Below are 56,261 nucleotides of genomic sequence, written 5' to 3'. Positions count from 1 at the left end.
TACAACTGAAAAACCATTAGCCTCTACATGTTTTTGTATATTATGAGAAATATCAGATAGCCTATTTCCAATTACAGCAGCTTCAACTCCTTTGAAGAAAGATTCTTCAGTTACAGTTATAAGCCTTCTTGCTTCTTCGGAAATTTCACCAACAGCAAATGTTCTTGCTGCATCACCATGAAATCCATTTATTTCAGCTCCACAGTCAACGCTGATAATATCTCCATCTTTTAATACATAACCTCCTGGTATTCCATGAACTACTTGCTCATTAACCGATATACATAGTGAAGCAGGAAATCCATAGAGCCCTTTAAATGAAGGTTTTGCCCCATGCTTAGTTATAAATTCTTCTGCTATTCTATCCAGTTCAGCAGTAGTTACTCCTGGTTTAACCTTTTTTTCAACAAGTAATAAAGTTTCAGCAACGATTTTTCCTGCCTGTCTCATTAGGTCAATTTCTTTTTCAGTCTTAATAATTATCATTATTTAACACTTCCTAATATACTACAGATACTCTCAAAAACTTCGTTTATAGCTTTAGTTCCATCTACTGTTGATAATAAGTTTTTATTATTATAAAAATCAATCAGTGGTTGTGTTTGTCTTTCGTAGACCTCTAGTCTTTCACTAACTGTCTCTTCAGTATCATCTTTTCTTTGTACTATATCACTTCCGCAAACATCGCACACACCAGCTTTAGTTGGTGGATTGAACTTTACATGATAGCTAGCTCCACAAGATGGACATACCCTTCTTCCTGTCATTCTTTCAAGAATAAAACTGCTAGGTACTTCTATTGAAAGAGCAGTATCTAACTTTTCATTTCTATCTGCTAAAAACCCTTCAAGAGCTTCTGCTTGAGCAACAGTTCTTGGAAAACCATCTAATAGATATCCATTTTTACAGTCTTCCCAAGTAAGTCTATCCTTAACCATATTAATAGTTACTTCATCTGGAACTAATTGTCCTTTATCAATGTAACCTTTTGCTTCTATCCCTAATGGGGTTCCTTCAGAAATGTTCTTTCTAAAGATATCCCCAGTAGAAATATGTGGTATAGAATATCTATTACTAATTGATTTTGCCTGTGTTCCTTTTCCAGCCCCAGGAGGACCTAATAATACTATCTTCACGGGCATCATCTCCATTATTAATCTATTTTAAGAATCCTTGATAGTGTCTCATTACTAATTGTGAATCAAGTTGTCTAGAGAAATCTAATCCAACTCCGATTAAAATTAATACAGATGTTCCACCAAATTGAATTCCTTTGAATGCTGTATAGTTATTAACTAACGTTGGTAATACTGCTAAAATCGCTGCAAATATTCCTCCGATTAAAGATACTTTAGTAAGTAACTTTTCAAAATACTTCTCTGTTGGAGCTCCCGGTCTAACACCTGGAACAAATCCAGCAGATTTATGAAGATTTTCAGCCATTTCATCTGGTTTAAAAGTGATTTGAGTATAGAACCAAGTAAAGAATATAGTGAACGCAGCATAGAATACTGGATACATCCATGTTTCTTTATTGAATATACTATATGGACTATGTAAAATCCATGTTGACCAACTCTTACCAGGGAAGAAATTAGCTATTGTCTCAGGGAACATCATTACTGACATTGCAAAGATTATAGCAATAACTGCTGATCCTATAATGCTTAGTGGAATATGTGTAGATTGCCCTTTCATAACTTTGCTTCCAACAGCTTTACCAGCATATTGTACAGGCACTCTTCTCTCTGCTAATGAGAAGAAAATAGTTATTGTTAGTAGTGCAATTGCAGCTACTAGGAATAAGGTAATTTCAACTATTCCTACTTGACCAGCTTCCTTTAATGTAAATAATGACATTAAAGTCATTGGTAATTGAGATACGATATTGACAAATATTAATATTGATACCCCGTTACCGAATCCTCTTTGAGTTATTTGATCTCCAAGCCACATACAGAATGTAGATCCAACTACTAAGGAAATTAATACTACTGCTTTTTCAGCAGTGTTTAATCCAGTAGCAGCACCTTGAGAAGATATCATAGTGAATATTCCCATTGCTAAAACGAATCCTATTCCTATTGATAAATATCTAGTGATACTTTGTATCTTCTTTCTACCATCCTCACCTTCTTTAGAAAGTTGTTCTAATGAAGGAATTGCAATTGTTAATAATTGCACTATGATTGAAGCATTAATATATGGAGAAACTGCTAAAGCAAATATGCTAAAGTTTTTTAAAGCTCCTCCTGATATCAAGTTATAAAAACTTAATAATCCTCCAGATTCAGTTACTTGTGTCAAATATGATGTGTCAATCCCAGGAACAGGAATATGTATCCCTATCCTGAAAATTGCTACTAAAAATATCGTCCATAAAAATTTCTTTCTTAATTCGGGAACCTTCCAGGCATTACGTAGGGTTGATAGCATATTAAATCACCTCAACTTTTCCTCCGGCTGCTTCGATTTTCTCTGCCGCTTGTTTAGAGAATTTACATCCCTTAACAGTTAGGCTCTTTTCTATAGTTCCGTTACCTAATATCTTAACTCCGTCTAGAACCTTAGATACTACTCTAGTTTCTAATAATAATTCAGGAGTTACTTCTGTACCATTTTCAAATATGTTTAATCTATCAACGTTGATAGAAACGTACTTTTTAGCGAAGATATTTGTGAATCCTCTCTTAGGAAGTCTTCTGTATAAAGGCATTTGACCACCTTCAAAACCAGGTCTTACTCCACCACCTGATCTAGCGTTTTGTCCTTTTTCACCTTTACCAGCGTTTCTTCCTAAACCTGAACCAGTACCTCTACCAACTCTTTTAGGAGCTTTTTTGCTTCCAGCTGCTGGTTTTAATTCATGAAGTTTCATATCTTAGTGCACCTCCTCGTTCTTATACTTCTTCTACTTTTAATAAGTAGTCAACTTTGTTGATCATACCTCTGATTTGAGGAGTATCCTCATGCTCTACAGTCTTGTTGATTTTTCTTAGACCAAGGGCATTTGCAGTAGCGATATGGTCTTTCTTTCTTCCGATTAAGCTCTTAACTAAAGTAACCTTTATCTTTGCCATTGCTTATACCTCCTAACCTAAAATTTCCTCAACAGTTTTGCCTCTTAACTTAGCTATATCTTCAGCTGTTCTTAAGCTTGCTAAACCATTGATTGTAGCATTTACCATGTTTCTTGGATTGTTTGAACCTAAAGACTTAGCTCTAACATCCTTTAATCCTGCTAATTCAAGGACAGCTCTTGCTGGACCTCCAGCGATAACTCCTGTACCTTCTTTAGCTGGCATTATTAGAACTTTACCAGTTCCAAATTTTCCATATATTTCGTGAGGAACTGTTGTTCCAACTATAGCAACGCTAACCATGTTTTTCTTAGCGTCTTCGATACCTTTTTTAATTGCTTCTGGGATTTCGATTGACTTACCCATTCCTACGCCTACGTGTCCGTTTTCGTCACCGACAACAACTAAAGCGCTGAATCTGAAGTTTCTACCACCCTTAACAACCTTAGTAACTCTGTTTATAAAAACAACCTTTTCCTTAAGGTCTAGTGTGCTAGGATCGATTCTCATTGATTTCCCTCCTTGTTTTATTAGAATTTTAAGCCTGCTTCTCTAGCGCTATCAGCTAATACTTGAACTCTTCCGTGATATACGTATCCACCTCTGTCAAATACAACTTCAGTTATACCCTTATCTACAGCTCTCTTAGCGATTAATTCACCAACAAGCTTTGCAGCTTCTTTATTTCCACCAACTTTTAAGTTTAAATCCTTATCTAAAGTTGAAGCAGATACTAAAGTAACAGCATTTACATCATCTATAATTTGAGCGTATATATTCTTTTCACTTCTATATACTGAAAGTCTTGGTCTTTCAGGAGTACCAGAAACTTTCTTACGTACTCTAAGGTGACGCTTTACTCTATTTGAATTTTTGTCTACCTTTTTAAACATACGGTTCACTCCTTTCTATTATTTCTTACCAGTCTTACCTTCTTTACGTCTGATAACTTCGCCTTCAAACTTAATACCTTTACCCTTATATGGTTCTGGCTTTCTCCATTTTCTTATATCAGCTGCAACAGCTCCAACTACTTGTTTATCTATACCAGATATAACTACTTTAGTAGCTGCTGGAGTTTCGAAAGTTATCCCTTCAACTGCCTTTATTTCAACTGGATGTGAGAATCCTAAGTTCATTACTAAGTTTTTACCTTGTAATTGAGCTCTGTAACCAACACCAACTAATTCTAGAGTCTTTTGGAATCCTTTTTCAACTCCTATAATCATGTTGTTGATTAAAGCTCTAGTTAATCCATGAAGAGCTCTATGCTCTTTTACATCGCTAGGTCTAGTTACAACAACTTGGTTGTCTTCAACTGCAATATTAATGTCTTTAGCCATAGTTTTAACTAATTCACCTTTTGGTCCTTTAACAGTTACTACGTTACCTTCAGCAACAGTTACAGTTACACCAGCAGGGATAGCTATTGGTAATCTACCTACTCTTGACATAATCGCACCTCCTATTTTACTTGTTAGATATATATGTTAATCTAGTTAATTTCTCTTTTTGTTTTAGAAACTACCAAACGTAGCAAAGAACTTCTCCGCCTAATCCCATTTTTCTAGCTTCTCTATCAACTACTATTCCTTTAGAAGTTGATATAACAGCAACTCCTAGTCCGTTAAGAACTCTTGGAACTTCGTCTTTCTTACAGTAAACTCTTAAACCTGGTTTAGATATTCTCTTTATACCAGTTATAACTCTCTCTTTGTTTGAGCCATATTTAAGAGCTATTCTCATCATTGGAACTACACCGTCATTATATTCTTCAATATTTTTGATGTATCCCTCTTGTAATAATATATTTGCAACAGCCTTCTTTACGTTTGAAGAAGGTACTTCTACAACTTCGTGTTTCACAGAGTTTGCATTTCTAATACGAGTTAGTAAATCTGCGATAGGATCTGTCATAACCATTTAATTTGCCTCCTTTCACTGGTTCAAGTCTACCAACTTGCTTTTCTACATCCTGGGATTTCACCCTTGTAAGCAAGTTCTCTAAAGCATATACGACAAATACCAAATTTTCTTAGTACTGCATGTGGTCTTCCACATATTCTGCATCTTGTATAAGCTCTTGTTGTGTATTTAGGTGTTTTGCTCCACTTTTCAATAATAGCTTTACGTGCCACAGTTTTCCCTCCTTATTTTTGAGCGAATGGCATTCCAAGGAATCTTAATAATTCTCTTGCTTCTTCGTCAGTGTTTGCACTAGTAACGAAGATTATATCCATTCCTCTAACTTTATCGATTTTATCGTACTCTATTTCTGGGAATATTAATTGCTCTTTAATTCCTAATGAATAGTTTCCTCTACCATCGAAAGCCTTATCTGAAACTCCTCTGAAGTCTCTAACTCTTGGAAGAGCTATTGACACTAATTTGTCAGCAAATTCAAACATTTTAGTTCCTCTTAATGTTACTTTGCATCCTAATGCCATGTTTTCTCTTATCTTAAAGTTTGCAACTGATTTCTTCGCTCTAGTTAAGATTGGCTTTTGACCAGTGATTAAAGTTAAATCTGCAACAGCTGATTCTAAAACCTTTTGGTTATCTTTAGCCTCTCCAACTCCCATGTTTATAACTATTTTTTCAAGCTTTGGAACTTCCATAATATTTTTATATCCGAACTTTTCAATCATCGCTTGAACTACTTCATTTTTGTACTTTTCTTGAAGTCTTGGTGTCATTATAAGTACCTCCTTTCAAATTCTAGAATGTTTCTCCGCACTTCTTACAAACTCTAACCTTAGTACCATCTTCTAAGATTTTGTTGCTAATTCTTGTAGCATTTTTGCATTTTGTGCAGTATAACATAACTTTTGAGCTGAATATAGCTCCCTCTTTTTCAATTATACCACCTTGAGCATTTGCTCTTGTTGGCTTTTGGTGTTTCTTTACTATGTTAACTCCTTGAACAAGAACCTTTCCTGTCTTTGGATATACCTTTAAAACTTCACCAGTCTTTCCAGCATCTTTACCAGAAATAACTACTACTGTGTCGTTCTTTCTAACGTGTAACTTCAAATTAGCCACCTCCTTATTATAGAACTTCTGGTGCTAATGATAATATTTTATTGAATTCTTTATCTCTTAGCTCCCTAGCAACAGGCCCGAAGATACGAGTTCCTCTTGGTTGCTTATCGTCTTTTATTATAACTGCTGCGTTTTCATCAAATTTGATGTATGAACCGTCAGCTCTTCTTAATCCTCTTACTGATCTAACTATAACAGCCTTTACAACGTCACCTTTTTTAACAACTCCGCCTGGTGTTGCACTTTTAACGCTAGCAACTATTATATCTCCAATGTTACCGAACTTTCTTTTTGATCCGCCTAGAACTCTGATACACATAATTTCTTTTGCACCTGAGTTATCTGCTACCTTTAGTAAGGTTTGTTGTTGTATCATTGAATTTTACCCTCCTTTCAGTCTTTAAAGCCTATTTAGCCTTTTCAACTATTTCAACAAGTCTCCATCTCTTATCTTTAGATAATGGTCTAGTTTCCATTATTAATACTCTATCATTAATTCTTGCTTCATTATTTTCATCATGAGCCTTAAATTTAGTAGTTCTGTTTACTGTTTTCCCGTAAAGTGGATGTCTTACTTTAGTTTCAACAGCAACAACGATAGTCTTATCCATTTTGTCAGATACAACTCTACCGATTCTCTTTTTTCTTAATCCTCTTTCCATTAGGGGCTACCTCCTTCCAGATTTACTGTTCAAATGCCCTGATCTCTTCTTCTCTTATGATGGTTTTGATTTGGGCTATAGATTTCTTCACTTCTTTTATTCTCATAGGATTTTCTAATTGACCTGTAGCTAATTGGAATCTTAAATTGAATAATTCAGCTTTAAGGTCGTTTAATTTAACCTTTAAATCTTGAGGATTATTTGCTCTTAATTCTTTTAACTCTCTAGCCTTCATTATTCTTCACCACCCATTTCCTCAAAATCTCTTCTTGTAACGAACTTACACTTTACAGGAAGTTTGTGTGATGCAAGTCTCATTGCTTCTCTTGCAACTTCTTCGTTAACTCCTGATAATTCAAATAATACTCTACCAGGTTTAACTACAGCTACCCAATATTCTGGTGAACCTTTACCAGAACCCATTCTTGTTTCAGCTGGTTTTTCAGTAACTGGCTTATCTGGGAATACTTTTATCCAAAGTTTTCCACCTCTTCTAATGTATCTATTTATAGCAATTCTGGCAGACTCAATTTGATTGCTTGTAATCCAACCACAGTTTTGCGCTTGTATACCGAAATCTCCGTATGCAAGGAAATTACCTCTAGTTGCCTTACCTTTCATTCTACCACGTTGTACCTTACGATGCTTTACTCTTTTAGGCATTAACATGACTTATTCCTCCTTTCTTATGCGTTAACTTCTTCCTTCTTTTCAACTTTTTTAGTTGGAAGAACTTCTCCATTATAAACCCAAACTTTAACTCCGATTTTTCCGTATGTTGTATCTGCTTCAGCAAATCCATAATCGATATCAGCTCTTAATGTTTGTAGTGGAATTGTTCCTTCATGATATTGTTCAGTTCTAGCGATTTCAGCTCCGCCTAATCTTCCTGAACAAGCAGTCTTAACACCCTTAGCTCCTAATCTCATAGCTCTTTGGATGCTTTGCTTCATAGCTCTTCTGAAAGATACTCTCTTTTCTAATTGAGCAGCTATATTTTCAGCTACTAATTGAGCATTAGCTTCTGCATTCTTAACTTCAACGATGTTGATTAAGATATTCTTTCCGTTTACTAATTTTGCAACCTTAGCTTTTAAAGCTTCGATTCCAGATCCACCTTTACCAATAACTACGCCTGGTTTAGCAGTATATATATTTAACTTAACTCTCTTTGCTGCTCTTTCGATTTCTATCTTAGAAATACCAGCTGAGAAAAGTTCCTTCTTTACGAATTCTCTTATTTTGTTATCTTCGATTAAGTTGTCTGCAAATGTCTTCTTATCAGCGTACCACTTTGCATCCCAACCTTTGATAACTCCTACTCTAAGTCCGTGAGGATGTACTTTTTGACCCACTTGTTTTCCCTCCTTCTTTATTAAGCTCTTTCTTTAACTACTACTGTAATATGACTTGTTCTTTTGTTGATTCTGAATGCTTTACCGTGATCCATTGGTCTGAATCTCTTTAATGTTGGACCAGCACCTACGAATGTTTCTGCAACATATAAGTTTTCAACGTTTAAGTCATGATTGTTCTCTGCGTTTGCAACAGCTGATTTTAAAACTTTGTTTATAGCAACTGCAGCATCCTTTGGAGTATATTGTAAAATAGCGAAAGCTTCGTTAACACTCTTTCCTCTTATTAAATCAAGAACAACTCCTACTTTCATCGGAGATATTCTAACGTATTTAGCTATAGCTCTAGCTTCCATTTATGTTCCTCCTTTCTGAGATTACTTTCTCTTTCTTGATGCTTTCTCGTCGTAATCGTGTCCTTTATAAGTTCTAGTAAGAACGAATTCTCCTAACTTATGTCCAACCATATCTTCTGAAACATAAACTGGAACGTGTTTTCTTCCATCGTGAACAGCGATTGTATGACCGATCATTTGTGGGAATATTGTTGAACTTCTTGACCAAGTTTTAACAACTTTCTTCTCACCATTAGCGTTCATTTCTTCTATTTTCTTTAAAAGTCCTTCGTGTACGAAAGGCCCTTTTTTAATTGATCTACTCACTATTTTTGCCTCCCTTCATAATCTCTAGGCTTAGCAAACCTCGAAGAGAATTAAAATTCTCTTCAATTACTTGCTTTTTCTTCTCTTAATTATAAATCTATCAGAATATTTCTTATTCTTTCTAGTCTTGTATCCAAGAGCTGGTTTACCCCAAGGAGTAACTGGACTTGGTCTACCGATTGGTGATCTACCTTCACCACCACCATGAGGGTGATCGCAAGGGTTCATTACAGAACCTCTAACTGTAGGTCTCCATCCCATATGTCTCTTTCTACCAGCTTTACCAATGTTGATGATATCGTTAGTAGTGTTAGAAACTGTTCCGATTGTAGCTCTACATTCGATTCTTACATATCTCATTTCACCTGATGGTAATCTTAATGTAGCATAGTTGCCTTCCTTAGCCATTAATTGAGCTGAAGTACCAGCAGATCTTACCATTTGACCACCTTTACCAGCTTGTAATTCGATATTGTGAATTACTGTACCAACTGGCATGTGCTTTAATTGAAGACAGTTACCTGTTTTGATATCTGCTTCTGGTCCAGATACAATAGTATCTCCAACCTTTAATCCTACTGGAGCAAGTATGTATCTCTTTTCTCCATCAGCATATACAACTAACGCAATGTAAGCTGTTCTATTTGGATCGTATTCTATAGTAGCAACTTTTGCTGGAATACCATCCTTATTTCTCTTGAAATCTATTATTCTGTATTTTCTCTTAGCTCCACCACCGTGGTGTCTTACAGTTATTTTACCTTGAGCATTTCTACCACCAGTTTTCTTTAAAGAAACAAGAAGTGATTTCTCTGGGCTATTTGTAGTTATTTCTTCAAAAGTAGCCATAGTCATTTCTCTTCTTGATGGTGTAGTAGGTCTAAACTTTTTAACTGCCATGCTAATTCCCTCCTTCTTTAAGCTTCTCTGGCTTGCTGCCAATACTACGCTTTTCTAATTATTGCATTCCTTCAAAGAATTCAATAGCTTTACTATCTTGAGCTAAAGTAACGATAGCTTTCTTTTGGTCAGCTCTCTTACCAACATGTACGCCCATTCTCTTAGTTTTTCCCATAGTTCTGATTGTTTGAACTTTTTCAACTTTAACGCCGAAAATTTCTTCACAAGCTCTTTTAATTTGAACTTTGTTAGCATTCATATGAACTATGAAAGTGTACTTCTTTTCTGCCATAGCAGTCATAGATTTTTCAGTTATAACAGGCTTTCTTATTATATCGTGGCTTGTTAACTTCATTATGCGTACACCTCCTCAATCTTTGTTACGGCATCCTTAGTTACCATTACTGTTGGATACTTTAATAAATCATAAACATTGATGTTGTTAACAGGTAATACTGCTACCCCCTCAATATTTCTAGCAGATTTATAAACATTTTCGTTAGATTCAGCAGTTATTATTAATGTTTTCTTAGCTTCAAAAGCTTTTAACATATTAACAACTTGCTTTGTCTTTGGTGCTTCGAAATCTAAGCTTTCTAAAACTACCATTTCGTTGTTTTGAACCTTGCTAGTTAATGCTGATACCATAGCAACTCTTTTCATGCTCTTTGGTATTGACATTCTGTAATCTCTTGGCTTTGGTGCGAATACAACTCCACCTTTGATCCATTGTGGTGCTCTGATTGAACCTTGTCTTGCTCTACCAGTTCCCTTTTGTCTCCAAGGCTTGATTCCGCCTCCTCTAACCTCAGCTCTAGTTTTAGCTGATTGAGTTCCTTGTCTCTTGTTAGCTAATAATGCAACAACTACTTGATGCATTGCAGCTTCGTTCACTTCTACTGCGAATACTTTATCATTTAATTGGATATCTCCAACTTGCTTTGCTTCTTTGTTAAATAATCCTACTGTAGGCATCCTATTTCCTCCTTTCTACAGAATTAAGCTTTAACAGCGTTTCTTATTACTACTGTGCTCTTGTTTGCACCAGGGATACCACCCTTTATTAGTATTAAGTTCTTTTCTGGGATAACTCTAACCACTTCTAAGTTCATTACTGTAGTGTTAACAGCACCCATGTGTCCTGGCATATTCTTGTTTTTGAATGTTTTTGATGGATCTGATGAAGCTCCCATAGAACCTACTGCTCTGTGGAACTTAGAACCGTGTGACATTGGTCCTCTGTTAGCATTCCATCTCTTGATAACCCCTTGGAATCCCTTACCTTTAGAAACTCCAGAAACGTCTACTTTTTCACCAGCAGCGAAAACGTCAGCCTTTATTTCTTGACCTACTTCGTATTCGTTAACGTTATCTAATCTAAACTCTTTTAATTTTCTTCTTAAAGAAACTCCTGCTTTAGCGAAATGACCTTTAACTGGCTTATTCACTAACTTTTCTCTAACTTCACCGAAACCTACTTGTATTGCTTCATAACCATCCTTTTCGATAGTCTTCTTTTGAACAACAACACATGGGCCAGCTTCTACTACAGTTACAGGAACAACCTTACCATTCTCATCGAATATTTGAGTCATACCTATTTTCTTACCGATTATAGCTTTTTTCATGTATTTACACCTCCTAAACGTATTAGCGGATTGCTTAGCAATCATAACCGTTCAACTTTTTGTTTAAATATTAATTATAGCTTTATTTCGATATCCACACCAGCTGGTAAGTTTAATCTCATTAAAGCATCAACAGTTTTTGGTGATGGATTAACGATGTCGATTAATCTCTTGTGTGTTCTGATTTCGAATTGTTCTCTTGAATCTTTGTATTTGTGAACAGCTCTTAAGATTGTTATTACATCTTTCTCAGTTGGTAGTGGTACTGGACCTACAACCTTTGCACCTGTAGTCTTTGCTGTTTCAACGATTTTCTCAGCTGATTGATCTAATATTGTATGATCAAAAGCCTTTAATCTGATTCTTATTTTTTGTTTTGACATTCTGGTTTCCCTCCTTTTCATGTACGCTTTACTTCTAACGCACAACAGTGATAGTTCTGTAAACTGTTCCTGGTGTTTCATATGATAAAACACGAAACTTACCACTGTCGTTGGATTCTAGATCCTAACTTGCTCCTCAAGAATAACCCGGAAGTCCGACAACCTCTTGATTCATCGCGTCATATTACACAACTTCTTCATTATACTATGTTTACATATCTTTATCAAGACTTTTTTCATTGTTTTTTCATCGTTTTTATTAGATTATTAAGTAAATAATTTCTGTGTTTTTTCTCAATTTGCAATTAATATTCTATAATGATTTTTAATTTTTATCAATAGTTATTTGAATGTAATTTTAACCTTTTTTAGTTTGCCTTTTTTAATTTTTCCCTAAATCTCTTATGTTAAACATTATCATTATAAAAAATTTTTTTTAAAATAAAAAAAGAGTAAGGGCGTCCCCTTACTCTTTTTATTAAAGTCATGACATTTATATAGCGCTCTTATTTAAATTAATTTTAGAATTTATACTTTTTTAATCAGTTTAATATTAAGCGATTATTGAAGTAACAACTCCTGAACCTACAGTTCTTCCACCTTCTCTGATTGCGAATCTTAAACCTTCGTCCATAGCAACTTCAGTTATTAATTCAACGTTCATATCGATGTGGTCTCCAGGCATAACCATTTCCATACCTTCTGGTAATTTGATTGATCCTGTAACGTCTGTTGTTCTGAAGTAGAATTGTGGTCTGTATCCATCGAAGAATGGAGTATGTCTTCCACCTTCTTCTTTCTTAAGTACGTATACTTGACCTACGAACTTGCTGTGTGGATTTACTGATCCAACTTTTGCTAATACTTGACCTCTTTCGATGTCAGTTCTTTGAACACCTCTTAATAATGCTCCGATGTTGTCTCCAGCTTGAGCTTCATCTAGTAACTTTCTGAACATTTCTATTCCTGTTACTACTACTTTTCTCTTTTCTTCCATTAATCCTACGATTTCAACTTCGTCTGATACGTGAAGAACTCCTCTTTCAACTCTTCCTGTTGCAACTGTTCCTCTACCAGTGATTGTAAATACGTCTTCTACTGGCATTAAGAATGGCTTATCTGTTGCTCTTTCTGGTGTTGGGATGTAGCTGTCTACAGCATCCATTAATTCCATGATACAAGCTGTTGCTTCTGCATCTGTTGGGTTTTCTAATGCTCTTAAAGCTGATCCTTTAATTACTGGAATGTCATCTCCTGGGAATTCATACTCAGAAAGTAATTCTCTAACTTCCATTTCAACTAATTCTAATAATTCTTCGTCGTCAACCATATCTGCTTTGTTTAAGAATACAACGATGTATTCAACACCAACTCTTGAAGCTAGTAGTATGTGCTCTCTTGTTTGAGGCATTGGACCATCTGCTGCTGAACAAACTAAGATTGCTCCATCCATTTGTGCTGCACCAGTGATCATGTTCTTAACATAGTCAGCATGTCCTGGACAGTCAACGTGAGCGTAGTGTCTGTTTTCTGTTTCATACTCAACGTGTGAAGTATTGATTGTGATTCCTCTTTCTTTTTCTTCTGGAGCTTTATCGATTGCTGCGTAATCGAACGCTTCAGCGAATCCCTTCTTTGATAATACAGTAGTGATTGCTGCTGTTAATGTAGTCTTACCGTGGTCTACGTGACCGATTGTTCCGATATTAACGTGTGGTTTACTTCTTTCGAATTTTTGCTTTGCCATTTGAAATTCCTCCTTATGGAAATAAAATTTTTACTCAACAGAATATTTACTCTGTTATGTTTTAAATTTTACAATTATTTAAATTAATTATTTTTTAGTTTATATTTAATATTTATGATGAAGCCCATAATCTAATTATGAACAACATCATAAAAAATTATTACATATTATTTAGATCTTTTTCCAGCTACTTCTTCTTGAATGCTCTTTGGAACTTCTTCATAGTGATCGAATACCATTGAGTAGTTACCTCTACCTTGAGATCTAGATCTTAAAGTAGTTGCATATCCGAACATTTCTGCTAGTGGAACGTATGCTCTTATAACTTGAGCTCCATTAACAGCTTCCATTCCTTCCATTCTACCTCTTCTTGAGTTGATGTCACCAATAACATCTCCCATGTACTCTTCAGGAACAGTTACTTCAACCTTCATCATTGGTTCAAGTAATACTGGACTTGCTTTTTGCATAGCGTTCTTGAACGCCATAGAACCAGCAATTTTGAATGCCATTTCTGATGAGTCAACTTCATGGTAAGAACCGTGTACTAACTTAACTTTGAAGTTTATAACTTCGTATCCAGCTATTATACCGTTCTTAGAAGCTTCTTGGATACCAGCATCAATTGCAGGAATGTATTCTCTTGGAACAGCTCCTCCAACGATAGCATTTTCAAATACGTATTCTCCTTCAGTTGGTTCCATTTCAATTACAGCGTGACCGTATTGACCCTTACCACCTGATTGCTTAGCGTACTTAGCTTCAGCTTTAACAGCAGATCTAATAGTTTCTTTGTAAGCAACTTGAGGAGCTCCTACGTTACATTCAACTTTGAATTCTCTTTGAAGTCTATCAACGATGATATCTAAGTGTAATTCACCCATACCAGCGATAATTGTTTGACCTGTTTCTTGATCAGTCCAAGTTTTGAAAGTTGGATCCTCTTCAGCTAACTTAGATAAAGCTAATCCCATCTTTTCTTGACCAGCTTTTGTCTTTGGCTCGATAGCTACAGATATAACTGGTTCTGGGAATTCCATAGATTCAAGTATGATTGGTGAGTTTTCATCACATAAAGTATCACCAGTTGTAGTGTTCTTTAATCCGATTACCGCTCCTAATTCACCTGCTTCTAAAGATTCAACTTCTTCTCTTGTATTAGCATGCATTTTAACTAGTCTTCCGATTCTTTCTTTCTTACCCTTTGTAGAGTTAAGAACATATGAACCACTGTTCATTGTACCAGAATAAATTCTTGTGAATGCAAGCTTTCCAACGAATGGGTCAGTAGCAATTTTGAACGCTAAAGCAGCCATTGGAGCCTCATCTGAAGCTTCTCTTGAATCTTCTTCACCTTCTAAGCTAGTTCCTTGGATAGCTGGGATATCTAATGGAGATGGTAAGTAAGCAACAACCCCATTAATCATTTCTTGAACACCTTTGTTCTTATATGAAGAACCACAGATACATGGAACTATTTCGTTAGCTATAGTAGCTTTTCTTAAAGCAGCATGTAACTCTTCTTCAGTTATTTCTTCACCTTCAAGGTACTTTTCCATTAATTCTTCATCAGTTTCAGCGATTGCTTCAATCATAGCCATTCTATACTCTTCAGCTTGATCAGCTAAATCTGCAGGAATTTCTTCTATTCTTACATCTGTACCTAAATCATCATAAGTTATGATAGCATGATTAGCTATTAAGTCAATCATACCTCTGAAGTCAGCTTCAGCACCTACTGGTATTTGTATTGGAACTGCATTTGCTTTTAATCTATCTCTTACAGTGTTTATACATCTGAAGAAGTCAGCACCTGTAGCATCCATCTTATTAACATAAATCATTCTTGGAACACCGTACTTGTCTGCCTGTCTCCAAACAGTCTCAGTTTGAGGTTCAACCCCACTCTTAGCGTCAAGTACTGTAACAGCTCCGTCAAGAACTCTTAATGATCTCTCAACCTCAACTGTAAAATCTACGTGTCCTGGGGTATCAATGATGTTTAATTCATGACCTTCCCAGAAACAAGTTGTTGCTGCAGAAGTAATTGTTATACCTCTTTCTTGCTCTTGAACCATCCAGTCCATTTGTGAAGCACCCTCATGTGTTTCACCGATTTTGTGAGTTTTTCCTGTATAGAATAATATACGCTCAGTAGTTGTAGTCTTACCAGCATCTATATGAGCCATTATTCCGAAGTTACGGAATTTATCTAATGGATATTTTCTAGCCATTTTATGTCCTCCTCTCAATGAGTAATTTTATATTCGACAAAACTGTTTTGGCACAAGCCAAAACAGTTTTGTATTAGTATCTGTAGTGAGCGAATGCTTTGTTTGCTTCTGCCATCTTATGAGTATCTTCTCTCTTCTTAACAGCAGCGCCAGTATTGTTAGCTGCATCTAATAATTCTCCAGCTAATCTTTCAGCCATAACTTTTTCGCCTCTTTTTCTAGCTGCAGCTAAAATCCATCTTAAACCTAAAGTTTGTCTTCTTTCAGGTCTAACTTCTATTGGAACTTGGTAGTTAGCACCACCTATTCTTCTAGCTTTAACTTCTAATAAAGGCATTACATTGTTCATAGCTTCTTCGAATACTTCTAAAGCATCTTTGCCTGTTTTTTGCGCCATTATTTCAAACGCTTCGTAGCATATCTTTTGTGCTACTCCTTTTTTACCATCTTCCATAACGTTGTTTATTAACTTAGTAACAACTTTTGAGTTATACATTGGATCTGGTAATACATCTCTTTTAGCGATAAATCCTTTTCTTGGCACTTTTCTTCCCTCCTTAACAATTTTAAATTTAAGTTCATCGGTACTCGGTAAAGTCTTACCCTACCGCAAAGTGCTTCGCTTCTTACATTTATATAAACCATATGTATTGCTATCTATAGTGTATAATCAATGCCGAAGATAAGCACCATTTTAGTTTAAGAAACTATTTTTTCTTAGGTCTCTTAGCACCGTATTTAGATCTTCCTTGCATTCTGTTAGCTACTCCAGCACAGTCAAGTGCTCCTCTAACGATATGGTATCTAACACCAGGAAGGTCCTTAACTCTTCCACCTCTTATAAGAACAACGCTGTGCTCTTGTAAGTTGTGTCCTACACCACCGATGTAAGCAGTAACTTCGAATCCGTTTGTAAGTCTTACTCTTGCAATTTTTCTTAAAGCTGAGTTAGGCTTCTTTGGAGTAGTAGTTTTTACAACAGTACAAACTCCTCTTCTTTGTGGACACTCGTTAAGTGCTGGTGCTGTAGATTTGTTAACAACAGTTTTTCTACCTTTTCTTACTAATTGGCTTATAGTTGGCATTTTGTCACCTCCTGAAATTTATTTATCTATATTAAATAAGATAAACGCATATTAATCCTTAAGTACTAATGTAGCAGCTGATTTAACATCAATACCACTCATTTTCCCTAGTTCCTTCATAGTAGAAATCTCTACTATCTCTACGTTATTCTCTTTAGCAAGCTCTATTAAAGGTAATACAAGCTTACTAATTGCATCTTTAGCTACATATAAAACATTGCCGTTTTTAATGAGTTTTTGACATTGTTTTACGCCTATGACTTTCTTTCCTACAATTTTGTCTAACATGAAATCCCCCCTCATTATAAAGTTCATAGAGACATTTGCATGTCTCTATGAATCATGCAGACATTTATCTTGTAGTGTAGCTTTTTAAAAATCACACAATTGGTATTTTATCATTTAAGCATACACATGTCAATAAATTTACATTGTATTATTCAATTACATCAATTGCTTCAATTTCTTCTTCTTCATTGTCTACATCTAGGTCTACAGATCTGTATTTCATCATACCTGTACCAGCTGGAATTAACTTACCTATAATTACATTTTCTTTTAATCCAACTAAAGGATCTACCTTACCTTTGATTGCTGCTTCTGTAAGAACTCTAGTAGTTTCTTGGAATGATGCAGCTGATAAGAAACTATCAGTAGCTAACGCTGCTTTAGTAATACCTAATAAAGCAATTTCACCTTGTGCTTCTTCTCCTCCAAACTCTCTTACTCTTTCATTTTCAGCTTCGAAGTCGAACATATCTATCATAGTTCCTGGTAGTAAATCAGTATCTCCTGAATCTGAAACCTTAACTTTTCTTGTCATTTGTCTAACAACAACTTCTAAGTGCTTATCGTTGATATCAACCCCTTGAAGTCTATAAACTTTTTGAACTTCAGAAAGTAAGTATCTTCTAGCTCCTTCAACACCTTTGATATTCATAATATCGTGAGGGTTAACTGAACCTTCTGTTATTTCATCTCCAGCTTCTACAACATCTCCATCTAAAACTTTTAATCTTGATCCAAATGGTATATCATAGCTACGCTCTTCACCGTCAGAACCCATTACATAAACAGTTCTCTTTTTCTTAGTTTCTTCTACTCTTACAGAACCTGAAATTTCACTAACTATAGCTAATCCCTTTGGTTTTCTAGCTTCAAATAATTCTTCAACTCTAGGAAGACCTTGAGTGATATCCGCACCGGCAACACCACCAGTATGGAATGTTCTCATTGTAAGCTGAGTACCTGGTTCTCCGATAGATTGTGCAGCTATTATACCAACAGCTTCACCAATATTTATTTTTTGAGCTGTAGCCATATTCATACCGTAACATTTAGCACAAACACCAATCTTACAAGAACATGTGAATACAGATCTAATCTTAACTTTTTTAACACCAGCTGCAACAACTTTATCAGCCATATGTCCGTCGATATATTGATTCTTAGCTACCATTACTTCTCCTGATTCAGGGTTAATGATATCTTCAGCAGTATATCTTCCATATAGTCTTTCAGCTAATCCTTCGATAACTTCGTTACCTTCTTTGATTTCGCTTACTATTATACCTCTGTCAGTACCACAATCTTCTTCTCTTACGATAACATCTTGTGATACGTCAACAAGTCTTCTTGTTAGGTATCCTGAGTCGGCAGTTTTAAGTGCTGTATCGGCATTACCCTTTCTAGCACCGTGTGTAGATATGAAGTATTCTAATACTGAAAGACCTTCTCTGAATGATGCCTTGATTGGTAACTCGATAATCTTACCTGATGGAGCGGCCATAAGTCCTCTCATACCAGCTAATTGTTTTATCTGAGCCTTAGATCCTCTGGCTCCAGAGTCAGCCATCATGAATATTGGATTGAATTTATCCAAACTATCCATAAGTGCATTCGCAACATCTTCAGTAGTTTTACTCCACTTTTCGATTACTCTTTCATATCTTTCATCTTCTGATATGAACCCTCTCTTATACATCTTTTCTATCTTATCAACAGTTTGTTCTGCGTCTTTAAGAAGTTCATACTTAGCATCAGGTACTATCATATCAGATGCAGCTACTGTTACTGCTCCAATTGATGAATAATGGTATCCTAAAGCTTTTATCTTATCAAGCATTATTGATGTATTAGTTGGGCCATGCTTTGTATAGCATTTATCTATAAGAACACCAAGTGTCTTTTTAGTTATTAAGAAGTCAACTTCAAGATTGAACATTGTTTCAGGATTTTCTCTATCAACATATCCTAAATCTTGAGGTATAGATTCATTAAATATAATCTTACCTACAGTTGTTTTAATGATTCCATGTTTCATTTCACCATTAACTTCTCTGAACATTCTAACATTAATTGAAGCGTGAACTGCAATTGCTCCAGTGTTATATGCCATTATAGCTTCGTCTATATCAGCAAAATAACTTCCTTCACCCTTTGCACCTTCTTTATCCATAGTTAAGTAATATGAACCTAGAACCATATCCTGTGTAGGTACACATACAGGCTTACCGTCTGAAGGTTTCATTATATTACCTGCTGCAAGCATTAAGAATCTAGCTTCTGCTTGAGCTTCTACTGATAAAGGTACGTGAACAGCCATTTGGTCACCATCGAAGTCAGCATTATATGCTGTACATACTAATGGATGAAGCTTAATAGCTCTTCCTTCAACTAATACAGGTTGGAATGCTTGAATACCTAATCTATGTAGAGTAGGTGCTCTGTTTAGTAAAACTGGATGGTCAGTAATAACTTCTTCAAGTATATCCCATACTTGATTGTTTACTCTTTCAACCATTCTCTTAGCACTCTTAATATTGTGTGCTATTCCATCTTCTACTAATTTTTTCATAACGAAAGGCTTAAATAATTCTAAAGCCATTTCTTTTGGTAAACCACATTGGTACATCTTAAGCTCAGGTCCAACAACGATAACTGATCTTCCTGAGTAGTCAACTCTCTTACCAAGTAAGTTTTGTCTAAATCTACCTTGCTTACCTTTTAACATATCTGATAATGATTTAAGAGGTCTGTTTCCAGGACCAGTAACTGGTCTTCCTCTTCTACCGTTATCTATAAGAGCATCTACAGCTTCTTGTAGCATTCTCTTTTCATTTCTAACGATTATATCAGGAGCTCCTAAATCTAAAAGCTTCTTTAATCTGTTATTTCTATTTATAACTCTTCTGTAAAGGTCATTTAAGTCAGAAGTAGCAAATCTACCACCATCTAATTGAACCATCGGTCTTAAATCTGGAGGTATTACTGGAATAACATTTATAACCATCCATCTTGGATCATTTCCTGATTTTTTGAATGATTCAACAACTTCAAGTCTTCTTATTATTCTTACTCTCTTTTGACCTGTGCTAGTTTTAAGTTCTTCTTTGAGATCCTTGCTTTGACCTTCTAAGTCTATTTCACCTAAAAGATCTTGAACAGCTTCTGCACCCATTCCAGCTACAAAGCTTTCTTCACCAAACTTATCCACTGCTTCTCTGTACTCTTTTTCACTTAATAATTGCTTCTTAAGTAATGGAGTTTCCTTTGGATCTATTACAACATATGAAGCAAAGTAAAGAACTTTTTCTAAAGCTCTTGGTGACATATCTAAAAGTAATCCCATTCTTGATGGAATTCCTTTAAAGTACCAAATGTGAGATACTGGGGCAGCCAGTTCAATGTGCCCCATTCTCTCTCTTCTTACTTTAGCCTTAGTTACTTCAACTCCACATCTATCACAAACGATACCTTTGTATCTAACTCTTTTGTACTTACCACAATGACATTCCCAGTCTTTCATAGGTCCAAATATTCTTTCACAGAATAGACCATCTCTTTCTGGCTTTAATGTTCTATAGTTAATTGTTTCAGGTTTCTTAACTTCACCTCTAGACCACTCTCTAATCTGATCAGGTGAAGCTAAACCAATTTGTATAGCATCAAAATTGTTTAATTCAAACAAGGGTATATCCTCCCTTCAATTTTAGTGTTCATCATTGACAAAATCATCTAGTTCTAATTCTTCTTCATGGAACCCATCAAGTGTGAATGCCTCAGCATCGAATTCTATCTCTTCTTCTGATTCTTCTTCACCTGAAGTATAGCTATCATCCCCTACTGGGATATCATTAACTATTTCTTCAGTTCCTTCAATATTTACCTCTAAATCATCCATATCTTCTTCAGCAAACTCTTTTAATCTAACTTCTTCATTTGCATCATTTAATACTTTAACATCTAAACATAAAGCTTGTAGCTCTTTAATTAGAACCTTGAATGATTCTGGAACTCCTGGTTCTGGTATGTTTTCACCCTTTACGATTGCCTCGTAAGTTTTAACTCTACCAACAACGTCATCTGACTTAACTGTTAGTATTTCTTGTAGTGTATGAGCAGCACCGTATGCTTCTAATGCCCAAACTTCCATCTCACCGAATCTTTGACCACCAAATTGAGCTTTACCTCCAAGTGGTTGTTGAGTTACTAATGAGTATGGACCTGTTGATCTAGCATGGATCTTATCATCAACTAAGTGAGCAAGTTTTAAGATATACATTATACCAACTGTAACAGGGTTATCAAACGCTTCCCCAGTTCTTCCATCGTATAATACAGTCTTTCCATTTGCATTATATCCAGCCTTTTCTAAACATGCTTCAATATCACTTTCAGTTGCACCATCAAACACCGGAGTAGCTATATGCCATCCTAATTGACTTGCAGCCCATCCTAAGTGAACCTCTAATACCTGCCCGATATTCATACGTGATGGAACCCCTAGTGGATTTAAACAAATTTGTAGTGGTCTACCATCTGGTAAGAATGGCATATCTTCTTCTGGTAAAACTCTTGAGATAACCCCTTTGTTACCGTGACGACCAGCCATCTTATCTCCAACAGATATTTTTCTCTTTTGAGCTATATAACATCTTACAAGTTCATTAACACCTGGATTTAGATCATCACCGTTTTCTCTTGTAAATACTTTTACATCAACGATTATACCTGCTTCTCCATGTGGAACTCTTAAAGAAGTATCTCTAACTTCTCTAGCTTTTTCACCAAAGATCGCTCTTAATAATCTTTCTTCAGCAGTTAATTCTGTTTCTCCCTTTGGAGTTACCTTACCAACAAGGATATCACCAGATCTAACTTCAGCACCGATTCTGATTATACCTCTTTCATCTATATCTCTTAAAGCATCTTCTCCAACGTTAGGAATATCTCTTGTTATTTCTTCTGGTCCTAACTTTGTATCTCTTGCTTCACATTCATATTCTTCGATGTGGATAGATGTAAATACATCTTCTCTAACTAATTCTTCTGAAATTAGCATCGCATCCTCGTAGTTATAACCTTCCCAAGTTATGAATCCCATTCTGATGTTTTTACCTAATGCAATTTCTCCTAAATCAGTTGATGGTCCATCAGCTAATACTTGGTTCTTAAATACTATTTCACCATTATCAACTAAAGGTCTTTGATTTATACAAGTACCTTGGTTACTTCTCTTAAACTTAAGTAACTTATAAGTATCAATTCCGCCATCTGCATCTCTTCTTATTCTTATTTCATCAGCTGAAACGTATATTACCTTACCAGCATTTTTAGCCTTAGGTAATACTCCTGAATCTGCAGCTGCTCTATATTCTATTCCTGTACCTACTATTGGTGCTTGTGGCTTTAATAGTGGAACTGCTTGACGTTGCATGTTTGAACCCATCAGTGCTCTTGATGCGTCATCATTTTCAAGGAAAGGAATCATAGCTGTAGCAACAGAAACGATTTGTCTTGGAGATACGTCAATTAAGTCAACTTCCTTAGCAGCAACAACTAAAATGTCATGCTTATGTCTTACAGTAACTCTACTGTCAATGAACTTTCCGTCTTCTCCAATCGGCTCATTTGCTTGCGCAACTAAGTATAAATCTTCTTCATCAGCTGTGAAGTATCTAATTTCATTTGTAACTATACCTGTATCTTTATCTATAACTCTATATGGAGTTTCAATAAATCCATATTCATTAACTCTTGCATAAGTAGCTAAAGAGTTGATAAGACCTATATTTGGACCTTCAGGTGTTTCAATTGGACACATTCTACCATAATGTGAATAGTGAACGTCTCTTACTTCGAAACCAGCTCTTTCTCTTGAAAGACCTCCTGGTCCTAATGCAGATAATCTTCTCTTATGAGTTAATTCTGATAATGGATTAGTTTGATCCATGAATTGAGATAATTGTGAGCTACCAAAGAATTCTTTTATAGCTGCTGATACTGGTCTAATGTTGATTAACATTTGTGGAGTTATCGCTTCTTGGTCTTGAATAGTCATTCTTTCCTTAACTACTCTTTCCATTCTTGATAAACCAATTCTAAATTGGTTTTGTAATAACTCACCAACAGATCTTAATCTTCTATTACCTAAGTGGTCGATATCATCTGTATATCCTACACCATAAGCTAAACCTATTTCATAACTTATAGTTGCAAATATATCATCTCTAACGATATGCTTAGGTATTAATCTATTTATGTTCTTTTTAATCTCTTCTTTAATTGAAGTTTCATCATCATAATTTTGTAATATTTCCATTAGAGTAGGGTAATGAACTGCTTCTCTAATGTTTAAATCGCTTATATCAAAGCTTACAAACTTATGAATGTCAACAAAATGGTTACCTATTACTCTTAAAACTCTATCTTCAACTAATATGTCAACTGAATTAATTCCAACATTTTGGATTGCTTCAGCCATATTTCTGCTGATTTTTTGCCCTTGTTCAACCATAACTTCACCTGTTGTAGGGTTTATTATATCAGTAGCTGCTATTTGATTTATAAGTCTTAAGTTAATAGCTAACTTTTTATTAAATTTGTATCTACCAACTCTAGAAAGATCATATCTCTTCGCATCAAAGAATAAAGAGTCTATTAAAGATACAGCTGAATCAACAGTTGGTGGTTCACCTGGTCTTAATCTCTTGTATATTTCTAATAATGCTTCTTCTCTAGTTTTAGTGTTGTCTTTTTCTATTGTAGCTTTAAATCTTTCTTCTTCACCGAAGTATTCTAAAAGCTCTTGATCACTTCCGAAGCCCATAGCTCTAGCTAAGATAGTTATTGGAAGCTTTCTTGTTTTATCTATTCTTACATAGATAATATCGTTAGAATCAGTTTCGTATTCTAACCATGCTCCTCTGTTAGGTATTACAGTTGAAGAGAATAATTTCTTACCGCTCTTATCAACTGAATAATTGTAGTAAACACCTGGAGATCTTACTAATTGGCTTACGATAACTCTTTCAGCACCATTAATAACAAAAGTACCTTGTTCAGTCATTAATGGGAAATCTCCCATAAACACTTCTTGTTCTTTTATTTCTCCAGTTTCGTTATTTGTTAGTCTTACAGACACTTTTAATGGAGCAGCATAAGTAGCGTCTCTCTCCTTACACTCTTCCACCGAATACTTAATATTGTCCATATCAAGTTTGTAGTCTACGAATTCAAGCACAAGATTCCCAGTAAAGTTAGTAATAGGATTAATATCATCAAAGACTTCTAATAATCCTTCTCTTAAAAACCATTCGTAAGAATCCAATTGTACTTCTATTAAGTTTGGCATCTCAGTTACATCTTTAACTTTTGCAAAACTCATTCTAGTTCTTTTTCCAACTTGGACAGGATGTACCATGAATTTTCACCCCTTGTATAAAGTAAAATAACCAAAAGCACACTTTCCCTAGGGACTTATGCTTTCGGAGGCATCACGTCTTAGTATAACCTTTTTCCAAAAAATTATACTCATTTTCCGCAAGAATATATAGTTTTCCATATTGAACAGTACATTTTGTAATAGTACCATAAGCAATATTTTTTGTCAATACTTTTGTATATTAATTATATACATCTAATATAATAGTATTTTGCCCAACAAACACCATTTTATTAATGTATTGGCAAATAAAAAAGGTGCTTTATAGCACCTTTTTTATTTAAATAGAAATTACTTAACTTCTACTTCAGCTCCAACTTCAGCTAATTTAGCTTTCATTTCTTCAGCAGTTTCTTTAGCTACAGCTTCTTTGATTGTCTTAGGAGCTCCGTCAACTATTTCTTTAGCTTCCTTTAATCCTAATCCAGTTAATTCTCTAACAACTTTGATAACCTTTATTTTGTTAGCTCCAGCGTTAGTTAATACTACGTCGAACTCTGTCTTTTCTTCAGCAGCAGCTCCACCAGCAACAGCACCAGCAACAGCTACAGGAGCAGCAGCGCTAACACCAAATTCTTCTTCACATGCAGTAACTAATTCGTTTAATTCTAAAACTGTCATTTCTTTTATAGCTTGAATGATATCTTCTCTTGTCATTTTAAATTCCCTCCAAATTCTTTTTTAAAATTAATAACCAGCAATTATTCAGCTGATTCTGATTCTTTCTTTTCCTTGATTGCATTTAATAAGTATGCAAGGTTTGATAATGGAGCCTTGAAGCTTCCAAGAAGTTTTGCGATAAGAACTTCTCTTGATGGGATTGTAGCAAGTTTTTCAACTCCAGCTTTGTCATAAACAATACCTTCTACAACTCCTGCCTTAAGCTCTAATTTCTTATGATCCTTAGCAAAGTTAAATAATACTCTAGCTGGAGCAGTAGCATCTTCATATCCTAATGCTATTGAAACTGGTCCTTCTAAGTGTTGAACTAAGTCTTCTAAACCTAATTCTCTAGCTGCTAATGTTACTAAAGTGTTTTTGTAAACTTTATATTCAACACCAGCTTCTCTTAAGCTCTTTCTTAACATTGTATCTTCTTCAACTGTTAAACCTTGGTAGTTAGCTAATGCAACACCTTGAGCTTTTTCTAACTTTTCTTTAATTTCAGCTACTTTAGCTTCTTTTAATGTTCTATTCTTGTTCATCACTGTGTGTCCACCTCCTCACAGTTTCTTAACTGCAAAATATATTAATAAAGGTCTTCCCATAGACATAGGAAGACCAAAATAATTACTTACCTTATTTTGATTCCTAGGTAGGCAATTATTTAAACCTTTCGGCACCTACTGTCTACGGAAACAGTATTCTTTTTTCACAACGAAATTTATTATATTATAAACTTAACGTTATGTCAATAATTAATCTAAAACTTTAGTTGGATTAATTTTTGCTCCAGGTCCCATAGTGCTTGATACAGATACTGATTTAACGTATTGTCCCTTAGCAGCTGCTGGTTTAGCTTTTACTAAAGCTTCCATTAAAGCGTGGAAGTTTTCTTGTAGCTTTTCAACTCCGAATGAAACCTTTCCGATTGGGCAGTGAACGATAGCAGTTTTATCAACTCTATATTCAACCTTACCAGCTTTGATATCAGCGATAGCTTTAGCTACATCGAATGTTACTGTTCCTGATTTTGGATTTGGCATTAATCCCTTAGGTCCTAATACTCTACCTAATCTACCAACAACACCCATCATATCTGGAGTTGCAACTACTACATCGTAGTCGAACCAGTTTTCACCTTGGATCTTTTGAACTAATTCTTCAGCTCCAACGAAATCTGCTCCAGCCTCTTGAGCTTCTTGAGCCTTAGCACCCTTAGCGAATACTAAAACTCTAACTGATCTACCAGTTCCGTTTGGAAGAACAACTGCTCCTCTAACTTGTTGATCAGCATGTCTTGGGTCAACCCCTAATCTTACGTGTAATTCAACAGTTTCATCAAACTTAGCTTTAGCAGTTTTAACAGCTAAATCTAAAGCTTCTGATGGAGTGTATAAAACACTTTTATCTATTAATTTTGTACTTTCAACATATTTCTTTCCCATAATAAGCCTCCTACGTGGTACTAACGGTTTTTACCTCCCACTTATTTTTAAAGAATTACTCTTCAATAGTAACGCCCATACTTCTTGCTGTTCCTTCGATCATGCTCATAGCTGATTCGATTGAAGCTGCATTTAAGTCTGGCATTTTTAATTCAGCAATTTTTCTAACTTGATCTTTAGTTAGCTTACCAACCTTTGTTTTGTTTGGTACTCCAGATCCGCTTTCTAATCCTAATTCTTTCTTAATTAGAACTGCTGCTGGAGGAGTCTTTAAGATAAAACTAAAAGATCTATCTTGGTAAACTGTTATAACAACTGGTATTATTAATCCAGCTTGATTAGCAGTTTTTGCATTGAACTCCTTACAGAATCCCATAATATTAACACCGTGTTGTCCTAAAGCTGGACCTACTGGTGGTGCTGGTGTTGCCTTACCTGCAGGAAGTTGTAATTTAATCATTCCTGTTACTTTCTTAGCCATTTACTATTCCTCCTATACTGTGGTAATACGGATTTTATAATAATCCTCCCACTTAATTAAAAACATTAGTTTATATAGTAATATTAAACTAATTTCTCAACTTGATTGAAATCTAGTTCAGCAAGAGTTTCTCTTCCGAACATATCGATTAAAGCTTTTATCTTACGCTTTTCAATACTTATTTCTTGGATAATCGCTACGAATTCTCTAAGCGGTCCTGAAATAACAACTACACTTTCACCTACTTCTAAATCTATATCCACTGGCACTTCTACAACGCCCATAGTTTCAATTTCTTCATCAGTAAGCGGTACTGGTTTAGAACCCGGTCCAACGAATCCCGTTACACCTCTTGTGTTTCTAACCACATACCATGACTCATCAGTCATTAGCATTTTAATTAGTACATACCCTGGAAATTTCTTTTTAAGTGAAACTTTTTGTTTACCATCTTTTTCTTCAATAACTTCTTCCATTGGAACCTGGATATCATGAATTAAAGATTCTAGATTTCTGTTTTCAACAGTCTTCTCTATATTAGCCTTCACTTTATTTTCATAACCTGAGTATGTATGTACTACGTACCATCTTGCTCTTTCACTCATATATTTTTTAGATGAAAAATTTCACCTAAACCTCCTTTATTTCAGATTAAAAATTAATTTAAAGAGGCTTGAAAAAATATAATCTAACCCACCTACTAATACAATATATATTAGTACAACTACGCCAACTGCAATTAACGCTTTCTTTGTGTCATCTTTAGACGGCCAAGTTATTCTCTTAACCTCTGCCTTAATTTCTCTGAAAAATTTAGCGATACTATTTTTCTCAGAGTTACTTTTAGTTTTTACACCTTCTTTAATAGCCATCGTTTCACATCCTTAAACTATTGCGAGTATGTGTCATTACTATATAAGCTAATTATTTTGTTTCTTTATGAGTTGTATGTGTCTTACAGAATCTGCAATATTTGTGCATTTCCATTCTGTCTGGGTTGTTCTTTTTGTTTTTCATTGTGTTATAGTTTCTTTGCTTACACTCTGTGCATGCTAATGTTATCTTAACTCTCACAGTCTGCACCTCCAGTATTTAAATAATCATAAGTCTCTATGCTATTGTGTTTCAGTATTTCGTTAATTACTTAAACACATTATCATAAAACCATTATTATGTCAATAATATCAGCTTTGTAAAGGACTAGGTAATGTAACCCAGCCCTTTATGTCCGCTAATTATATTATGTTAGAATTTATACTTTTTTTAATCAATTTAATATTAAGCGATTATTGAAGTAACAACTCCTGAACCTACAGTTCTTCCACCTTCTCTGATTGCGAATCTTAAACCTTCGTCCATAGCAACTTCAGTTATTAATTCAACGTTCATATCGATGTGGTCTCCAGGCATAACCATTTCCATACCTTCTGGTAATTTGATTGATCCTGTAACGTCTGTTGTTCTGAAGTAGAATTGTGGTCTGTATCCATCGAAGAATGGAGTATGTCTTCCACCTTCTTCTTTCTTAAGTACGTATACTTGACCTACGAACTTGCTGTGTGGATTTACTGATCCAACTTTTGCTAATACTTGACCTCTTTCGATGTCAGTTCTTTGAACACCTCTTAATAATGCTCCGATGTTGTCTCCAGCTTGAGCTTCATCTAGTAACTTTCTGAACATTTCTATTCCTGTTACTACTACTTTTCTCTTTTCTTCCATTAATCCTACGATTTCAACTTCGTCTGATACGTGAAGAACTCCTCTTTCAACTCTTCCTGTTGCAACTGTTCCTCTACCAGTGATTGTAAATACGTCTTCTACTGGCATTAAGAATGGCTTATCTGTTGCTCTTTCTGGTGTTGGGATGTAGCTGTCTACAGCATCCATTAATTCCATGATACAAGCTGTTGCTTCTGCATCTGTTGGGTTTTCTAATGCTCTTAAAGCTGATCCTTTAATTACTGGAATGTCATCTCCTGGGAATTCATACTCAGAAAGTAATTCTCTAACTTCCATTTCAACTAATTCTAATAATTCTTCGTCGTCAACCATATCTGCTTTGTTTAAGAATACAACGATGTATTCAACACCAACTCTTGAAGCTAGTAGTATGTGCTCTCTTGTTTGAGGCATTGGACCATCTGCTGCTGAACAAACTAAGATTGCTCCATCCATTTGTGCTGCACCAGTGATCATGTTCTTAACATAGTCAGCATGTCCTGGACAGTCAACGTGAGCGTAGTGTCTGTTTTCTGTTTCATACTCAACGTGTGAAGTATTGATTGTGATTCCTCTTTCTTTTTCTTCTGGAGCTTTATCGATTGCTGCGTAATCGAACGCTTCAGCGAATCCCTTCTTTGATAATACAGTAGTGATTGCTGCTGTTAATGTAGTCTTACCGTGGTCTACGTGACCGATTGTTCCGATATTAACGTGTGGTTTGCTTCTTTCGAATTTTTGCTTTGCCATTTGAAATTCCTCCTTACTTCTTTAGATACACCTTGCCTAGCGTTTGCATTTCTAAATGTATATAATTGGAGCTCACGATCGGGATTGAACCGACGACCTCCGCCTTACCAAGGCGACGCTCTGCCGACTGAGCTACGTGAGCATTAAAGTGTAATACACTTTAATATACCAATTATAAAGTTTACTAGCATTTGTTTTTTTTGTCAATATAGATTAATACATTATTTATTATTTACAAGGCATTTTTCAAGTTTCTTCTTAACGCGCTGTAGAGCGTTATCTATAGACTTTGAATGCCTATCTAAATCACAAGCTATTTCTTGATATGACTTACCTTCCAAATAGGATTGTAATACCTGAATTTCTAAGTCTGATAATACTTTGTTTATTTCCTCTTCAATGAATTCCTTCTGTTCTTGACTTATTATAAGCTCCTCAGGATCAGTTATTCTTATATTAGATATTATGTCTAATAATGTTCTATCTGATTCTTCTTCTGATACAGGTTTATTCAAAGATATATATGTATTTAGAGGAATGTGCTTTTGTCGCGTAGCTGTTTTTATCGCAGTTATTATTTGTCGTGTAATACATAATTCTGCAAAAGCTCTAAATGAAGTAGACTTTTCTCCATTAAAGTCTCTTATTGCTTTATATAATCCTATCATGCCTTCTTGGTATATGTCCTCTTTATCTGCTCCTATTAAGAAATAAGATTTAGCCTTAGCCTTAACAAAGTTCTCATACTTAGAAATAATAAACTCTTGAGCTCTTTTATTACCTTTTTTAGCTTCTTCAACTATTTGTTCTTCGGATTCACATTTATAGAAACTTTCTACAGAATTAAAAGCTTTTTCTTCATTCATAAAATTCCTCCACCCCCTAATACCCGAATTTAACTTCTCCTAATAGCTTCTAACTTTCTTAAAACATCATCATCTAGATTATCTTCTAAAGTATTTTTAGCTGATACCCGAGCTTTTTTACTGCTTTTTTTTACATCTTCAATATCTACTCGTACTAAATTATAAAATTCTACACTCGATATTCTAACAGCACCCCTTTGAAAGATTGTTTGTTGTTCTAAGGAATCAGACGTCACAACATAAACTTCAAATCTTCTTCCTAAATTATGTACTTCTCTTTCAATATAAGCATCAGCAGTTTCTCCATCCTTAGTAAATACAACTAACAAATTTTTATTGTGTTCGTATTTGTTTTCGATATTACCAGTTACCTTATGACCATCATAAACAATAACAATCTTACATCCATTAATAGCTCCATAGTTGTGCAATATATCAACTAGTTTTTGTCTAGCACTATCTAAACTGGTTTCTTTTTCTCTTTTTAAATTACCCCAGCTATTTATTACATTGTAACCATCAACAAATATAATTTTCACATTGAACACCTTTATATAACAATTATTTTGTTAATCTTCCTTTTAAGACTTCATACATCATTATACCACCTGCAACTGAAGCATTTAAAGAGTTAATTTTTCCAATCATAGGTATTTTAACTAATACATCGCATTTCTTTAATGTAAGTTTAGAAATTCCTCTACCTTCACTACCTATAACCAGAGCACATGGTCCAGAGAAGTTTGTATTATAGCTGAAATCCTTACCGTCTATATCTGCCCCATATATCCATATACCTTCTTCTTTTAATTGGTCTATTGTTGCATTTATATTAGTAACTTTAGCTATTCTCATATGTTCAATAGCTCCTGCTGAACATTTGTATACAGTAGGCGTTACACCAACATTTCTTCTCTTAGGAATAATTATTCCATGAACACCACATAACTCTGCTGTTCTTATTATTGAACCTAAATTATGAGGATCTTCTATTTCATCTAATATTACTATGAAAGGATCTTCACCTTTTCTCTTAGCACGGTTTATAATATCTGTTACTTCAGAATATTTAAATGGAGTAACCTTAGCAATAACACCTTGATGACTTGCTCCTCCACACATTTGATCTAAATTTCTTCTATCTACTTCTTTAACTATAACATTTTTTTCTTTAGCTAAACCAAGAACTACCTTTATAGAACCTTCTAAATCACCTTTAGCAACACTTATATATTCTATTGTCGTATTGCTTTTTAATGCTTCTATTACAGCATTTCTACCTAAAACTAAATCTTCTCTTATTTCTTCAGTTCCAAATTCTACGTTATTTCTCTTTATTCTATTATCCGCTGCACCATTATTTCTATTTTTTTTATTTTCAAGATATTCTCTTTTTCTTTCACTTCTATTTTGTTTCTCTTGTAGTTTATTAAATTCTCTTTCTTTTCTTCTTGGGTTTTCTCTTTTAGCCATAATGGACTCTCCTTTATTTCTTATTAAGTTCTGTAGTCACTGCTTTATTCATTATATAATTTAATCTTTCATAATTACCAATTAAATGTAGGTAGCCAATAAGTGTCTCAAAACCAGTCGCCATTCTATAATCTCTCACATCTGCATTTTTAGGAACTGTAGCAGATTTTGTGTTTCTTCCCCTTTTAAATATGTAACTTTCTTCTTCTGTCAATTCTTCCTCTAATAAATGCATAATAGTAGATTGGCTCTTCGCTTTTACATATCCAATAGCCTTCACATGAATTTTATGTGCTGTTAACTCTATATTATTAGCTAATATATAATTTCTTACGAAAAGCTCATAAACAGCATCTCCTATTAAAGCTAGCTGAAGTGGGTTTAATAATCTAGCATCTTTAGGTGTAAATTCCTTTTCTCTATAATCCTGTAACATTTTTCACCTCGTTATATTAATGAAAAACTTAAAATGATAAATTGTAAATTAATGAACAAAGTCAGCAAAGCTGACTTTGTTATAATATATTTTCTGAAACTACTTCAAGAAGTTTCTAAATTAATTTTTCATTGTACATTTTGCATTATTAATTAATTATTAATCTGCTTTCTTCCATCTAACTCCTTGAGGAGTATCTTCTAAAATTATCCCTCTAGCTTTAAGGTCATCTCTTATCTTGTCTGCTAAAGCAAAATCTCTATTTTTTCTTGCATCTTGTCTTGCTTGAATTAAAGCTTCAACTTCTTCCTCTAAGCTTACTTTAGTTGTTTTTTGTAGTATTCCTAAAGGCATACCTAGTTCTCTTATTAATTCTAAAGCTTTTTCACAAAGTTCTTTTGACGAATTAATAGTTACATTGGTATTTATATCTCTTGCTAAATCAAATAAAACAGAAATCGCATCTGCAGTATTAAAATCATCATCCATTTTTTCTATATATCTTTGTCTATAAGAATCTAAACTATCAACATATTTCTTTTCTTCATCAGTCATAACTTCTATCTTAACTTCACTTATTAAGCTTTCTAAATTTCCTATAGCATTATATAATCTTTCAACTGAAGCTTTTGCTGAATCTAATAATTCATTGCTAAAGTTTAATTGAATTCTATAATGTCCTGAAAGCATTAAGAATCTTATAACATCTGCATCATATTCTTTTAACGCATCTCTTGCCGTTAAGAAGTTATTTAATGATTTAGACATTTTTTGATTATTAACATTTAAGAATGCTGCGTGTAACCAGTAGTTTGCAAATTTCTTTCCTGTTAAAGCTTCACTTTGAGCTATTTCATTTTCATGGTGTGGGAATGTTAAATCCATACCACCAGCATGTATATCTATAGTATCACCTAATAATTTCTTTGCCATACAAGAACATTCTATGTGCCATCCCGGTCTTCCAAGTCCCCATGGGCTTTCCCAAGCAGGCTCACCTGGTTTTTGAGCTTTCCAAATAGCAAAATCTATTGGATCTTCTTTTCTCTCATCAATATTTATTCTAGCACCTGATTGTAAATCATCTAAATTTTGACCAATTAATTGACCGTATGATTCGAACTTTTTAGTTCTAAAATATACATCTCCATCTACTGCGTAAGCATATCCGTTATCAACTAAACCTTTTACGAACTCTATAATATCAGTTATATACTCAGTAGCTCTTGGATTTACAGTAGCTCTCTTAATATTTAATCCATCAGCATCTTGATAATACTCGCAGATATATTTATCACCAATTTCTTTTACTGTGGTTCCTTCTTCATTTGCTTTGTTTATCATTTTGTCATCTATATCAGTAAAGTTTTGAACAAAGTTAACTTCGTATCCTCTATATTCAAAGTATCTTCTTATAGTATCAAAAACAATAAATGTTCTACCGTTACCTATATGAAAGAAGTTATATACTGTAGGTCCACAAACATACATCTTAACCTTTCCTGGCTCTAACGGCACAAACTCTTCTTTTTTTCTAGTTAAGCTATTAAAAACTTTCATCCTCTTCAAACCTCCTTAATTAAAATATATTTTAAAACTTACTTATTTCCCACCTAAAAAACAAGTTTTATTTGCCTTATAATCTTACCCCTTGCTTCTCAAACTGAGCTTTTACAGTGTCTAAAACAGAGTCAATTTTTATTACTTCCATTTCTCCATCTCTTAACTTAAATTCAACTTCTCCATCAGTAATCTTTTTACCAACAGTAACTCTCATTGGAATTCCAATAAGCTCTGAATCTTTAAACTTAACTCCTGGTCTTTCATTTCTATCATCTAATATAGCATCTACACCCATAGCTCTTAATTCATTATATAGCTTATTAGCAATTTCCATTTGAGCTTCATCTTTAATATTTACAGGAATTACTGACACATGATATGGTGCAACTGAAAGAGGCCATACAATACCATTTTCATCATGGTGTTGTTCTATTATAGAAGCCATAGTTCTAGTAACACCTATTCCGTAGCATCCCATTACAAATGGTACATTCTTACCATTTTCATCTATAAATGTTGCATTCATAGCTTCAGAATACTTAGTTCCTAATTTGAAGATATGACCTACTTCAGTACCTCTTGCGATAGTAACTTCTCCTCCACATTCAGGGCACTTTTCTCCTATAGTAATGTTTCTAAAATCACCAACTGTTCCTTCAAAATCTCTTCCATAGTTAACATTTTCTAAGTGATATCCTGTTTCATTAGCTCCAACTATAAAGTTAAACATCTTTGAAACTTCTTCATCCACTAATAAAGCATCTACTTTTATACCTACTGGTCCAGCAAATCCTACTTTAGCGTTAGTAGCTGCAAATACTTCTTCTGCTGTAGCCATATTTAAATCTACAACCCCACCTAAAGCATTTGATACTTTAACTTCATTAACTTCTCTATCTCCTCTAACCATAACAGCAACTATCTTACCATCAGCATTAAAGATTAAAGTTTTAGCAAATTTCTTTTCAGTTGTATTGAAGAACTTAACTAAATCTTCTATTGTTCTAGCATTTGGAGTTTCAGTCTTAACCATGTCTTTTAATTCTTCAGTTTCAGCAACATCTGGTGTTGATGGAGCTTTTTCTATATTAGCTGCATAATCACAACAAGTACAGAATACTACATCATCTTCTCCAACCTCTGATTTAACCATAAATTCAGCTGAATTTGATCCTCCGATAGCTCCTGAGTCAGCAGCAACACATTTAGCATCTATTCCACATCTGTTGAATATCTTTACGTAAGCATCATGCATTTTATCATACGATAAATCTAATCCTGCTTGATCTTTATCGAAGCTATAAGCATCTTTCATTATGAACTCTCTTGATCTCATAACTCCAAATCTTGGTCTTCTTTCATCTCTATATTTAGTTTGAATTTGATAAAGATTAACTGGTAATTGCTTATAAGATTTTATTTCATTTCTAGCAATATCAGTAAATACTTCCTCATGAGTTGGTCCTAAGCAAAACTCTCTGCTCCCTCTATCTTTTAATCTAAATAGCTCTGCTCCATATACGTCCCATCTACCTGATTCTTGCCATAATTCAGCTGGTAAAAGAGCTGATGCTAAAAATTCTTGAGCTCCAGCTGCATTCATTTCTTCTCTTACTATATCTTCAACATTTTTTAATACCTTTAAACCTATTGGCATATAGTTATATACACCAGCAGCCATTTTTCTAATCATTCCAGCTCTAAGCATTAACTTGTGGCTATCAATTTCAGCTTCTGCTGGCACTTCTCTTAATGTTGATACTAACATATTTGACATCTTCATAATTAGTTCCTCCAATTTGTTTATATTAATCATCGCTATTCATAATTAAAATCAACTATGAAATTTAGCATATTATTCTACAAGTAAAAAGTTAAAGTTGATGATGAATTTTAAACTGCACTACTCACTCTTAACTTTTAATTATAAAAAAAATCGCCCCTAATTATATAATTAGGGCGACTTATATCGCGGTACCACCTAAATTTGTGCTCTTGATAATGATAACGGTGTTAAACCGATAGTTTTTACCTATAACTCCGAAGCTGGTTCAAAATCTATTTGAGAATCTTACAGCCAAGGACTCTCTCTCTGAAAAAGCGATTTCTACTATTCTTCTTCACTGCTTTAAATTTAATATTTATAATTTATTATTATATAGTCCTAAAAAACTTATGTCAACATTAGTAATTATTAGTCTATACAAGCCTTTCCGCTAAAATTATATCATCCGGAGTAGTTATTTTTATATTGGTATATTCACCATCATATAGATAAACCTTATAGCCATATTTTTCAGCCACCATAGTATCATCTGTAACTATATCACCATTTTCTTTAACTTTTTCATGACATCTCATTATATTTTCATACTTAAATACTTGTGGTGTTTGAATAGCAACCAAGGAGCTTCTATCTGGAGTATTTACAGAAAAATTCTCTTCATTTTTCACTTTTATAGTATCTTTTGGCATAACACCTGGCGCAGCAGCTCCATAAACTCTAGCGTATTTAATTCCTTCATCAATTATCTTATCAGAAATTATTGGTCTTGCCCCATCATGAATAAGAACTATATCTGTGTTGTCCATTCTTTTAAGAGCATTATATACAGAATCCTGTCTTTCAAATCCACCCTCTACTATTTTATCAACTTTTAATGAGTACTTTTCTAAAACTTCTTTTTTGCAATACTCTATTTCATCCTTAGGTAAAACTAAAAATATTTGGTCTATATTTTTATTGTCTATAAACCTTTTTAAAGTATAGTATAGAATTGGCTTATCTTTTATCTCAATAAACTGCTTACTAACTTTACTCCCCATTCTTTTTCCTTTTCCACCGGCTAATATAATAACACTAGTCATAAGCTAATCTTAATTCTCCTTTTGTTTTGCAAAAATCATTCTTCCTGCTGCCGTTTGTAATACAGAAGTTACTATTACATCTAGTTGCTCTCCTATAAACTTCTTTCCACCTTCAACTACTATCATAGTTCCGTCGTCTAAATAAGCTATACCTTGAGATGACTCTTTTCCCTCTTTATTCACAACAACCTTCATTTCTTCTCCTGGAAGAACTACCGGCTTAACTGCATTAGCTAATTCATTAATGTTTAACACAGGCACACCTTGAACTTCAGCAACCTTATTTAAGTTATAATCATTAGTAATTACTTTTCCGTTTAATGTTTGAGCTAATTTTAATAATTTAGAATCAACTTCAGCTATTTCTGGAAAGTCTCCCTCCCATACTTCTGTTTCTATCTCAAGTTCTTTTTGAATCTTATTTAATATATCCAAACCTCTTCTACCCCTATTTCTTTTTAATGCATCTGAAGAGTCTGAAATATGTCTTAATTCATCTAATACAAAACTTGGTATAATTAAAGTTCCTGCAATAAATCCAGTCTTGCATATATCAAAGATTCTACCGTCGATAATTACAGATGTATCTAATACGTTAGATATATTCTTAGTATTATTTTTATGTTTTTTATCTTTTGAAGAGCTTTTCTTCATGTTTCCAATCATAACATTAATATCATCTTTTTTCTCAACAAATATCTTTATACCAATTACCACTGCTACTAATTCAATTAATACAAATAATATTGGTCCCGCTATAGGATGAATGCCTAAAACAGGAATTCCAATAAGAGATGCTATAAGTAATGCAACTATAGTCCCAACGGTTCCATATACTAACTCACTAGCACTTACCTTCTGAACATTTTTTTCTACGGTGTCTATTATTTTATTAAGTCCTTTGTAGATAGTAGGTGATATAAAATATAATATAATACCGAAAACTAAAATAACAAATAACAAAAATACTATCTTACTTATTAGACTCTGTAATAGCTTCACCCCTAAATCATTTAACACATTTAGCAATCCATCTCCTACTACATATCCTAAAATAAGTCCTATAGTAGTAATTATTGCTCTAAATACTCTTTTTAACACTTTTTAACCTCCTTTTTTCACAAATGTTATACTTTCTATTATACCCTTATATTTATTTTATAGATACATAAATAACCATATTAATTATAACACAGTATTTATTATTTAAATCAGTAATTATCTAATTATATAATAAATATATTTATTTACCCCCTATCAAAAACTAATTACATTTATTATTATAATATTAATCTTTCGGCCGATGGATATATTGACAGAATTATCTGAAAAAAACTATAATTAACTTACAAGCATTATTATTCTAAGGAGTTGAGGCGAGATGAAGGACGTTATATTTGATAACTTCCAAAATGATGTGGATGATTCACTACTAAGACATAAAAGTATTTTAGATATTTTAACAAAATATTCCGAGTCTAGTGCTAGAGTAAATAGAGCTGTTGCTAAGGCCGTTACAAATTGTGGTTGCATTAAGATAAATGCAGACAAACAATCTTCACCTCAAGACCAAGATAGCCTTGAAGACTTTTATAAGAGCTTAAATAGCCATATAAACGGTGAACCATGTGAAACTTGTCGTGAAGTAATCGAGCGAGAAATGGGTAATAATTTATTTTATCTTACTTCTTTATGTAATGCACTTAATATAAGTTTATATGACGTGCTTATAAAAGAAGATAATAAAATTAATACTTTAGGAAAATTTAATTTCAGATAGAAATAATATGGCAGTATTACTACTGCCATATTATTTTTGCCATATAAAAGAATTATATACCAAATATTCTATAATTCTTTCTTTAAGTATATCTGCTCTTTAATTCTCTTTAATCCATTTCTTATCGCTGTAGCTCTTGCTTCCCCTATACCTTCAACCATATCAAGATCTTCCTTTGATGCTTTAATAACATTTTTAAGACTATCAAAATGCTTAATAAGGTTTTCTATTATACTCGTTGGTATTCTAGGAATCTTAGAAAGAATTCTATATCCCTTTGGAGATATTAAAGTATCCACTAGAGATACTCCACCATGACCTAATAATTTAGATAAGTTATCTAAATCTATTAGTTCTTCAGAGCTTAATTTTTGAACTTCTTTATATATTTCATCGCCATCAGCTTGATCATTACAATAATCTTTTATTAGAAGTATTCCATCTCTCTCAATATATTTTATTAACTCATTAAGTTGCATGGAAATAAGTCTTCCTTCATTTCCTAATTCAACTATATACTTTTTAATCTCTTCAACTATTCTCATTACCATTTCTGTTCTTTGAATAGCTGTAGTTACATCAAATAACGTAGTTAAATCCTGAAACTCAAGAATGTTTAAGTTATTAATAACTTTTTCTAATACATTAACATACTTTTCTAGAGTTTGTATTGCTTGATTAGCTCTTGCTAAAATAACGCTACTATCTTGAAGTATGTATTTTAAATCGCCTTTATATATTGTAATTATGTTTCTTCTTTGCGAAATTGCTATAACAAGAGTTCCTGTTTGTCTTGCTATTCGTTGAGCCGTTCTATGTCTAGTTCCAGTTTCAAATGTAGCTATCGTTGAGTCTGGAATAAGTTGAGCATTAGCACATACTATCTTTTTTAGATCTCCACTTATAACAATTGCTCCATCCATTTTTGCTAATTCATACACATATGCAGGAGTGTATTCTGAATTAATATTAAATCCACCATCAACTAGCTTCATTACATTTTCATTATCACCAATTATTATTAGTCCACCAGTTTTAGCTCTTAAAATATTATCTAATCCCTCTCTTAAGCTTGTTCCTGGACTAACTAATTTAAGTATATTTTTAATTTCATTATCTTCCTTTATCCTCATTATACTCACCTAATTATTAATTATATTATTATAAATCCCTATTACTTATTACCTATAGACATGGAATATTACATCATTTAGAGTTTTTAATGCTATAACATCTATTCCTTTAAATACAGTTCCTTTAGAAAAAGAATCTTTTGCTACATATACTCTCTTGAATCCCATTCTAGCAAGCTCTTTAACTCTACTTTCTAAAGAAGGCACTTTTTTAAGCTCTCCAGTTAATCCTACATCAGCAATAAAAGCAATATTTCCTTCTATTCCTTTTTGCTTAACCGAAGATACTATACTCATTATTACTGCTAAATTAATACCTTGCTCTCTAATTCTCATTCCACCAGTGGTTTTTATTATTACATTTTTATCGTAAAGATTTATTCCACCTCTTTGTTCAAGAATAGATATTAGTGTATTTAATTTATCTTTTCCTAAAGTTTCTCCTATCCTAGTTGGATAAGGGGTAAACGTCTTTGATACTAAACTTTCTATTTCTGTTATTATAGGTCTTGATCCTTCCTTAATAACTGTTAATGTACTTCCTGATACTAATTCTCCCTCATCCCTTTTGGTCATAAAAAATTCAGATGGATTATCTATAGACATCATACCTTTTTCAGTCATTTGAAAAAATCCTGTTTCTCCAGTACTTCCAAATCTATTTTTTGAACTTACAAGTCCTCTTAGCTCTTCATCGCTATCAGCTTCTATTATAAGTACAGTATCCACTAAATGTTCTAAAGCCCTAAGTCCAGCGAGCTCATCTGCTTTTGTCATTTGTCCAACTATTATAACAGCTCTTTGTCTCTTATCATTTTTAGCAACTCTTAATAATTCGTTAGCACATTCCATAGTTTGAGTTGGAGAACCAGCTCTTGCAGGTAAATATCCTTCCATAGTAAATGTCTGGATACTATCTATAATAATTAAATCTGGATCTATCTCTTCTATAGAATCAACAACATTATCTAAACTAGTTTCTTGAACTACCCATATATTTTCATTTATATTATCTAATATTCTATCAGCTCTATTCTTTATTTGACTATCGCTTTCTTCTCCTGATGCATATATAACCTTATGCCCTTTCTTAGCTATACAATCAGCAACTTGTAATAATAAGGTTGACTTTCCAGCACCTGGTCTAGCCGTAATTATAGTAATAGAATCTCTTACTATTCCACCACCCATAACTCTGTCAAACTCATTAATTCCTGTAACTATTCTATCGCTTTTACTAGACGTTACTTCTGTAAGTTTCTTTGCTGCCTTCTTAGGTGTTCTTGATGTAGTTACAGCTTTACTTGTGCTTTTAGCTTGAACTACTTCTTCCTCAAAGGTGTTCCAATTGTTGCAATCTGGACATTTTCCTAACCACTTTGGTGTTTCATACCCACAATCCTTACACACATAAACTGTTTTTATTTTTGCCATACCGATTCACCACTTCTATTATACTTATATATAAGTATTCTTAACTTATTTCACTCTTTCTAATATATCATAATTAAAATAAAAAAATATATAAAATACAAAAAATCATCGTTAATAATTTTAACGATGATTTTTTACAAATTATAACTATTTTATTAGTTTTGCTGCAGCTTCATCAACAACAACTACTACATCTCTATGCATTTGTAACATTGTAGCTGGATTATCTGTAGTGATTTTTCCTGAGAATAACCCTTTAATAGCTTCAGCTTTTCCTTCACCTGATGCTATTAATATTATTTTTTTAGCTTTCATTATTCCACCAAGACCCATAGTTAACGCTTTTCTTGGAACTTCATCTATTGAATCGAAGAATCTAGCATTTGCCTCTATAGTACTCTCTGTTAATGAAATTATATGAGTTCCTGCTGATAACTCATCTCCTGGTTCGTTAAATGCGATATGTCCATTGTTACCGATACCTAATAATTGAACATCTATTCCACCAAGCTCTTCAATCTTATTATCGTAGTTTTTACATTCTTCTTCTAAGTTCTTTGCTAAACCATTTGGTACAAAAGTCTTAGTCTTATCAATATTTATATGATTAAATAAGTTTGTATTCATAAAGTTTCTATAGCTTTGCTCATGTTCTGGATTTAATCCTATATACTCATCTAAATTTATTGAAGTACATTTAGAAAAATCTAATTCCTTATTTTCACACTTAGCTATTAGCTCTTTGTACATTCCAATTGGTGATCCTCCAGTAGCTAATCCTAAAACTGCTGTAGGTTTTTCTATTACAACTTTAGCAAACTCCTCTGCTGCTATTTTACTTAATTCTTCATAATTTTTTGTAACTATTAATTTCATAATATCTCTCCCTCTCTACGTGAAATATTCACTTGTAATGTAAATTTATCTGATCTATATAATGCCTCTTCAATAAATAATAATTTATTTTTATTAGCAAAGGTTTTACCTATCATCTTAAGCACTGGAAAGTTTTCTTTAGTATTAAACTTTTCCTTTACTTCATCTGTTATATCTGCTGCTACTATAGAAGAAGTAGAATTGCTTATTGAGTATCCAAAATTCTCTAAAATTTTATATAATGACCCTTTTAGCATCTCTTCATTAATATGCCCGCAATAATCTACTGGTATAAATACAGTCTCAACTGCTATACACTCTCCATCAACTATTCTTCTTCTCTCAATCTTATAAACTTTATCAAGCATAAAAATATCTTGCATATCGTCTGGTGTATCTATTACATCGAAGTTAATAACTTCTGTCTTTAACTCTCTACCTGTTTGCTTTATCATCTCTGTAAAACTCATCATATCTTGTTGCTTTACAGTCTGTTCACATACAAACGTACCTTTACCTTTTAATCTAGTTAAAACCCCTTCTTGAACTAACTCACCTATAGCTTGTCTTATCGTCATTCTACTTACACCGTAGATTTCACATAATTCTCTCTCACTTGCTATACATTCTCCAGGTTTCCAAAGACCTTGAGCTATCTTTTTAACTAAATCATTTTTTAACTGGAAGTATACTGGTATAGGACTACTCTTATCAATCATAGTATCGCCTCCTAAGCATATTATAACGTGCAGATTTATAGATGTCTATACCAGTTGATAAAAATCTTTTGTATATTTTTATCAATTTTACTAATACTAATTATAAAAAGTTTAGGGAGATGTTATTATGATTCCAAAATCTTATTATGATAATATGAACGGTAAAAATATTTTATCTGATTATACGCCAAAAGACATGAGTACTAATTCTCTTAATAACTTTACTGACTCTTCTTTAGAAAATATGGTTATTAATTCTAACCTAGATAACAGTAATGTGATTAAATAACTATTTCTAATTAATATTATATGATATATTAATATTAAATTTACTATTTTAGGAGGTACTTATGGTTAAAGTTTATACAACTAATACTTGTCCTTGGTGTGATAAGGCTAAAAGTTATTTAAAATCTAAAGAGGTAGAATTCGAAGAATTAAATGTTCAAGATGATATGGTAGCTAGAGAAGAAATGATAAAGAAATCTAAGCAAATGGGAGTCCCTGTTCTAGATGTAAACGGAACTATAATAATAGGTTTTGATAAACCTGCTATCGATACAGCTCTTAACATCTAATTATTAGCTTAATTTTATAATTAAGTATTATAAAATTAAAATTTTTCTACAATGTATCAAAGCCAGCATATTGCTGGCTTTTTTCATTAATTTTAATTCTTAATTCTCATTTTAAATTAATTATCGTTCCCTTCAACCTAGACATAGCTTCAATTGAATATTTAATTCCTTGAGTACCTATTCCAGATGCTTTTACTCCTGAGAATGGGAAATGATCTGGCCCTCTTTCTGGTTTATTATTAATTTGAACAGTACCAACCTCTAACTTCTTTGCTATATAAAAGGCTTCATCAATATTTTTAGTAAATACAGACGCTTGCAATCCATATTCAGACTCATTTGCTATCTTTATAGCTTCCTCTTTATCCTTTACTCTAATAATAGGTAATACCGGCCCAAAAGGCTCTTCCCATGCTAATCTCATATCTTCTGTAACAAAATCAAATAAAGTTGGATAAATAATATTTCCGTCTCTCTTTCCTCCAACTAATAAATGTGCGCCTTTTTCTCGTGCATCATCTATTAACTCCCAAACAAAGTCAGCGGATTTATTATCTATTAACGGAGTTATGGTTACACCTTCATCAGTTGGATTCCCAACCTTAAGCTCTAATACGTGTTTCTTAATCTTTTCTGCTAATTCATCAGCTACTTTATCAATTACTAATATTCTTTTAACAGCAGTACACCTTTGTCCTGAATAAGAATATGCTCCAGCCACTATATTGGAGGCTGCTAAGTCAAGATCTGCATCCTCTAATACAATTGCTGCATCTTTTCCTCCTAACTCCATCAACAAAGGAACCATACTTGTTATACTTGCTATTCGCATTCCAATCTCAGTACTTCCTGTAAAGTTTATAAAATCTATCTCTGGATGAGTAACTATATAATCGCCTATTTCACTACCTCTTCCTGTTACCGTATTTAAGACTCCTGCCGGAATTCCTGCCTCTTCAAATACTTTTGCTAAATATAATCCACAAAGACTACCTTGAGTAGCAGGTTTTAAAACCACAGTATTACCGGCTATTAATGCTGGTGCAATTTTTGATGCAGATAAGTTTATAGGATAATTAAATGGAGATATTGCAAGTACTACTCCCATAGACTCTCTAGTTACAACAGATATCTTACTTCTATCAAACCCTGGAAAGCTATCGCTTGCTATAGTTTCTCCAAATATATTTTTAGCTGTATCTGCAGTAAATCTTATATAATCAGCGGTTCTATTAATTTCAGATTCGGCACTTTTTTTATCTTTGGCAATTTCCCTTATGAGAATATCACTTAAATCATTTATTCTTTCCTGCAATATATCAGCAGCTTTATAAAGAATTTTTGCTTTTTCATTTATAGGAATATCCCTCCACTGGTTATGAGCCTTTTGTGCTGCCACAATCACTTCATTTACCTCATCCTTTGTCATTGCTGGAACCTTTCCAACTATTTTCCCATCTGTTGGTGATTTAATGTCAATAAAGTTCCCACTCTTACTATCACACCACTGACCATTGATTAAATTTCTGAACTTTCTCTCTTGCCCAATCAAATTACTAAACATATACTTTCCTTCCTCCATATTAATCTCTTATTTATTTTCCCCTACATATTTTACTTTTATAATAATTCTATGTTTAATAATTTAGCCACAAAAAAGAAGCCTAAATTTATATTTAAGCTTCTTTTACTTTTCACATTAATATTAAATCTCCATATTTAACCAATCTTATCTACAAAATTTATATATTAAATATGATTTACTCTTTATTTACAGCAAACTCAATTCCTTCTTCATTACATTGAATTAGAAGTTTATCTCCATCAACAATATCACCTTTAATTATTTCATCACTTAATTTATCTTCTATTTCTCGCGTAATTATTCTTCTTAAAGGCCTTGCACCAAAATCTTTTTCTTTATTTTTCTCAGCAATAAATTTGCTTAAGTCTTTATCATAGTCGATAAATATATTTTTTTCCTTTAATCTTCCCATTGTTTCACTTATCATAATATCAACTATTTTTAATATACTTTCTTCATTTAGTTGATTAAAGATTATTATTTCATCTAATCTATTTAAAAATTCTGGTCTAAATTCTTTTTTCAATGCACTTTGAATTACTTCGTTCATTTTTTCATATTCTGCTTTACCATTATCTTGATTTGATGCAAATCCAACTTGTTTTTGCTTTTTAATATTTTCAGCACCTACATTGGAAGTCATTATAATTATAGTATTCTTAAAATTAATCATTTTCCCTTTACTATCTGTTAATCTTCCATCCTCCATAATTTGAAGTAAAATATTAAATATATCTGGATGTGCCTTTTCAATTTCGTCTAATAATACGACAGAATAAGGTTTTCTTCTAACAGCCTCTGATAGTTGCCCACCTTCATCATATCCTATATATCCTGGTGGTGATCCTATAAGTCTTGAAACTGAATGCTTCTCCATATATTCTGACATATCTAATCGTATAAGATTATTCATATTACCAAACATAGATTCAGCTAAAGCTTTTGATAACTCTGTCTTTCCAACTCCTGTTGGTCCACAGAATATAAAAGTTCCTATAGGCCTATTAGGATCCTTAAGTCCAATTCTTGCTCTCTTTACAGCTCTTGATATAGCACTTATTGCATCATCTTGACCGATAACCTTCTCTTTTAATATATCTTCTAAATGTATAAGTCTATCTGATTCCTTTTCTGTAAGTCGTGCTATAGGAACCTTAGTCCAAGTTGATACTACTTTAGCTACATCTTCTTCATCTACAAGATAAACTTCAGAACAATTCTTTGTGTTCCATCTATTTTGAATTTCATAAAACTCGTCTCTTAACTGCTTTTCTTTATCTCTTAGATTAGCAGCTTTTTCAAAATCTTGATTTTTTATGGCATCCTCTTTTTCATTTATAGCTTTTTCTATAGCTACTTCTTTTTCCTTTATTTCAGGTGGCAATGTTAGCTTAGATATTCTTACCTTTGCTGCCGCTTCATCAATTAAGTCTATTGCCTTATCTGGCATATACCTATCATTTATATATCTTTCTCCTAAACTAACTGCCATTTTTAATGCTTCGTCGGTTATCTTAACTTTGTGATGTGCTTCATATTTATCTCTTAGTCCAAATAATATCTGTAAAGTATCCTCTGGAGATGGCTCATCAATATTTACTGGTTGAAATCTTCTTTCTAATGCTGCATCTTTTTCTATATGCTTTCTATACTCATCTATAGTAGTTGCACCAATACACTTTATTTCCCCTCTTGCTAATGCAGGTTTTAAAATATTAGATGCGTCTATTGCCCCTTCAGCTCCTCCAGCTCCAACTATAGTGTGTATTTCATCTATAAATACAATTATGTCCTCTTCCTGACGTAATTCAGCCATAATTTTCTTTAATCTATCTTCAAATTCTCCTCTATATTTAGCCCCAGCAACCATAGCAGTTATATCTAAAGTTAAAATCCTTTTATCTTTTAGACTTTCTGGAATATCACCTAAAATTATTCTTTGAGCTAATCCTTCTATTACTGCAGTCTTTCCAACACCTGGTTCACCAATTAAACATGGATTATTTTTAACTCTTCTACATAAAATCTCTAAAACTCTTTGTGTCTCACTATCTCTTCCTACGACAGGATCCAATTTTTGATCCTTTGCTAATTGAGTTAAATCTCTGCTGTATTGATCTAACATAGGTGTTTTATTACTCTTCTTTTCTTTTGAAGGAGTCTTTTTAACTTCTTTTAATTCACTTCCCGTGATATATTTCTCTACATCATCTTTCATTGAGTTAATATCAGCTTTACAACTTGTAAGTATTGCATAAGCTACACCTTCACCATCGTTAATTAAAGATAATAAAATATGCTCTGGAGTAATAAAATTTTGACCATATTTTCTTGCTACCTCTAAGCTATCATCAAATAATCTTTTTGTTCTAGGAGTTAATAATATATCTCCTGATAATATCTCTTCATCTCCAAAGCCTAAATACTCTTCTGTAAGACTTCTAACCTTATCTATAGTTAATCCTTTAGTAGTTAATAATTGACTAGCATACCCATTTTCTTTTAATATCCCTAAAAGTACATGTTCAGTTCCTATATACCCATGCTTAAACTTTTGAGACTCTTGCTGTGCTTCTATCAGAACTATTTGTGCTCTTTCAGTAAACCTCCCAAATATCATTCTTATACCTCCATACCCTAGGTTATAATTTATATAAAATTTAATTAATTAACTATTAAATTTAAATTTATATTAATTACTATGATAAAATAACAGCCATCATACCCCTTAATATATCTGCTCTAACTTTATTTTTATCTTCCACTGATGTTAAATTCCTATCGTTAACAGACATTTTTATAAGCTCACATTCCCTTTCAGTTACTAAGCTTAATTCTAATAAGTAGTGAACTAAAGATAATGCTCCTTGATAAGTAATACTTCTACCAATAGATTCGTTAAGCATCATAGCAATTTTTTCATTATTATCATGTGATATTTTCTTAATTACTATATACCCGCCTCCGCCTCTTCTACTCTCTATAATATAACCTCTTTCATGGCTAAACCTAGTAGTCAATACGTAGTTGATTTGTGATGGGGCACAATTAAATTTATCAGCTAAATCGTTTCTCTGAATTATTATTTCCTTGCTACTTTTCTCTTCTAGCATATTATTTATAAATTCAGCTATAACATCTGATATTCTTGCCATAAAAACACCTTCCTAAACATCTTTGACTTTCTTTGACTTTAATTATATACAAATATTTTTTAAGTGTCTATCTTTAAAGTTTTCCCTTTTAAATAAAATTCATTTAATTTCTGTAATATTTAGGTTTTATTTAGTCAATACTCTTAAAATATAGATGTTAAACAAGATTTTAGGATGTGATAACAAGTGCAGATTAAATGGCTAGGAAATAGTACTTTTTTAATAAAAACATCTTTATCAAAAAAAATTCTTATAGACCCCTTTACTCCATTAGAACTTTTAGATTTAGATACTACTGTTGATATAATAACATTTAGCAAGGATTTTCATAAAATAAGTAACTTTGATTTAAGTAAATATGGTGCTAAGATAGTCACACGTGATGAAATTTATAGTGAAAATAATATTAAGATTAAAGGTTATTTATCATATAGTGATGCTGTTGAAGGATTAAAACGTGGTAAAAACTATATATACCTTTATGAAATAGATGGGTTAAGACTATGTCACCTTGGCTATTTAGGACATTTTCTTAATGCTGAAATAATAAATACATTGAAAAATGTAGATGTTCTATTTCTTCCTATTGGTGGAAATATCTGTTTAAATGGTAGTGAAAGTTATAAATTATCAGAGCTACTTACTCCTAAATATATTATACCAATGTGCTATAAATGTGATAATTGTGATTTTTATTTTAATGGTCCCTTAGACTATATATCTAAATGCAAAAATATTTTTAACACAAATACTTCTGAAATTAATATTAAAGATTTTCCTAATAATACACCGTTAACTGTGCTTTTAAAGCATTAAAAAAAGAGTCACCACTTTGGTGACCCTTTCAATCAACTATTCAGCTACTGGTGCTCCAACTGGACAAACATTTGCACAGTTTCCGCAATCGATACAAGTATCTGCATCTATAACGAATTGAGTATCTCCTTGGCTAATAGCGTTAACTGGACATTCAGCTGCACAAGCTCCACAGTTTACGCATGAGTCTTCTATTACGTATGCCATTAAAAAAACCCCCTCACTTATTAAATTTCATCTCTATTGTATCATAGTCAATATTTTTTTCAAAGTATTTTTAATACATGACATAAAGTTTGACACTAACTCTCGATCATATATCCCGCCATTTCAATAAGATTTATAATATCTTCTGATGTTATTGTTAAATTATCATACACTATTTGAACTTCTTTTTTAACTTTATTTATTTCGCAAGCTACTATACCTTCTTCATTTGTGAGTATATTTCTAATAGTTGTTATATCAGCAGACTTATTTAAATTATAAATTCTTATTGATATTTTCATAATCTCCTCCTTAGTTGTCTTTAATTAATGCCTTAATGAATTTTTTATCTTCTTCAGAACTTATCTCTAACTTAATATCTGAATCATCTACTGAATCTTCATAATTGCCTTCTATTAATTCGATATTATCTATATTAAAGTCATTAATTACTTCTTCTCCAGCTCTCTTATATTTTACTCTTACTGTTTCCTTAACAGTATTATTACTTATAACTTCTCCTGTTCCCTCCTCAGTTTTGACTATTGAACCAACCTGAGGCATTCTCTTTCTAATATCTTCATATGTACTTTGCTCATAATTTAAACAACACATAAGACGTCCGCATATCCCTGATATCTTTGTTGGATTTAGAGATAAATTTTGTTCTTTAGCCATCTTTATAGAAACTGATGCAAAATCACCTAAAAATGATGAGCAACACATAGGTCTTCCACAAGGTCCTAATCCACCTAGCATCTTAGCTTCATCTCTAACTCCTATTTGTCTTAACTCAATACGTGTTTTAAATATAGTAGCTAAATCCTTAACTAACTCTCTAAAATCTACTCTTCCATCTGCAGTAAAGTAGAATATAACTTTATTATTATCAAATGTGTACTCTACATCGATAAGCTTCATTGTTAAATTATGTTCTTGAATCTTATTAAAGCATATATTAAAAGCTTCTTCTTCTTTAGCTTTATTATCAAAATGCTTATCTATATCTTCTTGTGAAGCTATTCTAATAACACTCTTAAGTGGTGCTACTATATCTTCTTCTCTTACTTCCTTTATTCCAATTACACATTCACCAAATTCTATTCCTCTAGCTGTTTCTACAACTACATAATTACCTTTTTCTATTTTTAAATCAGTTGGATCAAAATAATATATCTTTCCTGCCTTTTTAAATCTCACTCCTACGACTTTTATCATCCTTTTTAAACCTCCAAAAAGCTCATAAGCATAACCCTTATAGTTATTGCCCAATTGACATTACTTTTAATGTTTCTTCTAGCTTCTTCAATACTACTTATTAAATTATTTAGCTTTCTAAAGGACATTTCTCTAGTAAGCTCTTTTATTTCATTTATCTTATCACTATTTATAATTAGATTTTCGTTTTCTATTTCCTTATGTATTAATATGTCTCTTATGAAATCCCCAATTATACTTAGCACTTCTTCTTTATCTCCTTTATAAGAATTTAAAACTTCTTCTTCTTCTAAAAGAGCTTCGGGATCATTTTTTGTTATTTTAATTAATAACATTATAACTTTATCTCTTAATTCTTTAAGCTTATCATCATTAAGATATCTATCTATTCTTCCAGGAATTCCTGAACTAAATGCTATAGCTGCCTTCGTTTCTGGTGCATTTTTATCATAGCCTTTTATTTCAACATACTCGTATAATTCTTCTTTTGATAATGGCGTTAATTTAAATATTTCACATCTAGACTTTATAGTATCTAGAACCAACTCTAAACTTTCACATAGTATTATTATGTAAACCCCTAAAGGAGGTTCCTCTATAGTTTTTAATAATGCATTTTGAGCTTGAACTGTAAGTTTATTACCTTCATGAATAATAATTACCTTCTTATCTCCCTCAAAAGGCTTTTTTTGAACTTCCTCTATAATACCTCTTACGTCATCTACTCCAAAAGAAGTTTTTTCAGGCTTATAATTTATAATATCTACATATTCCCTATCTAAGTCGCCTTTTAATATTAGTTTAGCTAGATTTAAAGCTAGGACGCTCTTTCCTATTCCATCCTCACCACAAATAAGGTGTGCATGAGAAAGAGTTCCATTTGAACATCGCTTGTTGAAATTTATAATTAAGTCTTTGTACCCAATAAACTTTCTCATACTCACGCCTCTTTTTCATTTATAAATTTATACTTTAATAAATTGGTCTACATCTAATACAAAGATAGTAGCTCCTCCTACTTCCACTTCCATAGGATATGGCATATACATACCTGTTCCATTAGACATAGTAGTTGGAGTTGGTATTATTTCTTTTCTCATCTTACAAACATCTTCAACTACTTTAACTACATCAGTAACTTTCTCTTTTTCTACACCTATCATTAATGTTGTGTTACCAGATTTTAAGAAACCTCCAGTAGTCGCTAATTTAGTAACCCTGAAACCTTTATCGTTAAGTTCTTCAATTAAATCTAATGCGTCATCATCTTGTACTATTGCTATTACTAACTTCATAAAATTACCTCCACTCAATATATTTCCCTTTTATATTATTTTATCATATTATTTAAGTGTTTTAATACTTTTTATGTTAGTTTTACGCAAAATATATCTATAATTTTACAATAGTTTAATTTGTAAGTCTCTTCTAACTTTTTAGATTGTTTCTTTCACCTTCTTGTATATCTCTTCATGGATATCATCAATAGTTCTTAATGCTGTTCCTTCAGTACATTTAACTTTATTCCAGCTATATTTATCCGCAATCTTTAGTGAATTATTATATGAATTTACTAAGTACTCTTCATTGCTTTCATGAATATCCTTTTCTTCTTCACCGGTTATCTTGTTCAATCTATTTTTCATTAACTGTTGACTTACCATAGGATCTACATCTAGGAATATAACTTGATCTGGTTCTGGTATACCATATAAGTTAAATTCTAAGTCCCATAACCAGTTTAAAAATTTCTCTTTTTCTTCTTCATCCATTTTAGCTGCTTGATGTACCATGTTTGAAGTAGTATATCTATCTGATATTATTATTCCGCCTTCATTATAGAAATTTTCCCACTTTGTTTTAAAAGATGCATATCTATCAGCAGCATAGAAAGTTGATGCTACATAAGGACTAACATCATTAGGATTACTTCCGAAGTCACCTCTTAAATACATCTTTACTAACGCAGAAGATTCGCTATCGTAATCTGGAAAAGTTATTTTCATACAATTATAACCTTCATTAATAAGTCTTTCATATAACTTTTTAGATTGAGTTGCTTTTCCGCTAGCATCTGATCCTGACTCTATAATAATTAATTTACCTTTACCCATAAATAAGCCCACCTTTCAAGTATGTAGGGTATATTACTTAACTTCTAAAATAATATATCTTTTATTTTGTTTTTCATATCTTCATATTGCTTATCATCAAACTCTTCATTAGTGATGCTATTTACACAATTATCACATATGAAACTTTTTATAATCATTATACCATCATAATGAGCCTCACCACAAATTTTACAATATCTTTTCTTTTTTACGATTATTTCTTTGTTATTAATCATTTTAACCCCTCCCTATCTAATATTAAATTTTGGACAAGAATTAATATTTTTATACTTTAATCTAAAAAAGCTATAAAATAAATATTTTATGGGAAAATAATATTAAAACTTTAAAATGGAGGAATCACTAAATGAACCAAGAAATGATTTCTTATTTATCTACATGTTATGATGAATTACATGACCTAAACCAAAAGTTATATGATAATCCTGAAGATAGCTATAAGGAATTCTCTGCCTGTGATTCTATATGTAATTTATTAGAATCACATGGGTTTGATGTGAAAAAGAATTTTCTTGATTTAGAAACATCTTTTTATGCTTCAAAAGGAAATACTTATCCTAAGATATGCTTTTTATGTGAGTATGATGCTGTCCCCGGAGAAGGACATTTAACTGGGCATAATTTATTAACCACTATATCCTTAGGAGCTTCCTTAGCCCTTTCTAAGGTTATTGAGAATATAGGTGGAACTGCTATAGTAATTGGCTGCCCAGGTGAATATCGTGGTGGTACAAAATCCATCATGGTTAAACAAGGAGTTTTTGAAGATATCGATGCGGTATTAGTAGCACATCCTGATGTAACAACCAATGAAAGTGGTACTTCTGCTGCCATAGTCCCTTTAAAAATCAAATTATTAGGCAATAGTGGTTTAAGCTTTTTAAACAACGATACTTATACATCTTTAGATGGTATATTATTAACTTTTAATATCCTAAATTCTATATTAAAAGGATTCCCTAAAGATGTTGAGGTTAATTCAATACTATCTCAAGGTGGCTTTACTCCACTTCTACTTCCAATGGAAAGTGAAGCTCAATTTTATATAAGAGCTACAGAAATGGATATAGCAAAAATAGCAGAAAATAAATTAAGAGAAATAGCTATATATGTCTCTAAACTTATTAGAGTTCAATATTCCTTTTCTCTATATGAGTGTCCTAATGAAGAATTGATTACTAATAGAACTTTAAATAGATTATTTAGTCATAATCTAAAGGAGAATGGAATAATCGATATTGGTTCACCAAAAGATGTTCGTTCAGGATTAAGCATTGGTATAGTAAGTAAAACTGTTCCTTGTATACATCCTTATGTAAATATAATTGAAGATAATAGAATTAGATACGGCACTAAAGAATTTTCAGAAGCTACAATATCTAACTTTGCTTTTGAGCAATCTATGAAGGCTTCATTAGCATTAGCAGCTACTGCAGTAGATTTAATAACAAATAATACTTTATTAAATGAAATTAAAGATGAATTTTTTAAAGAAAAATAAATGGTGAAGCTATTTAATTAGCTTCACCATTTATTATATTAACTTTATCATATACTCTTCTTAATAATCTTTCACTTGGTTCAAATGAAAATTTAATTAGTTGTCCATTTTTTTTATATACACAATAACACTTCTTAGAAGTAGTTATAGTACTTAAGTAACTACCATGTGATTTAATCTTTGATAGCTTTTTAGGTATCTCAACTCTCTTACCTATAAAAACAATATCTTGCATTCTTATGCTTTCTAAGATATTATCTCCTTTACAATTTAATTTATTGATTATTAACTTATCTGCAATGATTGAATATTTATAAGATAAACTACAGCGTTTAAATTCCTTAAATAATACAAATACTATCATTAGTAATAAAACAACTTCTATTACTCTATAAACTTGAAAAGTTTTACCTACCATTATTTCAGCAATTTCAATGGCATATAAAGCAATAGTTATAGCTAGTAGTGATATCATTATAGCAGGAATTTTCCTTCCGTGTACAACTTCTCTATGCATGATAATATATATCCCCCATAAAATATAATAATTTTGACAATGTTATGATTATACTAATTATTATAGTATAATTCCATTCCTAAATTTCGTCTTATTCTTAGGTTATATGAAAATAGTCAATAAATCTTTAAAAAATCTACCTTAATCTAAGGTTTTAAATCTATTACTAATTTTATTATGATATACTAATAAATATAATAATATTACACAATTTATTGGAGGTATCCTATGATTAAGATATACAAAAGCTTAAGTGAAACAAATCCTCATTTAAAAGCTTTAAATAGTATTGAACCTGGATGTTGGGTCAATATGGTAGCTCCTACTGAGGAAGAAATTATATTAGTTTCAAAAAAGACAGGAGTTCCCTTAAGTTTTTTAAGAGCTCCTTTAGATGATGAAGAAACTTCTCGTATTGACTTTGAAGATGGTTATCTTTTAGTAATAGTAGATATTCCTTTTACAGAAATGGAAGATAACTCTTTAACATATGATACATATCCCTTAGCAATTATTCATTCTGAAAAGCAAATAGTAACTGTTTGCTTAAAAAACAGTAGAATATTAACTGATTTTATAAACAATAAGGTCAAATCTTTCTTCTCATTTAAAAAATCAAGATTCATTCTTCAAATATTAAATAGAGTTTCTACATATTATTTAATATATTTAAGACAAATTGACAAAAAAAGTTTAATGATTGAAAAAAGATTACATAAGTCAATGAAAAATAGAGAACTTATACAACTTCATTCATTAGAGAAATCTCTTGTTTATTTCTCTACTTCACTTAAAGCAAATGAAATAACATTAGAGAAGATGCTGAAGCTTGAAATAATGCAGAAATATCCTGAAGACCAAGATGTTTTAGAAGATGTTATTATTGAAAATAAGCAAGCAATTGAAATGACTGATATATATAGTAATATACTTGCAAGTACAATGGACTTCTTTGCTTCAGTAATTTCAAATAATCTTAATATAGTTATGAAGGTATTAGCATCAGTTACAATATTAATGGCTATTCCAACTATCATTGGTGGTATATTTGGAATGAATGTTTTACTTCCTTTTAAACCCGATGATCCTGCTGCCTTTAATATAATAATGATTTTTACATTCCTATTAACAGGGTTTGTTGCAATACTTTTATATAAGAAAGATATGTTTAGTTAATTTAATAGTTATCCACTAATATAAAATATATCCACAGGTAAATAAAATTTACCTGTGGATATATTGTTTTTTTGTGTATATTTTTTTAATGAATATAAATCTAAAATATATAAACTTTGCTATTAAGCAAAAATAAAAACCTACAAGCAATGCTTGTAGGTTTTTTGGAGGCGCCAATCAGATTTGAACTGATGAATAAAGGTTTTGCAGACCTCTGCCTTACCACTTGGCTATGGCGCCATACCTGGTGGCTCGACCAGGAATCGAACCAGGGACACGAGGATTTTCAGTCCTCTGCTCTACCGACTGAGCTATCGAGCCACATTACCTAGCAACGTCCTACTCTCCCACACAGTCTCCCGTGCAGTACCATTGGCGCTGTAGAGCTTAACTTTCCTGTTCGGAATGGGAAGGAGTGTTTCCTCTACGCCATCATCACTAGATGTATTCAGAATGTTCTCTGAAAATTGCACATGAATTTTATATTTTTATTGGTCAAGCCCTCGACCTATTAGTATCAGTCAGCTAAATATGTTACCACACTTACACCTCTGACCTATCAACCTTGTGTTCTTCAAGGGGTCTTACTAGCTTATGCTATGGGAAATCTCATCTTGAGGTAGGCTTCACGCTTAGATGCTTTCAGCGTTTATCCCTTCC

Annotated in this window: 68 protein-coding genes, 3 tRNA genes, 2 rRNA genes and 2 other annotated features (1 of these 75 running past the window's edge); of the genes, 6 read left to right on the top strand and 67 right to left on the bottom strand. The window is 32.7% G+C overall.

Annotated features, from left to right (window positions below; all coding sequences use genetic code 11):
* From map to H8S20_RS18665, 48 genes are all read right to left on the bottom strand, one after another.
* A protein-coding gene (map, locus tag H8S20_RS18900; protein WP_032117044.1) for a type I methionyl aminopeptidase crosses the window boundary here: on the bottom strand, positions 1-486 show its 5' portion. It extends 264 nt beyond the left edge of the window; 486 of the gene's 750 nt are visible here — the first part of the coding sequence; the start codon lies at positions 484-486; the stop codon falls past the left edge of the window.
* The gene (locus H8S20_RS18895) at positions 486-1,136 is read right to left on the bottom strand and encodes an adenylate kinase (protein ID WP_032117043.1); all 651 of its coding nucleotides are present in this window, start codon (positions 1,134-1,136) and stop codon (positions 486-488) included. The genes map and H8S20_RS18895 overlap by 1 nt, the downstream gene beginning before the upstream one ends.
* Positions 1,137-1,158: 22 nt before the next feature.
* Positions 1,159-2,436 (bottom strand): preprotein translocase subunit SecY, encoded by a 1,278-nt coding sequence (gene secY, locus H8S20_RS18890; protein WP_032117042.1) that lies wholly within the window; start codon positions 2,434-2,436, stop codon positions 1,159-1,161.
* A 1-nt stretch (position 2,437) separates the two neighbouring features.
* A complete protein-coding gene (gene rplO, locus H8S20_RS18885; protein ID WP_032117041.1) occupies positions 2,438-2,878 on the bottom strand; it encodes a 50S ribosomal protein L15 in 441 nt (146 codons plus the stop codon).
* 22 nt (positions 2,879-2,900) lie between these two features.
* On the bottom strand, positions 2,901-3,080 hold the full coding sequence (gene rpmD, locus H8S20_RS18880; RefSeq protein ID WP_005212077.1) for a 50S ribosomal protein L30: 180 nt from the start codon (positions 3,078-3,080) through the stop codon (positions 2,901-2,903).
* Between the two features lie 12 nt (positions 3,081-3,092).
* Positions 3,093-3,590 (bottom strand): 30S ribosomal protein S5, encoded by a 498-nt coding sequence (rpsE, locus tag H8S20_RS18875; protein WP_032117040.1) that lies wholly within the window; start codon positions 3,588-3,590, stop codon positions 3,093-3,095.
* A gap of 20 nt (positions 3,591-3,610) precedes the next feature.
* Positions 3,611-3,973 carry a 50S ribosomal protein L18 gene (rplR, locus tag H8S20_RS18870; protein ID WP_032117039.1) on the bottom strand — a complete coding sequence of 121 codons (363 nt, stop codon included), beginning with the start codon at positions 3,971-3,973 and terminating at the stop codon, positions 3,611-3,613.
* Between the two features lie 18 nt (positions 3,974-3,991).
* The gene (gene rplF, locus H8S20_RS18865; RefSeq protein WP_032117038.1) at positions 3,992-4,534 is read right to left on the bottom strand and encodes a 50S ribosomal protein L6; all 543 of its coding nucleotides are present in this window, start codon (positions 4,532-4,534) and stop codon (positions 3,992-3,994) included.
* A gap of 70 nt (positions 4,535-4,604) precedes the next feature.
* Complete coding sequence (rpsH, locus tag H8S20_RS18860; protein WP_032117037.1) at positions 4,605-5,003, bottom strand: 30S ribosomal protein S8; 399 nt, start codon at positions 5,001-5,003, stop codon at positions 4,605-4,607.
* A gap of 29 nt (positions 5,004-5,032) precedes the next feature.
* Entirely contained in the window at positions 5,033-5,218 is a 186-nt protein-coding gene (locus H8S20_RS18855; protein ID WP_032117036.1) for a type Z 30S ribosomal protein S14, read from the bottom strand.
* A 12-nt stretch (positions 5,219-5,230) separates the two neighbouring features.
* The gene (gene rplE, locus H8S20_RS18850) at positions 5,231-5,776 is read right to left on the bottom strand and encodes a 50S ribosomal protein L5 (protein ID WP_032117035.1); all 546 of its coding nucleotides are present in this window, start codon (positions 5,774-5,776) and stop codon (positions 5,231-5,233) included.
* Positions 5,777-5,798: 22 nt separating this feature from the next.
* Positions 5,799-6,113 carry a 50S ribosomal protein L24 gene (rplX, locus tag H8S20_RS18845; RefSeq protein WP_032117034.1) on the bottom strand — a complete coding sequence of 105 codons (315 nt, stop codon included), beginning with the start codon at positions 6,111-6,113 and terminating at the stop codon, positions 5,799-5,801.
* A gap of 16 nt (positions 6,114-6,129) precedes the next feature.
* Positions 6,130-6,498, bottom strand: a complete 369-nt coding sequence (gene rplN, locus H8S20_RS18840; RefSeq protein WP_021876949.1) for a 50S ribosomal protein L14 — start codon at positions 6,496-6,498, stop codon at positions 6,130-6,132.
* Between the two features lie 31 nt (positions 6,499-6,529).
* Positions 6,530-6,784, bottom strand: coding sequence for a 30S ribosomal protein S17 (gene rpsQ / locus H8S20_RS18835; RefSeq protein WP_032117033.1), 255 nt, complete (start codon positions 6,782-6,784; stop codon positions 6,530-6,532).
* A gap of 22 nt (positions 6,785-6,806) precedes the next feature.
* On the bottom strand, positions 6,807-7,019 hold the full coding sequence (gene rpmC, locus H8S20_RS18830; protein WP_032117032.1) for a 50S ribosomal protein L29: 213 nt from the start codon (positions 7,017-7,019) through the stop codon (positions 6,807-6,809).
* On the bottom strand, positions 7,019-7,453 hold the full coding sequence (gene rplP, locus H8S20_RS18825) for a 50S ribosomal protein L16 (RefSeq protein WP_032117031.1): 435 nt from the start codon (positions 7,451-7,453) through the stop codon (positions 7,019-7,021). Before rplP ends, rpmC begins: the two co-directional genes overlap by 1 nt.
* A 17-nt stretch (positions 7,454-7,470) precedes the next feature.
* Positions 7,471-8,139 carry a 30S ribosomal protein S3 gene (gene rpsC / locus H8S20_RS18820; protein WP_032117030.1) on the bottom strand — a complete coding sequence of 223 codons (669 nt, stop codon included), beginning with the start codon at positions 8,137-8,139 and terminating at the stop codon, positions 7,471-7,473.
* A gap of 20 nt (positions 8,140-8,159) precedes the next feature.
* The gene (gene rplV / locus H8S20_RS18815) at positions 8,160-8,495 is read right to left on the bottom strand and encodes a 50S ribosomal protein L22 (protein WP_032117029.1); all 336 of its coding nucleotides are present in this window, start codon (positions 8,493-8,495) and stop codon (positions 8,160-8,162) included.
* A 21-nt stretch (positions 8,496-8,516) separates the two neighbouring features.
* On the bottom strand, positions 8,517-8,801 hold the full coding sequence (rpsS, locus tag H8S20_RS18810) for a 30S ribosomal protein S19 (RefSeq protein WP_032117028.1): 285 nt from the start codon (positions 8,799-8,801) through the stop codon (positions 8,517-8,519).
* A gap of 66 nt (positions 8,802-8,867) precedes the next feature.
* The gene (gene rplB, locus H8S20_RS18805) at positions 8,868-9,701 is read right to left on the bottom strand and encodes a 50S ribosomal protein L2 (protein WP_032117027.1); all 834 of its coding nucleotides are present in this window, start codon (positions 9,699-9,701) and stop codon (positions 8,868-8,870) included.
* Between the two features lie 58 nt (positions 9,702-9,759).
* Positions 9,760-10,056 (bottom strand): 50S ribosomal protein L23, encoded by a 297-nt coding sequence (gene rplW, locus H8S20_RS18800; RefSeq protein WP_032117026.1) that lies wholly within the window; start codon positions 10,054-10,056, stop codon positions 9,760-9,762.
* A complete protein-coding gene (gene rplD / locus H8S20_RS18795) occupies positions 10,056-10,676 on the bottom strand; it encodes a 50S ribosomal protein L4 (protein ID WP_032117025.1) in 621 nt (206 codons plus the stop codon). The genes rplW and rplD overlap by 1 nt, the downstream gene beginning before the upstream one ends.
* 23 nt (positions 10,677-10,699) lie before the next feature.
* Positions 10,700-11,329 carry a 50S ribosomal protein L3 gene (rplC, locus tag H8S20_RS18790; protein WP_032117024.1) on the bottom strand — a complete coding sequence of 210 codons (630 nt, stop codon included), beginning with the start codon at positions 11,327-11,329 and terminating at the stop codon, positions 10,700-10,702.
* 74 nt (positions 11,330-11,403) lie between these two features.
* Positions 11,404-11,712, bottom strand: a complete 309-nt coding sequence (rpsJ, locus tag H8S20_RS18785; protein ID WP_032117023.1) for a 30S ribosomal protein S10 — start codon at positions 11,710-11,712, stop codon at positions 11,404-11,406.
* Between the two features lie 553 nt (positions 11,713-12,265).
* Positions 12,266-13,459, bottom strand: coding sequence for an elongation factor Tu (gene tuf / locus H8S20_RS18780; protein ID WP_032117007.1), 1,194 nt, complete (start codon positions 13,457-13,459; stop codon positions 12,266-12,268).
* A gap of 167 nt (positions 13,460-13,626) precedes the next feature.
* The gene (gene fusA, locus H8S20_RS18775) at positions 13,627-15,693 is read right to left on the bottom strand and encodes an elongation factor G (RefSeq protein WP_032117020.1); all 2,067 of its coding nucleotides are present in this window, start codon (positions 15,691-15,693) and stop codon (positions 13,627-13,629) included.
* Positions 15,694-15,766: 73 nt separating this feature from the next.
* Positions 15,767-16,237 (bottom strand): 30S ribosomal protein S7, encoded by a 471-nt coding sequence (rpsG, locus tag H8S20_RS18770; protein WP_032117019.1) that lies wholly within the window; start codon positions 16,235-16,237, stop codon positions 15,767-15,769.
* Between the two features lie 163 nt (positions 16,238-16,400).
* Positions 16,401-16,778 carry a 30S ribosomal protein S12 gene (gene rpsL / locus H8S20_RS18765; RefSeq protein ID WP_032117018.1) on the bottom strand — a complete coding sequence of 126 codons (378 nt, stop codon included), beginning with the start codon at positions 16,776-16,778 and terminating at the stop codon, positions 16,401-16,403.
* Positions 16,779-16,829: 51 nt separating this feature from the next.
* Entirely contained in the window at positions 16,830-17,066 is a 237-nt protein-coding gene (locus H8S20_RS18760; RefSeq protein WP_186861062.1) for a ribosomal L7Ae/L30e/S12e/Gadd45 family protein, read from the bottom strand.
* 148 nt (positions 17,067-17,214) lie between these two features.
* On the bottom strand, positions 17,215-20,748 hold the full coding sequence (gene rpoC, locus H8S20_RS18755; RefSeq protein WP_186861061.1) for a DNA-directed RNA polymerase subunit beta': 3,534 nt from the start codon (positions 20,746-20,748) through the stop codon (positions 17,215-17,217).
* A gap of 21 nt (positions 20,749-20,769) precedes the next feature.
* On the bottom strand, positions 20,770-24,483 hold the full coding sequence (gene rpoB / locus H8S20_RS18750; RefSeq protein ID WP_032117015.1) for a DNA-directed RNA polymerase subunit beta: 3,714 nt from the start codon (positions 24,481-24,483) through the stop codon (positions 20,770-20,772).
* 312 nt (positions 24,484-24,795) lie between these two features.
* Positions 24,796-25,161 carry a 50S ribosomal protein L7/L12 gene (rplL, locus tag H8S20_RS18745; protein ID WP_032117014.1) on the bottom strand — a complete coding sequence of 122 codons (366 nt, stop codon included), beginning with the start codon at positions 25,159-25,161 and terminating at the stop codon, positions 24,796-24,798.
* A 44-nt stretch (positions 25,162-25,205) separates the two neighbouring features.
* Positions 25,206-25,709, bottom strand: coding sequence for a 50S ribosomal protein L10 (gene rplJ, locus H8S20_RS18740; protein WP_032117021.1), 504 nt, complete (start codon positions 25,707-25,709; stop codon positions 25,206-25,208).
* A 37-nt stretch (positions 25,710-25,746) separates the two neighbouring features.
* Positions 25,747-25,878: a sequence feature (ribosomal protein L10 leader region), on the bottom strand.
* Between the two features lie 44 nt (positions 25,879-25,922).
* Positions 25,923-26,612, bottom strand: coding sequence for a 50S ribosomal protein L1 (gene rplA, locus H8S20_RS18735; protein ID WP_032117013.1), 690 nt, complete (start codon positions 26,610-26,612; stop codon positions 25,923-25,925).
* Between the two features lie 55 nt (positions 26,613-26,667).
* Complete coding sequence (gene rplK / locus H8S20_RS18730) at positions 26,668-27,093, bottom strand: 50S ribosomal protein L11 (protein ID WP_032117012.1); 426 nt, start codon at positions 27,091-27,093, stop codon at positions 26,668-26,670.
* 83 nt (positions 27,094-27,176) lie between these two features.
* Positions 27,177-27,698, bottom strand: coding sequence for a transcription termination/antitermination protein NusG (nusG, locus tag H8S20_RS18725; protein ID WP_032117011.1), 522 nt, complete (start codon positions 27,696-27,698; stop codon positions 27,177-27,179).
* A 36-nt stretch (positions 27,699-27,734) separates the two neighbouring features.
* The gene (gene secE, locus H8S20_RS18720) at positions 27,735-27,965 is read right to left on the bottom strand and encodes a preprotein translocase subunit SecE (RefSeq protein WP_032117010.1); all 231 of its coding nucleotides are present in this window, start codon (positions 27,963-27,965) and stop codon (positions 27,735-27,737) included.
* Positions 27,966-28,017: 52 nt separating this feature from the next.
* On the bottom strand, positions 28,018-28,167 hold the full coding sequence (gene rpmG, locus H8S20_RS18715) for a 50S ribosomal protein L33 (RefSeq protein ID WP_032117009.1): 150 nt from the start codon (positions 28,165-28,167) through the stop codon (positions 28,018-28,020).
* A 204-nt stretch (positions 28,168-28,371) separates the two neighbouring features.
* Positions 28,372-29,565, bottom strand: a complete 1,194-nt coding sequence (gene tuf / locus H8S20_RS18710; RefSeq protein ID WP_032117007.1) for an elongation factor Tu — start codon at positions 29,563-29,565, stop codon at positions 28,372-28,374.
* A gap of 66 nt (positions 29,566-29,631) precedes the next feature.
* A tRNA-Thr gene (locus tag H8S20_RS18705) sits at positions 29,632-29,707 on the bottom strand.
* A gap of 79 nt (positions 29,708-29,786) precedes the next feature.
* Entirely contained in the window at positions 29,787-30,431 is a 645-nt protein-coding gene (gene sigH, locus H8S20_RS18700) for an RNA polymerase sporulation sigma factor SigH (RefSeq protein ID WP_032117004.1), read from the bottom strand.
* A 29-nt stretch (positions 30,432-30,460) separates the two neighbouring features.
* Positions 30,461-30,970, bottom strand: coding sequence for an NYN domain-containing protein (locus tag H8S20_RS18695; RefSeq protein WP_186861060.1), 510 nt, complete (start codon positions 30,968-30,970; stop codon positions 30,461-30,463).
* A gap of 22 nt (positions 30,971-30,992) precedes the next feature.
* Positions 30,993-31,904 (bottom strand): 23S rRNA (guanosine(2251)-2'-O)-methyltransferase RlmB, encoded by a 912-nt coding sequence (gene rlmB, locus H8S20_RS18690; protein WP_032117002.1) that lies wholly within the window; start codon positions 31,902-31,904, stop codon positions 30,993-30,995.
* 13 nt (positions 31,905-31,917) lie between these two features.
* Positions 31,918-32,340 (bottom strand): Mini-ribonuclease 3, encoded by a 423-nt coding sequence (locus H8S20_RS18685; protein WP_186861059.1) that lies wholly within the window; start codon positions 32,338-32,340, stop codon positions 31,918-31,920.
* Positions 32,341-32,499: 159 nt separating this feature from the next.
* Positions 32,500-33,900: a cysteine--tRNA ligase gene (cysS, locus tag H8S20_RS18680; RefSeq protein WP_186861058.1), complete on the bottom strand. Its 1,401-nt coding sequence runs from the start codon at positions 33,898-33,900 to the stop codon at positions 32,500-32,502.
* 76 nt (positions 33,901-33,976) lie between these two features.
* Positions 33,977-35,686, bottom strand: coding sequence for a proline--tRNA ligase (locus tag H8S20_RS18675; RefSeq protein ID WP_032116999.1), 1,710 nt, complete (start codon positions 35,684-35,686; stop codon positions 33,977-33,979).
* A 169-nt stretch (positions 35,687-35,855) separates the two neighbouring features.
* Positions 35,856-36,036: a binding site (T-box leader), on the bottom strand.
* 66 nt (positions 36,037-36,102) lie between these two features.
* Entirely contained in the window at positions 36,103-36,771 is a 669-nt protein-coding gene (gene ispD, locus H8S20_RS18670; RefSeq protein WP_186861057.1) for a 2-C-methyl-D-erythritol 4-phosphate cytidylyltransferase, read from the bottom strand.
* Positions 36,772-36,780: 9 nt separating this feature from the next.
* Positions 36,781-37,872, bottom strand: a complete 1,092-nt coding sequence (locus H8S20_RS18665) for a PIN/TRAM domain-containing protein (RefSeq protein ID WP_032116997.1) — start codon at positions 37,870-37,872, stop codon at positions 36,781-36,783.
* A gap of 280 nt (positions 37,873-38,152) precedes the next feature.
* Between H8S20_RS18665 and H8S20_RS18660 the strand changes: the two genes are divergently transcribed.
* Positions 38,153-38,551, top strand: coding sequence for a nucleoside triphosphate pyrophosphohydrolase family protein (locus H8S20_RS18660; RefSeq protein WP_032116996.1), 399 nt, complete (start codon positions 38,153-38,155; stop codon positions 38,549-38,551).
* 68 nt (positions 38,552-38,619) lie between these two features.
* Here the strand turns inward: H8S20_RS18660 and disA are convergent, their stop codons facing one another.
* From disA to H8S20_RS18640, 4 genes are all read right to left on the bottom strand, one after another.
* Positions 38,620-39,684: a DNA integrity scanning diadenylate cyclase DisA gene (gene disA, locus H8S20_RS18655; protein WP_032116995.1), complete on the bottom strand. Its 1,065-nt coding sequence runs from the start codon at positions 39,682-39,684 to the stop codon at positions 38,620-38,622.
* A 48-nt stretch (positions 39,685-39,732) separates the two neighbouring features.
* Positions 39,733-41,118, bottom strand: a complete 1,386-nt coding sequence (gene radA, locus H8S20_RS18650) for a DNA repair protein RadA (RefSeq protein WP_186861056.1) — start codon at positions 41,116-41,118, stop codon at positions 39,733-39,735.
* Positions 41,119-41,265: 147 nt separating this feature from the next.
* Positions 41,266-41,994 (bottom strand): glucosamine-6-phosphate deaminase, encoded by a 729-nt coding sequence (gene nagB / locus H8S20_RS18645; protein WP_032116993.1) that lies wholly within the window; start codon positions 41,992-41,994, stop codon positions 41,266-41,268.
* Complete coding sequence (locus H8S20_RS18640; RefSeq protein WP_032116992.1) at positions 41,991-42,713, bottom strand: GntR family transcriptional regulator; 723 nt, start codon at positions 42,711-42,713, stop codon at positions 41,991-41,993. Before H8S20_RS18640 ends, nagB begins: the two co-directional genes overlap by 4 nt.
* 127 nt (positions 42,714-42,840) lie before the next feature.
* On the opposite strand from H8S20_RS18640, the gene H8S20_RS18635 reads away from it, so the two are divergent.
* Together H8S20_RS18635 and H8S20_RS18630 are read left to right on the top strand one after the other, a co-directional pair.
* Complete coding sequence (locus tag H8S20_RS18635; RefSeq protein WP_186861055.1) at positions 42,841-43,002, top strand: hypothetical protein; 162 nt, start codon at positions 42,841-42,843, stop codon at positions 43,000-43,002.
* A gap of 61 nt (positions 43,003-43,063) precedes the next feature.
* Positions 43,064-43,291, top strand: coding sequence for a glutaredoxin family protein (locus tag H8S20_RS18630; RefSeq protein WP_032116991.1), 228 nt, complete (start codon positions 43,064-43,066; stop codon positions 43,289-43,291).
* Positions 43,292-43,397: 106 nt separating this feature from the next.
* Here the strand turns inward: H8S20_RS18630 and H8S20_RS18625 are convergent, their stop codons facing one another.
* The 3 genes from H8S20_RS18625 to H8S20_RS18615 all read right to left on the bottom strand — a co-directional run bounded on the left by H8S20_RS18625 (position 43,398) and on the right by H8S20_RS18615 (position 48,031).
* Positions 43,398-44,855 (bottom strand): NADP-dependent glyceraldehyde-3-phosphate dehydrogenase, encoded by a 1,458-nt coding sequence (locus H8S20_RS18625; RefSeq protein WP_032117006.1) that lies wholly within the window; start codon positions 44,853-44,855, stop codon positions 43,398-43,400.
* 196 nt (positions 44,856-45,051) lie between these two features.
* Positions 45,052-47,496 carry an ATP-dependent Clp protease ATP-binding subunit gene (locus tag H8S20_RS18620; RefSeq protein WP_186861054.1) on the bottom strand — a complete coding sequence of 815 codons (2,445 nt, stop codon included), beginning with the start codon at positions 47,494-47,496 and terminating at the stop codon, positions 45,052-45,054.
* A gap of 79 nt (positions 47,497-47,575) precedes the next feature.
* The gene (locus H8S20_RS18615; protein WP_032116989.1) at positions 47,576-48,031 is read right to left on the bottom strand and encodes a CtsR family transcriptional regulator; all 456 of its coding nucleotides are present in this window, start codon (positions 48,029-48,031) and stop codon (positions 47,576-47,578) included.
* Positions 48,032-48,217: 186 nt separating this feature from the next.
* Between H8S20_RS18615 and H8S20_RS18610 the strand changes: the two genes are divergently transcribed.
* On the top strand, positions 48,218-48,847 hold the full coding sequence (locus H8S20_RS18610; RefSeq protein ID WP_032116988.1) for an MBL fold metallo-hydrolase: 630 nt from the start codon (positions 48,218-48,220) through the stop codon (positions 48,845-48,847).
* A 36-nt stretch (positions 48,848-48,883) separates the two neighbouring features.
* Here the strand turns inward: H8S20_RS18610 and fdxA are convergent, their stop codons facing one another.
* The 7 genes from fdxA to H8S20_RS18575 form a co-directional block, all read right to left on the bottom strand.
* On the bottom strand, positions 48,884-49,054 hold the full coding sequence (fdxA, locus tag H8S20_RS18605; protein WP_032116987.1) for a 4Fe-4S ferredoxin: 171 nt from the start codon (positions 49,052-49,054) through the stop codon (positions 48,884-48,886).
* A 95-nt stretch (positions 49,055-49,149) separates the two neighbouring features.
* A complete protein-coding gene (locus H8S20_RS18600; RefSeq protein WP_032116986.1) occupies positions 49,150-49,356 on the bottom strand; it encodes a heavy-metal-associated domain-containing protein in 207 nt (68 codons plus the stop codon).
* Between the two features lie 10 nt (positions 49,357-49,366).
* Positions 49,367-50,272 (bottom strand): PSP1 domain-containing protein, encoded by a 906-nt coding sequence (locus tag H8S20_RS18595; RefSeq protein WP_032116985.1) that lies wholly within the window; start codon positions 50,270-50,272, stop codon positions 49,367-49,369.
* A 5-nt stretch (positions 50,273-50,277) separates the two neighbouring features.
* Positions 50,278-51,210, bottom strand: a complete 933-nt coding sequence (locus tag H8S20_RS18590) for a DNA polymerase III subunit delta' (protein ID WP_032116984.1) — start codon at positions 51,208-51,210, stop codon at positions 50,278-50,280.
* Positions 51,211-51,237: 27 nt separating this feature from the next.
* Positions 51,238-51,567: a cyclic di-AMP receptor DarA gene (gene darA, locus H8S20_RS18585; RefSeq protein ID WP_032116983.1), complete on the bottom strand. Its 330-nt coding sequence runs from the start codon at positions 51,565-51,567 to the stop codon at positions 51,238-51,240.
* A gap of 141 nt (positions 51,568-51,708) precedes the next feature.
* Positions 51,709-52,386 carry a dTMP kinase gene (locus tag H8S20_RS18580; protein ID WP_186861053.1) on the bottom strand — a complete coding sequence of 226 codons (678 nt, stop codon included), beginning with the start codon at positions 52,384-52,386 and terminating at the stop codon, positions 51,709-51,711.
* Between the two features lie 44 nt (positions 52,387-52,430).
* Entirely contained in the window at positions 52,431-52,622 is a 192-nt protein-coding gene (locus H8S20_RS18575) for a sigma factor G inhibitor Gin (protein ID WP_032116981.1), read from the bottom strand.
* Positions 52,623-52,753: 131 nt separating this feature from the next.
* Between H8S20_RS18575 and H8S20_RS18570 the strand changes: the two genes are divergently transcribed.
* Positions 52,754-53,908 carry a zinc-binding metallopeptidase family protein gene (locus H8S20_RS18570; RefSeq protein WP_186861052.1) on the top strand — a complete coding sequence of 385 codons (1,155 nt, stop codon included), beginning with the start codon at positions 52,754-52,756 and terminating at the stop codon, positions 53,906-53,908.
* 13 nt (positions 53,909-53,921) lie between these two features.
* On the opposite strand, the gene H8S20_RS18565 is transcribed toward H8S20_RS18570, so the two are convergent.
* Positions 53,922-54,425 (bottom strand): hypothetical protein, encoded by a 504-nt coding sequence (locus tag H8S20_RS18565; protein ID WP_186861051.1) that lies wholly within the window; start codon positions 54,423-54,425, stop codon positions 53,922-53,924.
* Positions 54,426-54,653: 228 nt separating this feature from the next.
* Here H8S20_RS18565 and H8S20_RS18560 point away from each other — a divergent pair, with 228 nt between their 5' ends.
* The gene (locus tag H8S20_RS18560; protein WP_032116978.1) at positions 54,654-55,601 is read left to right on the top strand and encodes a magnesium transporter CorA family protein; all 948 of its coding nucleotides are present in this window, start codon (positions 54,654-54,656) and stop codon (positions 55,599-55,601) included.
* 165 nt (positions 55,602-55,766) lie between these two features.
* On the opposite strand, the gene H8S20_RS18555 is transcribed toward H8S20_RS18560, so the two are convergent.
* The 4 genes from H8S20_RS18555 to H8S20_RS18540 form a co-directional block, all read right to left on the bottom strand.
* A tRNA-Cys gene (locus H8S20_RS18555) sits at positions 55,767-55,841 on the bottom strand.
* Between the two features lie 5 nt (positions 55,842-55,846).
* A tRNA-Phe gene (locus tag H8S20_RS18550) sits at positions 55,847-55,922 on the bottom strand.
* A 5-nt stretch (positions 55,923-55,927) separates the two neighbouring features.
* Positions 55,928-56,044: ribosomal RNA gene (gene rrf / locus H8S20_RS18545) — 5S ribosomal RNA — on the bottom strand.
* A 48-nt stretch (positions 56,045-56,092) separates the two neighbouring features.
* Positions 56,093-56,261: ribosomal RNA gene (locus tag H8S20_RS18540) — 23S ribosomal RNA — on the bottom strand; the annotation flags it as partial.

The organism is Clostridium hominis (assembly GCF_014287825.1).
Classification (GTDB): Bacteria; Bacillota; Clostridia; order Clostridiales; family Clostridiaceae; genus Clostridium; species Clostridium hominis.
Note: the sequence above shows the minus strand (reverse complement) of the source record. Positions and strands in the feature narration are given on the sequence as shown.

Bases quoted from the DNA above. Each gene is read 5' to 3' on its own strand.
- secY (WP_032117042.1), bottom strand. From the start codon at position 2,436: ATGCTATCAACCCTACGTAATGCCTGGAAGGTTCCCGAATTAAGAAAG.
- rplO (WP_032117041.1), bottom strand. From the start codon at position 2,878: ATGAAACTTCATGAATTAAAACCAGCAGCTGGAAGCAAAAAAGCTCCT.
- rpmD (WP_005212077.1), bottom strand. From the start codon at position 3,080: ATGGCAAAGATAAAGGTTACTTTAGTTAAGAGCTTAATCGGAAGAAAG.
- rpsE (WP_032117040.1), bottom strand. From the start codon at position 3,590: ATGAGAATCGATCCTAGCACACTAGACCTTAAGGAAAAGGTTGTTTTT.
- rplR (WP_032117039.1), bottom strand. From the start codon at position 3,973: ATGTTTAAAAAGGTAGACAAAAATTCAAATAGAGTAAAGCGTCACCTT.
- rplF (WP_032117038.1), bottom strand. From the start codon at position 4,534: ATGTCAAGAGTAGGTAGATTACCAATAGCTATCCCTGCTGGTGTAACT.
- rpsH (WP_032117037.1), bottom strand. From the start codon at position 5,003: ATGGTTATGACAGATCCTATCGCAGATTTACTAACTCGTATTAGAAAT.
- rplE (WP_032117035.1), bottom strand. From the start codon at position 5,776: ATGACACCAAGACTTCAAGAAAAGTACAAAAATGAAGTAGTTCAAGCG.
- rplN (WP_021876949.1), bottom strand. From the start codon at position 6,498: ATGATACAACAACAAACCTTACTAAAGGTAGCAGATAACTCAGGTGCA.
- rpsQ (WP_032117033.1), bottom strand. From the start codon at position 6,784: ATGGAAAGAGGATTAAGAAAAAAGAGAATCGGTAGAGTTGTATCTGAC.
- rpmC (WP_032117032.1), bottom strand. From the start codon at position 7,019: ATGAAGGCTAGAGAGTTAAAAGAATTAAGAGCAAATAATCCTCAAGAT.
- rplP (WP_032117031.1), bottom strand. From the start codon at position 7,453: ATGTTAATGCCTAAAAGAGTAAAGCATCGTAAGGTACAACGTGGTAGA.
- rplV (WP_032117029.1), bottom strand. From the start codon at position 8,495: ATGGAAGCTAGAGCTATAGCTAAATACGTTAGAATATCTCCGATGAAA.
- rplB (WP_032117027.1), bottom strand. From the start codon at position 9,701: ATGGCAGTTAAAAAGTTTAGACCTACTACACCATCAAGAAGAGAAATG.
- rplW (WP_032117026.1), bottom strand. From the start codon at position 10,056: ATGAAGTTAACAAGCCACGATATAATAAGAAAGCCTGTTATAACTGAA.
- rplD (WP_032117025.1), bottom strand. From the start codon at position 10,676: ATGCCTACAGTAGGATTATTTAACAAAGAAGCAAAGCAAGTTGGAGAT.
- rplC (WP_032117024.1), bottom strand. From the start codon at position 11,329: ATGAAAAAAGCTATAATCGGTAAGAAAATAGGTATGACTCAAATATTC.
- rpsJ (WP_032117023.1), bottom strand. From the start codon at position 11,712: ATGTCAAAACAAAAAATAAGAATCAGATTAAAGGCTTTTGATCATACA.
- tuf (WP_032117007.1), bottom strand. From the start codon at position 13,459: ATGGCAAAGCAAAAATTCGAAAGAAGTAAACCACACGTTAATATCGGA.
- fusA (WP_032117020.1), bottom strand. From the start codon at position 15,693: ATGGCTAGAAAATATCCATTAGATAAATTCCGTAACTTCGGAATAATG.
- rpsL (WP_032117018.1), bottom strand. From the start codon at position 16,778: ATGCCAACTATAAGCCAATTAGTAAGAAAAGGTAGAAAAACTGTTGTT.
- H8S20_RS18760 (WP_186861062.1), bottom strand. From the start codon at position 17,066: ATGTTAGACAAAATTGTAGGAAAGAAAGTCATAGGCGTAAAACAATGT.
- rpoB (WP_032117015.1), bottom strand. From the start codon at position 24,483: ATGGTACATCCTGTCCAAGTTGGAAAAAGAACTAGAATGAGTTTTGCA.
- rplL (WP_032117014.1), bottom strand. From the start codon at position 25,161: ATGACAAGAGAAGATATCATTCAAGCTATAAAAGAAATGACAGTTTTA.
- rplJ (WP_032117021.1), bottom strand. From the start codon at position 25,709: ATGAACAAGAATAGAACATTAAAAGAAGCTAAAGTAGCTGAAATTAAA.
- rplA (WP_032117013.1), bottom strand. From the start codon at position 26,612: ATGGGAAAGAAATATGTTGAAAGTACAAAATTAATAGATAAAAGTGTT.
- rplK (WP_032117012.1), bottom strand. From the start codon at position 27,093: ATGGCTAAGAAAGTAACAGGAATGATTAAATTACAACTTCCTGCAGGT.
- nusG (WP_032117011.1), bottom strand. From the start codon at position 27,698: ATGAGTGAAAGAGCAAGATGGTACGTAGTACATACATACTCAGGTTAT.
- secE (WP_032117010.1), bottom strand. From the start codon at position 27,965: ATGGCTATTAAAGAAGGTGTAAAAACTAAAAGTAACTCTGAGAAAAAT.
- tuf (WP_032117007.1), bottom strand. From the start codon at position 29,565: ATGGCAAAGCAAAAATTCGAAAGAAGCAAACCACACGTTAATATCGGA.
- sigH (WP_032117004.1), bottom strand. From the start codon at position 30,431: ATGAATGAAGAAAAAGCTTTTAATTCTGTAGAAAGTTTCTATAAATGT.
- rlmB (WP_032117002.1), bottom strand. From the start codon at position 31,904: ATGGCTAAAAGAGAAAACCCAAGAAGAAAAGAAAGAGAATTTAATAAA.
- H8S20_RS18685 (WP_186861059.1), bottom strand. From the start codon at position 32,340: ATGTTACAGGATTATAGAGAAAAGGAATTTACACCTAAAGATGCTAGA.
- cysS (WP_186861058.1), bottom strand. From the start codon at position 33,900: ATGAAAGTTTTTAATAGCTTAACTAGAAAAAAAGAAGAGTTTGTGCCG.
- H8S20_RS18675 (WP_032116999.1), bottom strand. From the start codon at position 35,686: ATGAAGATGTCAAATATGTTAGTATCAACATTAAGAGAAGTGCCAGCA.
- ispD (WP_186861057.1), bottom strand. From the start codon at position 36,771: ATGACTAGTGTTATTATATTAGCCGGTGGAAAAGGAAAAAGAATGGGG.
- H8S20_RS18660 (WP_032116996.1), top strand. From the start codon at position 38,153: ATGAAGGACGTTATATTTGATAACTTCCAAAATGATGTGGATGATTCA.
- disA (WP_032116995.1), bottom strand. From the start codon at position 39,684: ATGAGGATAAAGGAAGATAATGAAATTAAAAATATACTTAAATTAGTT.
- radA (WP_186861056.1), bottom strand. From the start codon at position 41,118: ATGGCAAAAATAAAAACAGTTTATGTGTGTAAGGATTGTGGGTATGAA.
- nagB (WP_032116993.1), bottom strand. From the start codon at position 41,994: ATGAAATTAATAGTTACAAAAAATTATGAAGAATTAAGTAAAATAGCA.
- H8S20_RS18640 (WP_032116992.1), bottom strand. From the start codon at position 42,713: ATGATTGATAAGAGTAGTCCTATACCAGTATACTTCCAGTTAAAAAAT.
- H8S20_RS18635 (WP_186861055.1), top strand. From the start codon at position 42,841: ATGATTCCAAAATCTTATTATGATAATATGAACGGTAAAAATATTTTA.
- H8S20_RS18630 (WP_032116991.1), top strand. From the start codon at position 43,064: ATGGTTAAAGTTTATACAACTAATACTTGTCCTTGGTGTGATAAGGCT.
- H8S20_RS18625 (WP_032117006.1), bottom strand. From the start codon at position 44,855: ATGTTTAGTAATTTGATTGGGCAAGAGAGAAAGTTCAGAAATTTAATC.
- H8S20_RS18620 (WP_186861054.1), bottom strand. From the start codon at position 47,496: ATGATATTTGGGAGGTTTACTGAAAGAGCACAAATAGTTCTGATAGAA.
- H8S20_RS18615 (WP_032116989.1), bottom strand. From the start codon at position 48,031: ATGGCAAGAATATCAGATGTTATAGCTGAATTTATAAATAATATGCTA.
- fdxA (WP_032116987.1), bottom strand. From the start codon at position 49,054: ATGGCATACGTAATAGAAGACTCATGCGTAAACTGTGGAGCTTGTGCA.
- H8S20_RS18600 (WP_032116986.1), bottom strand. From the start codon at position 49,356: ATGAAAATATCAATAAGAATTTATAATTTAAATAAGTCTGCTGATATA.
- H8S20_RS18595 (WP_032116985.1), bottom strand. From the start codon at position 50,272: ATGATAAAAGTCGTAGGAGTGAGATTTAAAAAGGCAGGAAAGATATAT.
- H8S20_RS18590 (WP_032116984.1), bottom strand. From the start codon at position 51,210: ATGAGAAAGTTTATTGGGTACAAAGACTTAATTATAAATTTCAACAAG.
- darA (WP_032116983.1), bottom strand. From the start codon at position 51,567: ATGAAGTTAGTAATAGCAATAGTACAAGATGATGACGCATTAGATTTA.
- H8S20_RS18580 (WP_186861053.1), bottom strand. From the start codon at position 52,386: ATGGGTAAAGGTAAATTAATTATTATAGAGTCAGGATCAGATGCTAGC.
- H8S20_RS18575 (WP_032116981.1), bottom strand. From the start codon at position 52,622: ATGATTAATAACAAAGAAATAATCGTAAAAAAGAAAAGATATTGTAAA.
- H8S20_RS18570 (WP_186861052.1), top strand. From the start codon at position 52,754: ATGAACCAAGAAATGATTTCTTATTTATCTACATGTTATGATGAATTA.
- H8S20_RS18565 (WP_186861051.1), bottom strand. From the start codon at position 54,425: ATGCATAGAGAAGTTGTACACGGAAGGAAAATTCCTGCTATAATGATA.
- H8S20_RS18560 (WP_032116978.1), top strand. From the start codon at position 54,654: ATGATTAAGATATACAAAAGCTTAAGTGAAACAAATCCTCATTTAAAA.